This is a genomic window from Alcaligenes parafaecalis, from assembly GCF_026344135.1.
Taxonomy (GTDB): Bacteria; Pseudomonadota; Gammaproteobacteria; order Burkholderiales; family Burkholderiaceae_B; genus Alcaligenes; species Alcaligenes parafaecalis.
The window spans coordinates 57672-115342 of record NZ_JAPKNA010000002.1 but is presented as its reverse complement, the minus strand read 5'-3'; the positions used below and the strand labels follow the sequence as shown (position 1 = coordinate 115342).

55 protein-coding genes and 1 pseudogene (2 of these 56 cut by a window edge) are annotated in these 57671 nt (G+C 57.1%); 22 read left to right on the top strand and 34 right to left on the bottom strand.

Annotation, left to right across the window (positions count from 1 at the left end):
• On the bottom strand, positions 1–1535 hold the 5' portion of the coding sequence (glmS, locus tag OSH09_RS07485; protein WP_207872530.1) for a glutamine--fructose-6-phosphate transaminase (isomerizing). 292 nt of this gene lie to the left of the window's left edge; 1535 of the gene's 1827 nt are visible here — the first part of the coding sequence; it begins with the start codon at positions 1533–1535; its stop codon lies off the left edge, out of view.
• A 201-nt stretch (positions 1536–1736) separates the two neighbouring features.
• Between glmS and OSH09_RS07480 the strand changes: the two genes are divergently transcribed.
• Positions 1737–2213 (top strand): Lrp/AsnC family transcriptional regulator, encoded by a 477-nt coding sequence (locus tag OSH09_RS07480; RefSeq protein WP_207872531.1) that lies wholly within the window; start codon positions 1737–1739, stop codon positions 2211–2213.
• A gap of 7 nt (positions 2214–2220) precedes the next feature.
• On the opposite strand, the gene OSH09_RS07475 is transcribed toward OSH09_RS07480, so the two are convergent.
• From OSH09_RS07475 to OSH09_RS07460, 4 genes are all read right to left on the bottom strand, one after another.
• Positions 2221–3339, bottom strand: coding sequence for a glycosyltransferase family 4 protein (locus OSH09_RS07475; RefSeq protein ID WP_266120608.1), 1119 nt, complete (start codon positions 3337–3339; stop codon positions 2221–2223).
• Between the two features lie 108 nt (positions 3340–3447).
• Positions 3448–4818, bottom strand: coding sequence for a bifunctional UDP-N-acetylglucosamine diphosphorylase/glucosamine-1-phosphate N-acetyltransferase GlmU (glmU, locus tag OSH09_RS07470; protein ID WP_266120607.1), 1371 nt, complete (start codon positions 4816–4818; stop codon positions 3448–3450).
• A gap of 26 nt (positions 4819–4844) precedes the next feature.
• The gene (locus tag OSH09_RS07465) at positions 4845–5729 is read right to left on the bottom strand and encodes a PhaM family polyhydroxyalkanoate granule multifunctional regulatory protein (RefSeq protein ID WP_266120606.1); all 885 of its coding nucleotides are present in this window, start codon (positions 5727–5729) and stop codon (positions 4845–4847) included.
• A gap of 44 nt (positions 5730–5773) precedes the next feature.
• Positions 5774–6601 (bottom strand): NUDIX hydrolase, encoded by an 828-nt coding sequence (locus tag OSH09_RS07460; protein ID WP_207872535.1) that lies wholly within the window; start codon positions 6599–6601, stop codon positions 5774–5776.
• A 275-nt stretch (positions 6602–6876) separates the two neighbouring features.
• Here OSH09_RS07460 and coxB point away from each other — a divergent pair, with 275 nt between their 5' ends.
• The 5 genes from coxB (at position 6877) to OSH09_RS07435 (ending at position 11003) form a co-directional block, all read left to right on the top strand.
• Positions 6877–8037 (top strand): cytochrome c oxidase subunit II, encoded by a 1161-nt coding sequence (gene coxB, locus OSH09_RS07455; RefSeq protein WP_207872536.1) that lies wholly within the window; start codon positions 6877–6879, stop codon positions 8035–8037.
• Positions 8038–8112: 75 nt separating this feature from the next.
• Positions 8113–9720: a cytochrome c oxidase subunit I gene (ctaD, locus tag OSH09_RS07450; protein WP_207872537.1), complete on the top strand. Its 1608-nt coding sequence runs from the start codon at positions 8113–8115 to the stop codon at positions 9718–9720.
• Between the two features lie 17 nt (positions 9721–9737).
• Entirely contained in the window at positions 9738–9851 is a 114-nt protein-coding gene (locus OSH09_RS07445; RefSeq protein ID WP_009457495.1) for a cytochrome oxidase small assembly protein, read from the top strand.
• Position 9852: 1 nt separating this feature from the next.
• Positions 9853–10077 carry a DUF2970 domain-containing protein gene (locus tag OSH09_RS07440; RefSeq protein WP_207872538.1) on the top strand — a complete coding sequence of 75 codons (225 nt, stop codon included), beginning with the start codon at positions 9853–9855 and terminating at the stop codon, positions 10075–10077.
• A gap of 50 nt (positions 10078–10127) precedes the next feature.
• The gene (locus OSH09_RS07435; protein ID WP_207872539.1) at positions 10128–11003 is read left to right on the top strand and encodes a cytochrome c oxidase subunit 3; all 876 of its coding nucleotides are present in this window, start codon (positions 10128–10130) and stop codon (positions 11001–11003) included.
• Positions 11004–11046: 43 nt separating this feature from the next.
• Here OSH09_RS07435 and OSH09_RS07430 read toward each other — a convergent pair whose 3' ends face one another.
• Entirely contained in the window at positions 11047–11253 is a 207-nt protein-coding gene (locus tag OSH09_RS07430) for a twin transmembrane helix small protein (RefSeq protein ID WP_042485541.1), read from the bottom strand.
• Between the two features lie 28 nt (positions 11254–11281).
• Here OSH09_RS07430 and OSH09_RS07425 point away from each other — a divergent pair, with 28 nt between their 5' ends.
• From OSH09_RS07425 to cyoE, 4 genes are read left to right on the top strand one after another with little or no spacing between them, the layout of a single operon-like run.
• Complete coding sequence (locus OSH09_RS07425) at positions 11282–12064, top strand: SURF1 family protein (RefSeq protein WP_207872540.1); 783 nt, start codon at positions 11282–11284, stop codon at positions 12062–12064.
• Between the two features lies 1 nt (position 12065).
• A complete protein-coding gene (locus OSH09_RS07420; RefSeq protein WP_207872541.1) occupies positions 12066–12695 on the top strand; it encodes an SCO family protein in 630 nt (209 codons plus the stop codon).
• Positions 12696–12698: 3 nt separating this feature from the next.
• The gene (locus OSH09_RS07415) at positions 12699–13772 is read left to right on the top strand and encodes a COX15/CtaA family protein (RefSeq protein WP_207872542.1); all 1074 of its coding nucleotides are present in this window, start codon (positions 12699–12701) and stop codon (positions 13770–13772) included.
• On the top strand, positions 13711–14604 hold the full coding sequence (gene cyoE / locus OSH09_RS07410; protein ID WP_266120605.1) for a heme o synthase: 894 nt from the start codon (positions 13711–13713) through the stop codon (positions 14602–14604). Before OSH09_RS07415 ends, cyoE begins: the two co-directional genes overlap by 62 nt.
• A 41-nt stretch (positions 14605–14645) precedes the next feature.
• On the opposite strand, the gene OSH09_RS07405 is transcribed toward cyoE, so the two are convergent.
• Positions 14646–17270, bottom strand: coding sequence for a cation:proton antiporter (locus OSH09_RS07405; protein ID WP_266120952.1), 2625 nt, complete (start codon positions 17268–17270; stop codon positions 14646–14648).
• A 288-nt stretch (positions 17271–17558) separates the two neighbouring features.
• On the opposite strand from OSH09_RS07405, the gene OSH09_RS07400 reads away from it, so the two are divergent.
• Positions 17559–17996: a DUF2946 family protein gene (locus OSH09_RS07400; RefSeq protein WP_266120604.1), complete on the top strand. Its 438-nt coding sequence runs from the start codon at positions 17559–17561 to the stop codon at positions 17994–17996.
• A 98-nt stretch (positions 17997–18094) separates the two neighbouring features.
• Complete coding sequence (locus tag OSH09_RS07395; protein WP_207872544.1) at positions 18095–20146, top strand: TonB-dependent copper receptor; 2052 nt, start codon at positions 18095–18097, stop codon at positions 20144–20146.
• Positions 20147–20398: 252 nt separating this feature from the next.
• Here the strand turns inward: OSH09_RS07395 and rpoH are convergent, their stop codons facing one another.
• The 11 genes from rpoH to OSH09_RS07340 form a co-directional block, all read right to left on the bottom strand.
• The gene (gene rpoH, locus OSH09_RS07390) at positions 20399–21295 is read right to left on the bottom strand and encodes an RNA polymerase sigma factor RpoH (protein ID WP_222669112.1); all 897 of its coding nucleotides are present in this window, start codon (positions 21293–21295) and stop codon (positions 20399–20401) included.
• Between the two features lie 287 nt (positions 21296–21582).
• Positions 21583–22476, bottom strand: a complete 894-nt coding sequence (fghA, locus tag OSH09_RS07385) for an S-formylglutathione hydrolase (RefSeq protein ID WP_266120603.1) — start codon at positions 22474–22476, stop codon at positions 21583–21585.
• Between the two features lie 130 nt (positions 22477–22606).
• Positions 22607–23713, bottom strand: coding sequence for an S-(hydroxymethyl)glutathione dehydrogenase/class III alcohol dehydrogenase (locus OSH09_RS07380; protein ID WP_207872547.1), 1107 nt, complete (start codon positions 23711–23713; stop codon positions 22607–22609).
• Between the two features lie 152 nt (positions 23714–23865).
• Positions 23866–25107, bottom strand: a complete 1242-nt coding sequence (gene clsB, locus OSH09_RS07375) for a cardiolipin synthase ClsB (protein ID WP_207872548.1) — start codon at positions 25105–25107, stop codon at positions 23866–23868.
• Between the two features lie 47 nt (positions 25108–25154).
• Positions 25155–26006: an endonuclease/exonuclease/phosphatase family protein gene (locus tag OSH09_RS07370; protein WP_207872549.1), complete on the bottom strand. Its 852-nt coding sequence runs from the start codon at positions 26004–26006 to the stop codon at positions 25155–25157.
• Between the two features lie 18 nt (positions 26007–26024).
• Positions 26025–27812, bottom strand: a complete 1788-nt coding sequence (gene aspS / locus OSH09_RS07365) for an aspartate--tRNA ligase (protein ID WP_266120602.1) — start codon at positions 27810–27812, stop codon at positions 26025–26027.
• A 42-nt stretch (positions 27813–27854) separates the two neighbouring features.
• Positions 27855–28514, bottom strand: a complete 660-nt coding sequence (locus tag OSH09_RS07360; protein WP_189392817.1) for a DUF502 domain-containing protein — start codon at positions 28512–28514, stop codon at positions 27855–27857.
• Between the two features lie 11 nt (positions 28515–28525).
• The gene (locus tag OSH09_RS07355) at positions 28526–28789 is read right to left on the bottom strand and encodes an FmdB family zinc ribbon protein (RefSeq protein WP_222669116.1); all 264 of its coding nucleotides are present in this window, start codon (positions 28787–28789) and stop codon (positions 28526–28528) included.
• Between the two features lie 204 nt (positions 28790–28993).
• Positions 28994–30253, bottom strand: a complete 1260-nt coding sequence (locus tag OSH09_RS07350; RefSeq protein WP_266120601.1) for a putative Na+/H+ antiporter — start codon at positions 30251–30253, stop codon at positions 28994–28996.
• A gap of 43 nt (positions 30254–30296) precedes the next feature.
• A complete protein-coding gene (ubiA, locus tag OSH09_RS07345; protein WP_207872553.1) occupies positions 30297–31241 on the bottom strand; it encodes a 4-hydroxybenzoate octaprenyltransferase in 945 nt (314 codons plus the stop codon).
• A 210-nt stretch (positions 31242–31451) separates the two neighbouring features.
• Entirely contained in the window at positions 31452–32648 is a 1197-nt protein-coding gene (locus OSH09_RS07340) for an aminotransferase-like domain-containing protein (RefSeq protein WP_207872554.1), read from the bottom strand.
• Positions 32649–32944: 296 nt separating this feature from the next.
• Between OSH09_RS07340 and OSH09_RS07335 the strand changes: the two genes are divergently transcribed.
• From OSH09_RS07335 to OSH09_RS07325, 3 genes are read left to right on the top strand one after another with little or no spacing between them, the layout of a single operon-like run.
• Entirely contained in the window at positions 32945–33550 is a 606-nt protein-coding gene (locus OSH09_RS07335; RefSeq protein ID WP_266120600.1) for a HutD/Ves family protein, read from the top strand.
• Positions 33551–33554: 4 nt separating this feature from the next.
• Complete coding sequence (gene hutI / locus OSH09_RS07330) at positions 33555–34784, top strand: imidazolonepropionase (protein ID WP_266120599.1); 1230 nt, start codon at positions 33555–33557, stop codon at positions 34782–34784.
• Positions 34781–36202: a formimidoylglutamate deiminase gene (locus OSH09_RS07325; protein WP_266120598.1), complete on the top strand. Its 1422-nt coding sequence runs from the start codon at positions 34781–34783 to the stop codon at positions 36200–36202. The genes hutI and OSH09_RS07325 overlap by 4 nt, the downstream gene beginning before the upstream one ends.
• A 10-nt stretch (positions 36203–36212) precedes the next feature.
• Here OSH09_RS07325 and OSH09_RS07320 read toward each other — a convergent pair whose 3' ends face one another.
• From OSH09_RS07320 to hutU, 4 genes and pseudogenes are all read right to left on the bottom strand, one after another.
• A complete protein-coding gene (locus OSH09_RS07320; RefSeq protein ID WP_035269706.1) occupies positions 36213–36515 on the bottom strand; it encodes a helix-turn-helix domain-containing protein in 303 nt (100 codons plus the stop codon).
• A pseudogene (locus OSH09_RS07315) lies at positions 36502–36882 on the bottom strand (type II toxin-antitoxin system RelE/ParE family toxin); the annotation flags it as partial. The pseudogene OSH09_RS07315 and the gene OSH09_RS07320, both read right to left, overlap by 14 nt.
• A 395-nt stretch (positions 36883–37277) precedes the next feature.
• Positions 37278–38813 carry a histidine ammonia-lyase gene (gene hutH / locus OSH09_RS07310; protein WP_266120597.1) on the bottom strand — a complete coding sequence of 512 codons (1536 nt, stop codon included), beginning with the start codon at positions 38811–38813 and terminating at the stop codon, positions 37278–37280.
• Between the two features lie 17 nt (positions 38814–38830).
• Positions 38831–40561 (bottom strand): urocanate hydratase, encoded by a 1731-nt coding sequence (gene hutU, locus OSH09_RS07305; RefSeq protein ID WP_266120596.1) that lies wholly within the window; start codon positions 40559–40561, stop codon positions 38831–38833.
• 192 nt (positions 40562–40753) lie between these two features.
• Between hutU and hutC the strand changes: the two genes are divergently transcribed.
• Entirely contained in the window at positions 40754–41485 is a 732-nt protein-coding gene (gene hutC, locus OSH09_RS07300) for a histidine utilization repressor (RefSeq protein WP_207872559.1), read from the top strand.
• 13 nt (positions 41486–41498) lie between these two features.
• A complete protein-coding gene (locus OSH09_RS07295) occupies positions 41499–42332 on the top strand; it encodes an aminoglycoside phosphotransferase family protein (protein WP_266120595.1) in 834 nt (277 codons plus the stop codon).
• Positions 42333–42349: 17 nt separating this feature from the next.
• Here the strand turns inward: OSH09_RS07295 and OSH09_RS07290 are convergent, their stop codons facing one another.
• On the bottom strand, positions 42350–43204 hold the full coding sequence (locus OSH09_RS07290; protein ID WP_266120594.1) for a helix-turn-helix domain-containing protein: 855 nt from the start codon (positions 43202–43204) through the stop codon (positions 42350–42352).
• A gap of 133 nt (positions 43205–43337) precedes the next feature.
• Here OSH09_RS07290 and OSH09_RS07285 point away from each other — a divergent pair, with 133 nt between their 5' ends.
• Positions 43338–43892, top strand: a complete 555-nt coding sequence (locus tag OSH09_RS07285; RefSeq protein ID WP_207872562.1) for a GNAT family N-acetyltransferase — start codon at positions 43338–43340, stop codon at positions 43890–43892.
• Between the two features lie 125 nt (positions 43893–44017).
• On the opposite strand, the gene OSH09_RS07280 is transcribed toward OSH09_RS07285, so the two are convergent.
• Complete coding sequence (locus OSH09_RS07280) at positions 44018–45529, bottom strand: MFS transporter (RefSeq protein ID WP_266120593.1); 1512 nt, start codon at positions 45527–45529, stop codon at positions 44018–44020.
• Positions 45530–45698: 169 nt separating this feature from the next.
• Between OSH09_RS07280 and OSH09_RS07275 the strand changes: the two genes are divergently transcribed.
• Entirely contained in the window at positions 45699–46580 is an 882-nt protein-coding gene (locus OSH09_RS07275) for a LysR family transcriptional regulator (protein ID WP_266120951.1), read from the top strand.
• Between the two features lie 43 nt (positions 46581–46623).
• On the opposite strand, the gene OSH09_RS07270 is transcribed toward OSH09_RS07275, so the two are convergent.
• From OSH09_RS07270 to OSH09_RS07250, 5 genes are all read right to left on the bottom strand, one after another.
• Complete coding sequence (locus OSH09_RS07270) at positions 46624–47478, bottom strand: arylamine N-acetyltransferase family protein (RefSeq protein ID WP_266120592.1); 855 nt, start codon at positions 47476–47478, stop codon at positions 46624–46626.
• Positions 47479–47635: 157 nt separating this feature from the next.
• A complete protein-coding gene (gene trxA, locus OSH09_RS07265; RefSeq protein WP_207872565.1) occupies positions 47636–47956 on the bottom strand; it encodes a thioredoxin in 321 nt (106 codons plus the stop codon).
• A gap of 78 nt (positions 47957–48034) precedes the next feature.
• Positions 48035–48571: a GNAT family N-acetyltransferase gene (locus tag OSH09_RS07260; protein ID WP_266120591.1), complete on the bottom strand. Its 537-nt coding sequence runs from the start codon at positions 48569–48571 to the stop codon at positions 48035–48037.
• A gap of 113 nt (positions 48572–48684) precedes the next feature.
• A complete protein-coding gene (locus OSH09_RS07255; protein ID WP_266120590.1) occupies positions 48685–49872 on the bottom strand; it encodes an MFS transporter in 1188 nt (395 codons plus the stop codon).
• A gap of 28 nt (positions 49873–49900) precedes the next feature.
• A complete protein-coding gene (locus OSH09_RS07250; RefSeq protein WP_266120589.1) occupies positions 49901–50392 on the bottom strand; it encodes a DUF2938 domain-containing protein in 492 nt (163 codons plus the stop codon).
• An 80-nt stretch (positions 50393–50472) separates the two neighbouring features.
• Between OSH09_RS07250 and OSH09_RS07245 the strand changes: the two genes are divergently transcribed.
• Together OSH09_RS07245 and cml are read left to right on the top strand one after the other, a co-directional pair.
• Entirely contained in the window at positions 50473–50916 is a 444-nt protein-coding gene (locus tag OSH09_RS07245) for a helix-turn-helix domain-containing protein (protein WP_266120588.1), read from the top strand.
• A gap of 319 nt (positions 50917–51235) precedes the next feature.
• A complete protein-coding gene (gene cml, locus OSH09_RS07240) occupies positions 51236–52435 on the top strand; it encodes a CmlA/FloR family chloramphenicol efflux MFS transporter (protein WP_266120587.1) in 1200 nt (399 codons plus the stop codon).
• Between the two features lie 180 nt (positions 52436–52615).
• Here cml and OSH09_RS07235 read toward each other — a convergent pair whose 3' ends face one another.
• Genes OSH09_RS07235 through OSH09_RS07225 form a run of 3 tightly spaced genes read right to left on the bottom strand, consistent with a single transcriptional unit; the run spans position 52616 to position 54776 of the window.
• Complete coding sequence (locus tag OSH09_RS07235) at positions 52616–53092, bottom strand: GNAT family N-acetyltransferase (RefSeq protein WP_266120586.1); 477 nt, start codon at positions 53090–53092, stop codon at positions 52616–52618.
• Positions 53093–53110: 18 nt separating this feature from the next.
• Positions 53111–54142 (bottom strand): LLM class oxidoreductase, encoded by a 1032-nt coding sequence (locus OSH09_RS07230; RefSeq protein WP_266120585.1) that lies wholly within the window; start codon positions 54140–54142, stop codon positions 53111–53113.
• Between the two features lie 10 nt (positions 54143–54152).
• Positions 54153–54776: a glutathione S-transferase family protein gene (locus tag OSH09_RS07225; RefSeq protein ID WP_266120584.1), complete on the bottom strand. Its 624-nt coding sequence runs from the start codon at positions 54774–54776 to the stop codon at positions 54153–54155.
• 144 nt (positions 54777–54920) lie between these two features.
• On the opposite strand from OSH09_RS07225, the gene gcvA reads away from it, so the two are divergent.
• Positions 54921–55805, top strand: a complete 885-nt coding sequence (gene gcvA, locus OSH09_RS07220) for a transcriptional regulator GcvA (protein ID WP_266120583.1) — start codon at positions 54921–54923, stop codon at positions 55803–55805.
• A 75-nt stretch (positions 55806–55880) separates the two neighbouring features.
• On the opposite strand, the gene OSH09_RS07215 is transcribed toward gcvA, so the two are convergent.
• Positions 55881–57089: an FAD-binding oxidoreductase gene (locus OSH09_RS07215; protein WP_266120582.1), complete on the bottom strand. Its 1209-nt coding sequence runs from the start codon at positions 57087–57089 to the stop codon at positions 55881–55883.
• 5 nt (positions 57090–57094) lie between these two features.
• On the bottom strand, positions 57095–57671 hold the 3' portion of the coding sequence (locus OSH09_RS07210) for an aromatic ring-hydroxylating dioxygenase subunit alpha (protein WP_266120581.1). It continues 467 nt past the right edge of the window; the window shows 577 of its 1044 coding nt (coding positions 468–1044); the start codon falls outside the window, past its right edge — the gene reads right to left on this strand; its stop codon occupies positions 57095–57097.

Sequence of the window (57671 nt, the reverse complement as noted above, 5' to 3'; positions counted from 1 at the left end):
TCGGTGACCAGAGCCAGAGGGCCATGTTTCAGTTCACCAGCAGGGTAACCTTCGGCGTGGATGTAGCTGATTTCTTTCAACTTCAACGCGCCTTCCATGGCGATGGGGTAATGCATGCCACGGCCCAGGAACAAGGCGTTTTCCTTGCTGGCGAAACGGTCTGCCCATGCCATGATTTGCGGCTCCAGAGCCAACACGGCAGCGATTGCGGTAGGCAGGTGACGCAAGGCTTTCAGATAATCGCCTTCCTGCTCCTGATTCAAATGGCCTTTGACTTGAGCCAAGGCAATGGTCAGCAGGAACAAGGCCGTTAGCTGGGTAGTGAAGGCTTTGGTGGAAGCCACGCCAATTTCCACGCCAGCGCGGGTGATGTAGGACAGTTTGCACTCGCGCACCATGGCGCTGGTGGCCACGTTGCAAATGGTCAGGGTCTGTTCCATGCCCAAGCTGCGAGCGTGCTTCAGAGCGGCCAGGGTATCGGCGGTTTCGCCGGACTGGGAAATGGTCACGACCAGGGTGCGAGGGTTAGGCACACTGTCGCGGTAGCGGTATTCGCTGGCGATTTCCACATTGACGGGGATCTTGGCCAGAGACTCGATCCAGTAACGGGCAGTCAGACCGGCGTAGTAGCTGGTGCCGCAAGCCAGGATCAGTACATTGTCGATATCCTGAAAGACCTTATAGGCCTGATCGCCAAACAGTTCAGGCGTGACACTTTCGATGTCTTGCAAGGTATCGCCCACAGCACGAGGCTGCTCGAAGATTTCCTTTTGCATGAAGTGGCGGTATGGGCCTAATTCAGCGGCGGCGGTATGCAGATGCACGGTGTGTACGGGACGATCAACAGAGCGGCCGTCCTTGTCCATGATCCACACTTTATTGATTTGCAGATCAATCACATCACCGTCTTCCAGGTAGATGATTTGATCGGTGGTGCCAGCCAAGGCCAAAGCGTCCGAGGCCAGGAAGTTTTCGTTCTGGCCTACGCCAACAACCAGCGGTGAACCGTGGCGAGCGCCGACGACGCGATGTGGCTCGTCCTGACAGAACACGGCAATCGCGTAGGCTCCGGTCAGGCGGCGAATAACCTGCTGTACCGCCTCGAACAGATCACCGTTGTACAGATGATCGATCAGGTGGGCGATGACCTCGGTGTCGGTCTGGCTCTCGAACACATAGCCAATACCTTGCAATTCAGCACGCAAATCGTCGTGGTTCTCAATGATGCCGTTATGCACCAAAGCGATGCGCGCTTTGCCTTTACCGGAGAAATGCGGGTGAGCGTTATGGGTAGCTGGCGCACCGTGTGTGGCCCAGCGAGTGTGAGCAATGCCGGTGAAGCCTTGCAGATGATCTGCCTGGACCTGTTCTTGGAGCTCGGCCACGCGCTGAGTACTGCGTGCCCGCAACAACTGGCCCTGCGCATGAACAGCAACGCCGCAAGAATCGTAGCCCCGGTATTCCAGACGCTTCAGACCTTCCAGCAGCACGGGGACAATATCGCGTTGCGCAACAGCGCCAACAATTCCACACATAGCCAACTCCTGTTCATGGCCCCTTTGGGTGGGCCAACTAATCAAATCAATCTGCTTATTCTGATCTGAAACACCAAAAATTTTATTTCTATTTTTCTTTTGAAATGAATTAAAATTTCACTTAATAATCAATATGAAATAAGAACAAAATTTAATTTATTTCTCGAAATTTAATTTCATAATAGATAGATAAACATTGTCATGATTGAACTGGACGAGCTGGATTTGCGAATTCTGGAGCAACTACAAAATGATGCTTCTATCAGCAATCAGGAGCTGGCGGCACGTGTGCATGCGTCCCCTCCAACCTGTCTGCGACGCGTGCGTCGTTTAAGCGAACAAGGGGTGATTCGGCGGCAGGTTGCCTTGCTGGACCCGGAGCAATTGGGCTCCAGTTTGACGGCGATTGTGGAGATCACACTGGACCGTCAGGGTGAAGAATACTTGCAGCAGTTCGAGCGCCTGATGACACCCGAGCCTGCTGTGACGCAGTGTTATCGCGTCTCTACCGGGGTAGATTTCATTGTGATTTTGCAGGTCAATGATATGCAGGCGTATCACAAGCTGGCTCACGCTCTGTTCACCAGCCAGGCGAATATCCGCAACATCCGCAGCTTCTTTTCGATTCATCAGGCCAAGTTCGAGACGCGAGTGCCTTTGCCTGCACCGAAGGTATAAGCCGGAATCAGTCCCGTACGCGTTGCTGTACCAGTTGCTGATACAGACGCAAATAACGCTGCACCATGACGGCAGGATCATGTTCCTGCTGCACCCAGCGATGAGCCAAATCGGCTTGCACACGCGCTGCAACAGGATTGCTCAAGGTGTCATCCAAGGCCTGGGCAATTGCTCGTGCATCGCCTACCGCGCACAAATTGCCGCGCCCATTATCCAAAAGCTCGCTTAAGCCACCAGCCATCGTGGCCGTAACGGGGACACCGTATACAAAGGCATCCAGAACGCTGGACCCCAGGGCTTCATGTCGAGAGCTCAGAACAAAGCCATCCATTAATCGATACGCTTGTTCGGGGCGGGATTCAAAGCCAGCCAGTTTGTAGCAGGACTCCAAGCCCAACTGCGCAATCAGTTCCTGTGCCGCCGAAGATTCAGAGCCGGGCGCGCCAAAGTGTAAAAACACAAAGTCCTGACGGCGCTGATACAGGGCGTGAACGGCACGGATCAGGGTCAGGGGGTCTTTCTCGGACGTCAATGCAGCCATCGTCCCCAGGACGCGCAGACCTTGCGGGTTCCAGCGCTGCCGCAGGTGATTGACGTACGCGTCGTCCTGCTCCACGTATTCAATGGCACTGGGAATCAGATCCACAGAAAAGCCCAGACGACGCGGCTCTGCTGCTGCCGCCTGACTGATCGCCACCAGGCGATCTGCCTTGCTCCACTTCCAGCGCGTGCGCCGTTCTTTGGACGTTAACGGGCTGCCTGTCTGCTGTCCGCTACGCTGTTCAATCCGTTTACGGTCAACGGGGAAAGCCGTGCGACGGGTAAAGACCACCCGCTTGGGCAGCCAGAAATGCAGCACAGCCAACCAGCTCATGCAGGACGCGGTTTGGGAATGGACGATATCAAAGCCACGGCCATGCACCAGCAAGTAGCGCAGCGCTGCACCCACGGAGGCGCATTCGACCACGCTCAAACCCTGCTCTTTGGCACGCTTGGCCAGTTCTTCATCACGTCTGGCCAGCAAACTGACCTGGTGACCCGCCTGCTGCATATGCTGCAGACTCAGCAAGGTTTGCCGTTCGCCACCGCGCCAACCGCGCTCGAAATTAAGCTGCAGAATGCGCATGGCGACCATCCAGAATCAGCCCATCCGGGCTTGCTGCGTCACCCAAGCACGCAGCACGACTCCCCTTGCAGTGCAAAGGGAGCCATACCAAAGAAGGGCTAAAACACATCAAGATTTACGGACCGGGCGCTTCCAGCCGGACACACTGCGCTGCTCCGAACGCGACAGGGTCAACTGATCATCCGGTGCATTGCGCACCAAGGTCGTACCCGCACCAATCGTTGCGCCACGGCCTACGGTCACAGGGGCTACCAACTGCGTATCGGAGCCGATGAACGCATCGTCACCAATCACGGTGCGGAACTTGTTCACGCCGTCGTAATTGCAGGTGATGGTGCCCGCGCCAATGTTCACACGCTGCCCCACATCGGCATCACCGATATAGGCCAGGTGATTGGCTTTGGAGCCTTCGCCCAGTTGGGTGTTCTTGATTTCCACAAAGTTGCCAACGTGGGTGTGATTGGCCAGAACGGCACCCGGACGCAGACGAGCGTATGGGCCAATACGGGCTTCTTCACCGACCTGAGCTTGCTGCAGATGGCTGAAGGCTTCGATTTGCGTACCGGCACCGACAGTAACGTCATGCAGAACACTATGAGGACCAACACGCACGCCGTCTTGCAAGACAACCTTGCCTTCAAACACGCAGCCCACGTCAATGAACACATCACGGCCACATTCCAGTGTGCCGCGCAGATCAAAGCGGGCCGGATCGGCCAGTGTCACGCCTTTTTCCAGCAAGCGACGTGCCTGCTCGGCTTGCCACAGACGCTCCAGCTCGGCCTGTTGAATACGACTGTTCACACCCAGGGTTTCCCAGCCTGCAGCGGGTTGTGCAGCCTGCACGGATACGCCATCAGAAACGGCCAAAGCGATGATGTCGGTCAGGTAGTACTCTCCCTGAGCGTTGTCGTTGGTGATGCGGGTCAGCCAGTCTTTCAGACGAGCCGTAGGTGCCACCAGAATGCCGGTGTTCACTTCTTTCACGGCACGTTCGGCTTCGCTGGCATCTTTGTGCTCAACAATACGCTGCACGGAGCCGTCTGCACCGCGAATGATGCGGCCATAGCCTGTGGAGTCCGCCAATGTCTCGGTCAGCACGGCTACGCCTTGACCACGGGCTTCCAGCAAGCGGCGCAGGGTGTCGGCCTGGACCAGAGGTACGTCACCGTACAGCACCAGCGTGGCGTCGTCTTCCTGGTCGCCACCGACCAGTTCAGGCACGGCCTGTTGCACAGCGTGGCCCGTGCCATGCTGGGGTTGCTGCAGGGCAAAGGCCAGCTCGGCCTGTGCGAAGGTTTGCTGAACGCGCTCGGCGCCATGACCCACCACGACCACAACTTTTTCCGGCTCCAGTTCACGTGCGCTATCAAGCACGTGGGCCAGCATGGATTTGCCAGCGATAGGATGCAGTACTTTGGGCAGGTCAGACTGCATACGCTTGCCCATGCCTGCTGCCAGAATCACGATATTAAGCATAAAAATTTACCTACTAGGTTGGTCGATCAGTTCTTTTTGGTACTGCTTTTGGTGCTACGCGTAGCGGTTTTTTTAGCCGCCGTTTTGGTGGCCGCCTTGGTTGCGGTTTTAGTGGCTGCTTTCGCTGCCGTTTTTACCGTCTTGGCCGCTGCCGGAGCACTGGTCTTGGCCGAAGTCTGGGCATTGGCCGCCGCTGGTTTAGGGGGCTTGGCCGACCCGGTCGATTTGGCCTTGGTCGCTTGCTGGCGATAGTTTTCTACCTGCTGCATTGATGCGGCTGTGGCGGTCGCCATGGCATCAAATTGCTGTTGCAGCATGTTCCACCACGCTTGCGCAGCGGGATTGCCTGCCCCGGCCTCCTGCTGGGCTCCAGACTGTTTATCTTTTGGGGTGTCCTGCTTGGCAGCCGCTTCGGGCTGTGGTGCAGCTTGTTGATGCTGTGGCGAGGGCTGAGCCGCTGCTGACTGGGATGCCGTGTGCGCTGCCGCCTCCGGCTTGCTGGCCTGCGCCTTGGCACCTGCTGCACTATCTGCGCTCGCAGCACCCGCTGCCATAGGATTGAAAGCCATGAAGGCTTCAAAGGGATTTGCCCCACCCGCCGCCTGCGTTCCTTGCTGCGCCATCGCCTTGATCGCCGCCAAGGTGGAGCGCTGAATTTCCAGCCCTTGAATGGTCGTGCCCAGCATGGAGAGATTCAACTGCAGCCAGCTTTCCACGGCACGCAAATCACGAATGCGGCGGTCCAGATCATCGGGCGACAAGCTGGGCATCATGCCCGAGCCCAACTCACCCGCGCCACCGCTGGCCATGTTTTTCCAGGCCTGCGCCATCATATCCATGCTGCGCAGCAAAGGATTATTGCCGCCGCCCAGGGCATTGAAATCAGGTATACCAAAAGGATTCGGGTTCATGCGTAGCTCCCATCGGGTTGATGCCTGCCCGGTGACTCCCAGGTTCAGGCCAGCTTGTCCAGATGCTGCTTGATGCTGTCGATCAGCACCACTTGCGCTTCCAGAGTGAACAAATCTGCTTCTATCATTTGCCAGGCTTCATCCAGCGTCAATAAGCGAAACTCACTAACCTCGCCGTCCATATTGCGGGGCCGCACATCGTCGGCCAGTACGCAGTCGCTGACCAGGGCGTTCTCCACCTGATAGCCTTCCGGCAGGCGACGGTGCATACGCAAGGACACGCGCAAGGGAGTGCAATCAGCCAGCACAGACTCGGGCAAGCCCGCTTCTTCATAACTTTCACGTATGAGGGAGGTATGCAGGGATTCCCCGCTGACCGCCAGGCCACCGACCAGCGTGTCCCACATATTCGGGTCTGTCGATTTGGTGGGGGAACGGCGCGCGGCCCAGATGCGACCGTCTGTGGACCAGCCATTCAAATGCACAGCCTGGGTCAGAAACCCCAAGGGACGCACAGCGCCGCGTTCAATACGGGACAGGCATTGGCCTTCACCAACGACATCCAGCAACTCGTCACGCCAGGCCCGAATGCAACCGCCTTCCTGCAAACGCAGGGCGACCTGATCCAGGACCTGAGCCAAGCTCAATTCCTGGCTGGGGCATTCGCTCAGACGCAAGACATCTTCTTCAATCAAGACCCCCGGCAAGGGCTCGATACAGCGGGCAGCCTTGGGGGTAATCCATCCGGCAACGCGTCCATCAACAGTGACAGGACGGCTGCCCGGCGGGGGCAATTGTTGCAGTTGACTGGTCAAGCTGGCCATGCGTTGACGCAGGGCCTGAGTAAGTGATCGGTTCTGGAACAAAGTCATAGTCGGCGATTGTAATTCAAGCCTTGCCCCATTACGGCTTTTGTAGCGTTTAGTCCAACCTTGTCGTCTAGGGACATACCCTGCCCTTGAAGGCTAAAGCAAGTTCTATATAATTTCCGTGAACAGATAAGCTACTAAAAACTTCGAGCGGACCAGCACTTAGCTGCGACAAGCCCGCCACTGCAACACAGCAGTTTCTTCCAGCGTTGGATTTTTCGGAGCGTTGACGCAGCCGAACCCCGGTTTGGCATGGCAACACCAAAAGAGGGACAACAATGAAGATGTGGAGAAGTTTATTTGCTCTGACCGCCTGTTCGACGGCAGGGCCAAGCCTGGCTCAGATCACCCACATGGAGGGTGGTCCCCGTGTCAATCAGCTCAATTTGCATAACGGGGTTACCCCCATCGCCCAGGACATTGCCTGGCTGCATTGGATGATGCTGATCATCTGTACCATCATCTTTATTGGTGTGTTCGGCGTGATGTTCTATTCCATCATCCGGCACCGCAAGTCCAAGGGCGCAATCGCTGCCCGCTTCCACGAGCACCTGGGTGTGGAAGTGGCCTGGACCATCATCCCCTTTCTGATCGTGATCGGCATGGCGCTACCCGCCACCAAAACGGTGGTCGCCATGAAGGACACCAGCAGCGCCGACCTGACCGTTAAAGTCACCGGCTATCAGTGGAAATGGGGCTACGAGTATCTGGACGGCCCGGCCACGGGCGTCAAATACCTGTCCAACCTGTCGACCCCCCGCGCCCAGATTGAAGGTCGCGAGCCCATTGGCCCGAACTATCTGATGGAAGTGGACAAGCCGCTGGTCGTGCCGGTTCACAAGAAAGTACGCGTCATGCTGACTGCCGAGGACGTCATCCATTCCTGGATGGTGCCCGAGTTTGGCGTCAAGCAAGATGCCATCCCCGGCTTTTTGCGCGACACCTGGTTCCGCGCCGACAAGGTGGGCACGTACCGCGGCCAATGTGCCGAGCTGTGCGGCAAGGACCACGCCTACATGCCCATCGTGGTGCAAGTGATGGAGCAAGAGGATTACGACAAGTGGGCCAAAGAGCAAAACGACTTGCTGACCGCCCAAGCCGACGATCCCAATAAAGAGTGGAGCAAAGACGAGCTGACCGAACGCGGCAAGCAGATCTTTGCGCAGAACTGCGTGGCTTGCCACCAGGCCAACGGCAAAGGTATGCCCGGCACCTTCCCCGCTCTGGATGGCGATACAAAATTTGTGCTCGCCCCAAAGAAAGGCCAGATCGACACGGTGTTGAATGGTCACCCTGGCACTGCGATGGCGGCCTTCCGCAATCAGCTTACTGATGTACAGATTGCAGCGGTCATCACCTACACACGTAACGCCTGGGGCAACGCTGGCAAAGGGCCCGACCCGGTCGTGATGCCCGCCGACGTCAAGGAACAGCGCTAAGTCTGCGCTCGCCGCCTATCACACTATCAATCTATCCCTGACTACGGCCAGGGGGAGTGCAGCAAGGAGTCAAGCATGAGTAGCGTCACCGTCGACCATGTAGCGAACCCGAGCGGACATGATGATCACCATCATGCCCATGCCACCCCTAGCGGCTGGCGTCGCTGGTTGTTCGCCACCAATCACAAAGATATCGGGACCATGTACCTGATCTTCTCCTTTGTGATGTTGCTGGAGGGCGGCGTGCTGGCTTTGCTGCTGCGTACCGAACTGTTCCAGCCGGGCCTGCAGTTTTTCCGGCCCGAGCTGTTTAACCAGTTCACCACCATGCACGGCCTGATCATGATTTTCGGTGCGATCATGCCGGCCTTTGTGGGCTTTGCCAACTGGATGATTCCGCTGCAGATTGGCGCATCGGACATGGCCTTTGCCCGCATGAACAACTTCAGCTTCTGGCTGCTGCCCGTGGGCGCGATTCTGTTTACCGCATCCTTCTTTGTGCCGGGCGGCGCACCCGCCGGTGGCTGGACCATGTACGCCCCCCTGTCCTTGCAGATGGGGCCAGGCATGGACTTCACGATTTTTGCGGTCCACATTCTGGGCGCGTCCTCCATCATGGGGGCCATCAATATTGTGGTGACGGTATTGAACATGCGCGCCCCCGGCATGACGCTGATGAAAATGCCTCTGTTTTGCTGGACCTGGCTGATTACTGCTTACCTGCTGATTGCCGTGATGCCTGTGCTGGCCGCTGCGGTCACCATGCTGCTGACAGACCGTCACTTTGGCACCCACTTCTTTAACGCTGCCGGTGGTGGTGACCCGGTTCTGTACCAGCACATCTTCTGGTTCTTCGGCCACCCCGAGGTCTACATCATGATCTTGCCGGCCTTCGGGATTGTGTCGGCCATTGTGCCCGCCTTCTCCCGCAAGGCTTTGTTTGGCTATGCCTCCATGGTGTATGCCACGGCCGCTATCGCGATTCTGTCTTTCCTGGTCTGGGCTCACCACATGTTCTCCACCGGGATGCCGGTGACCGGGCAGCTTTATTTCATGTATGCCACCATGCTGATCTCCATTCCTACCGGGGTGAAGATCTTCAACTGGGTGGCTACCATGTGGCGCGGTTCGCTGTCCTTTGAAACGCCCATGCTGTTTTCCATCGGCTTTATCTTCGTGTTCACGATTGGCGGCTTTACCGGCCTGATTCTGGCCGTGGCCCCGATTGATATCGCCGTACATGACACCTATTACGTGGTGGCTCACTTCCACTATGTGCTGGTAGCCGGTTCCTTGTTCGCCCTGTTTGGCGGTGCCTATTACTGGCTGCCCAAGTGGACAGGCCGCATGTACAACGAGCGTCTGGGCAAGATCCACTTCTGGTCCACCATGATCTCGTTCAACGTGACCTTCTTCCCCATGCACTTTCTGGGTCTGGCGGGCATGCCGCGTCGCTATGTGGACTATGCCGGTCAGTTCACGGACTTCCACCAGATTGCCACCATTGGCGCCTTCTGGTTTGGCCTGTCCCAACTGCTGCTGATCTACATCGTGATTCAAGCTGCCCGTGGCAAGGGTGAAGTTGCCAGTGCCAAGCCCTGGGAAGGCGCAGAGGGTCTGGAGTGGACGGTGCCATCGCCCGCACCACACCACACCTTTGAAGTTCCACCTGTCATCAAATAACGCTGGAGGATCGCCGTATGACTCCCGAACAACGCCGTCGCAACCGCCGTCTGGGATTGCTCCTGGCCGTGTTCGTCATTGCCGTCATGGCCTGGACCTTTCTAAAAGGCAGTCAATTTTTAGGACAGTGATATGGATGACGATTTTCGGGACCTCACACGGCGCAAGCTCAGTTTTTTCCAGACATTGAAAGCCATTGCCTGGGGATTTTTTGGAGTCCGTCGTGGCAGCGACCATGAACAGGACATTGCCAAGATCAATCCGGTCTATCTGATTGTTGCCGCCTTGATCGCCACGGTTGTTTTCGTTGTGGGCCTGATTATGGTGGCCCGCTGGTTCATCGGTCAGGCCAGCTAAACCCTGGCCGGATACTGCGCCCAAGGGCACATGATCCGAAGGAGAACACTATGCATGTCGAGACTACGGCTCACCCGTCCAAGGCGCCGTATTACTACGTCCCCGGTTTATCGGGGCATCCGGTACGCGCCAGTATTTCCCTGTGCCTGACGCTACTGGGTGCGGCCATCTGGATCAATAACTGGCCCGGTGGCTTCTGGGTATTTCTGGTCGGGATTCTCAGCTTTTTGCTGGTGCTGTTTTTCTGGTTCAGCGAAGCAGTCAACGAGTCCGAAACCGGCCTGAACAGTGCGCGCGTAGACGTCTCCTATCGCTGGAGCATGTCCTGGTTCATCTTTTCCGAAGTCATGTTCTTTGCGGCTTTTTTCGGGGCACTTTGGTACACCCGCGAAATTGCCACGCCGCTTTTAAGCGACCTGGATCACCGCGCCCTGCTCTGGCCCGACTTTACCGGCACCTGGCCAAATCAGGGCCCGGCTGGCACTGTCGCCCCGTTCCAGACCGTAGGCCCGCTGTGGCTGCCTACGATCAATACGGCCTTGCTGCTGACCTCGGGCGTCACCCTGACCATTGCTCACCACGCCCTGCGTGCCAGCAAGCGTGGCGGCGCAATCTTCTGGCTGTTCATGACCGTGGCGCTGGGCTTCGCCTTTGTGGCCTGCCAAGCCTACGAATACATGCACGCCTACGCCGAACTGAACCTGAAGTTCACCTCTGGCGCATACGGGGCCTTGTTCTATATGTTGACGGGCTTTCACGGCTTTCACGTGATTATCGGTGCCACCATGCTGACGGTGATGCTGATACGGCTGATGCGCGGGCACTTTACCGCCGAACACCACTTTGGTTTTGAAGGTGCCGCCTGGTACTGGCACTTTGTGGACGTGGTGTGGCTGGGCTTGTATCTGTACGTGTACTGGTTCTAGTGATCCATGCTCCAGGCCCGTGCTGCGGGCCTGGATTTTTACTTCACGCCAAGGGCACTCCGGTGCTTTCAATCCAACCCAGGTAATGGGCCAGCAGCACAAACAGGAACAGGGCCACGGACAAGCCCACTCGCCAGGTCAGAGCATAGGCCATGCGATTGGAATTACCCCGGTCCCGCATCAAATACACCAGGGCTGAACCCAGCGAAACAATAATCCCCAGAAACACGATCAGGACTAGCACACGCATTACGTCTCCCCCGCTTCAGGTTGAATTGATGTCCAGCAACAATCCTCGTTCTTCTTCGACTCGATCCCTGCTTGCCCTGGTTTGTCTGGGTTTGCTGATGCTGCTGTTCATTAGCCTGGGGCGCTGGCAACTGAGCCGCGCGCAGGAACGTCAAAGCCTGGCACAACAAATAGAACAAGGCCGCCAACAAGCTCCCCTTCATATTGATTCCCAGGCCAGCCTGGATAAAGGTGCCTTGTGGCAGTCTGTCGCAGTGCACGGCTCCTGGCGCAGTGAGTTAACTGTACTCCTGGATAATCGCAATTTCAAAGGTAAGCCAGGCTACTGGATTGCCACCCCATTTGTGCTGGATGAGGGCGATTTGGCGGGCTCCAGCCTCTTGGTGCTACGTGGTTGGCTGGCTCGCATACCGGGGCAAACCCCTAGCGTTCCGGCAGCCCCTTCCGGCTCCGAAACCATTTCCGGCGAATTGATGGAACGGGTGCCACGCCTGTTTGAACTGGGCAGCAGTCCCTTGCCCGAGCACTTGCCCGGCCCATCAGGCACGCCCCCTGTCGTCCAGAACCTTGCCTTGGAAGATCTGCGTACACGCATCGATCTGCCTGTGCTGCCGCGTGTACTGGCGCAGACCGCTCCCGCCTCGGAACTGCAAACAAACTGGCCTGACCCGAATATCGACTTTGAAAAGAACCGTGGCTATGCACTGCAATGGTTCGGTTTTGCCCTGATTGCCCTGTGTGCCTGGATCGGTGTAGCGTGGAAATGGCTGCGACGCTCCAGGCCCAACTCTGCTCCTACAAGGAAAACCTGACGTGGACACGACTCAATCCCCTGCCCGCCCGCGTTCCATGACCCCGCTGTACCTGCTGATGGCCATCAGCCTGGCACCGGTGCTCTTTGCGCTGGCAGCCTACTACATGCCCTCCCTGGGATTGCGGCCCGATGAAAGCAATGCCTATGGTCAGTTGATTGAGCCACAACGCAGCACGCCAGAGCCAAGTGCACTCGCTTTGCAGAATCTGCAAGGTGAAGCCTTTGATCTGAAATCGCTGCGTGGTCGCTGGGTGCTGCTCAGCGCCGATGAAAGCGCCTGCCCCGAAAGCTGCGTGCGCAAGCTGTTCATCCTGCGCAACTCCCATGCCAGCCAAGGCAAGAATGTGGAGCGTCTGGCACGTGTCTGGTTCATCACCGACCAGGGCCAACCCTCTGCACAAATTCTGGAGGCCTACCAGGGCACGCACATGCTGCGCGCTGACCCACGCCAACTGGCCGCTTTCCTCAGCCCTGAAGCCGTGGATAAAGCACCCGAGCAGGCCGTCAAAAATGGCATGTGGATCATCGATCCCAATGGCAATTTGATGATGCTGTTCCCCGGTGATGCCGACCCGCTCAAGGTCCGCACCGATATACGCAAGCTGCTGAACAATTCACGGATCGGATAAAGCATGGCCGATATCCGCCAACGCTACCGCAAGCTGGTCTACCTGACCTGGTTTCTGACCCTGGACCTGATCATGTTCGGCGCCTTTGTGCGCCTGACAGACTCCGGCCTGGGCTGCCCGGACTGGCCCGGTTGCTATGGCAAGCTCAGCCCTCTGGGCGCAGGCGCACATATCGAGCAAGCTTATCAGGCCATGCCCTATGGCCCGGTTAGCTGGGGCAAGGCCTGGATCGAAATGATTCACCGCTATGTAGGCGCGGCCTTGGGCATGCTGATTATTGCCATCGTCTGGATGGCCTGGCGACACCGCCATACGCTGGGGCATTCAGCCCGACTGGCTCTATTCACCTTGCTGGCCGTGTGCGTGCAAGGAGCCTTTGGCGCCTGGACCGTGACCCACAAGCTGATGCCCATTATCGTCACCACCCACTTGCTGGGCGGCATGAGCGTTCTGGCCTTGATGACCTGGCTGGCCGTGCGCGAGAACCCCGGGCCGCCTGTGTCTCCAGTCACCCGCCGCTGGCGACCCTGGTTGATCGGCGCATTTCTGCTGCTGACAATTCAGATTGGCCTGGGCGGTTGGGTCAGCACCAACTACGCCGCACTGGCCTGCATGGACTTCCCGCAGTGCCACGGACAATGGATACCCGATATGGATCTGCATGGCGGATTCTCGCTTTTCCGTGCCCTGGGCGAGCTGCCTTCCGGTGAAATGATTTCCCAGGCCGCACTGACCGCCATCCATTGGGTACACCGCAATATGGCGTTTGTCGTCTTTCTGGTTCTGGGCTCGGTCGCCTGGAAATTACGCGCCGATCCCGTACTGCGCCGCCCCGCCACACTGGTCCTTTTACTGTTGCTGGCCCAGCTCATCACGGGGTTAACCACGATCTTTTTCCAATGGCCTCTTTTGATTGCCGTCCTGCATAATGGGGGAGCTGCCGGTCTCGTTTTATGCTGCGTCACCCTGTTGGTACGGCTTTCCCGCAAGTCGACTGTCCCCCAAGGAATACAGTATGACAAACACCGCTACCCTGGCTCCCGCCTCGCTCCTGCGCCAGTATCTGGTACTGACTAAACCAAGAGTCACCCAGTTAGCTGTTTTCTGTGCCGTTATCGGCATGTTTCTGGCTGCTCCCGGCCTGCCCGATCCGGGTACTGTGGTCGCGGGCACGCTAGGCATATGGATGCTGGCCGCCGCCGCCTTTGCCATCAACTGCCTGATCGAAAGCCAGATTGATGCCCGCATGCTGCGCACCGCCCGACGCGGTACGGCACGCGGCACCATTACCCCACCTCAAGTGCTTGCCATGTCCGGTTTGCTGGGCGGGGTGGGCATGCTGGTGCTGTATTACTGGGTGAATCCGCTAACCATGTGGCTGACCTTGGCCACCTTCATTGGTTACGCGGTGATCTATACCGTCATCCTCAAACCCCTGACCCCACAGAACATTGTGATCGGCGGTTTGTCCGGTGCCATGCCGCCTGCGTTGGGCTGGGCCGCCATTGCCAATGCCGTACCGGCAGAAGCCTGGCTGCTGGTACTGATTATTTTCATCTGGACGCCCCCACACTTCTGGGCATTGGCGCTCTACCGTCAGCACGACTACCAACGCTCTGGCCTGCCCATGCTGCCGGTCACCCACGGCAAGACCTTCACAACGCTGCATGTGCTGCTCTACAGCTACATTCTGATGGCTTCCAGCCTGCTGCCTTTCATTATCCGCATGAGTGGTGTGCTGTATCTGGTGGCTGCAATCTTGCTGGGTGCACGCTTCATTCAATACGCCCATCAGCTACATCGCAATTACAGTGATGAGCTGTCCCGCAAGCTGTTCCGCTTTTCCATTATTTATCTGGCGGTGTTATTCGGGGCGCTGCTGCTGGATCATTGGGTACGGCTGATCTAATCGAGCCCACTAAAAAAGCGAGCCGTTCTGGCTCGCTTTTTTTATGCTTCCACCTCGGAAGGCTCTGCCTGCCGCACCCAATTAGGGGGCGATGGCGGGCCAACAAAGCTTTCCGCTTCACTCAGGGCATGGGCCAGACCAAATAAAGGTGGCAACTCCTCGTGCTGGCGTTGGCCAGACTCAAATTCCTGCCAAACTTGATATGCACGTCGCCGCTGACGCGCAACGGCCTCGATTTTTTCACTGAAGATCGGATCTTTGCTTCGTATGGCATCAAAATCACGCTCAGTCAGCATCAACAAACGGCTATAGCCTAAGGAGCGAGCCTCACCCGGGTAATCGCTGTGTTCCACAACGTTGACCTCGCCAATACTCTGGCCAGTACCCAGCTCGACCAGGCTACCGTCCGGCAAGATGACCTCCAAAGCCCCAGAGCCGACAAAAAACATGACGCGCATGCCGCCGTAACGTAAATGGATAGTTTGATCCGGCAAAGCCAGACGAGGGCGTACACGCCGCGCCAATTCTTTTTTTGCCTGATCAGAAATACCGTCGAACATGGGCACTTGAGCAATAAGCTCCATGGCGCTCATGGCCATATCCAAGGTGGGGCGCTCGTCCAGATAGCGCCAACGCTGGGTGATCTGTTTGACCAGATCCGCGTACATCTCGCTGGTAATCAAGGAGTGCGACAACATGGTGCGATAGTGAGCCCGCTCCTGCGAGGCGGCCACACGTGCCAGATATGATTCCTGCAACCACTGCGCGAACACCGGGTACTGCAGCGTCAAAGAGTGCAAGGCATCTTCCAGTTGGGACAGACGCAACTGGTGAGCCTGCACAATGGTGCCGGTGGCGGACTGTCCCAATAAAGGGGCCAGCTCGGTTTGGGCGAAACGGATCAACCGTTGAGCCACCGAACGCTTGGCAATCAAATTGGAGAATCGCTTGTCCAGTTCCCGTACCAGCCAGCCTTGCATGTCAAAGAGATAATGCAAACGCAGGGCGGCACGAAAGCCCCGGGAGTAACGCAGGTCTGTGGCAATCGCCGCTTCAAAACCTGCCAGACCAGCTAAACGCACCGTATCGTTCATGCGCTCGGCCCGGCTCAGCAAGGACTCGGCGGTTTTCCAATCCACAATCTGCGATTTGAGCAGCTCGTAAAACAGTTCCACTTCACGGGCCGACAGAATCGCCATGCCCATCTTCACTTTCTGCGCTTCGGTCAGGCTTTGGATCTGGCCTGATGCCACACCGGCCTGGCTGGCATCAAAAACCGTACACAGGCGCTCGATCACCTGTGGTTTGATCTGCTCTTGCCGCCCCAGCTCTTCGGTCTTGTCGCGCAACTCCTCCAGGGCCAGGCTCACCGCCTGATCTCGTAAATGACGCTCCAAAGGGGTTAACTGATTCAAGCCCAGGCGACGAATCAGAGGCCGCAGGCTGATCCCGTTCACAAACAGGGTCAGCAGGACGAAGCCGGTCGTTGCTACCCCAATGAACTGGCGCACATCATGTGGGATGGCATGTTGTTCAGTAACCGCTAGTGCCAGCGCCAAAGAGACAGCACCGCGCAAGCCACCCCATAGAATCACCACCCGATACGGACGGCTGACTCGTGTACCGAAGCGGGTACGTCCCAGCAATGGAAGCACACCAAACACCATCGCAGCCCGTGCCAGCAAGGTCACGGCAAACAGCAAGGCCACCAGCCCGATCTGCATCCAAGTGATTTCGGCCATCAGACGCGGAATCAGCATGGCGGCAAACAAAAAGATCAGGGAATTGGCCAGAAAACCCATCTGCGTCCAGGAACTGCTCAGCAGCTCGAAGGTGGCAGGCGACATGCGCGTGCGACCTGTGGAGCCCACGACCAGCCCCGAGATCACCGTCGCCACCACGCCAGATACGCCCAGATAATGCTCGGAGACAAAGAAAGCCAGGTAGGCCAAGGAAATCGTTAGTGTGACTTCGGCCGCAGGCCAACCGCGCAGCAGCACAAACAGGCCACTGGCCAAACGCCCCATGAGAAATCCGGCAACACCACCGCCCAGGAAGCTGAACAGAAAGCTGCCCAGCACGGTGCTGCCGCTTAATTCGCCACCTCCCGTCAAGACGGCCAGCAGAACCGAATACAAAGCGATAGAAGCGGCGTCGTTAAACAGGGCCTCGCCTTCTACCAAGGTAGACAAGCGTTTAGGTGCCCCGACTTCACGAAAGATACCGACCACGGCCACTGGATCTGTAGTCGCCACAATCGCGCCCAGCATCAGGCACACCACCAAACCATAGGAAGAGGCTGCATTCAGGGCGTAGCCCACGGCAAAGGTACAGACCACCACGGCCACAATAGCCATCATTAGGATGGCGCCAATATCGTCGAGCAAGCGGCGCAAATTCATGGCCAGCGAGGTCTCGAACAGCAAAATTGGCAAAAAGGCGTAAAGAAAGGTCTCGGAGGAGATGTCGAAGGCCTGCAAGGTATTCAGGAAGTCCGACACCATTTTTGGGGCCCAGGCATGCAGGTGCAGCAAGATGCCTAATGCAAAGCCGATCAGGGCCAGGAGTACGGAGTACGGCAGTCGCAAGCGTCCGGCCAAAGGCGGCATAAAGGCAACCAGCCCCAACAGGCCTGCCAATCCAAAAACAAACTGCCCAATCTGCATCGCGACATCCTTTGTCATCTGCATTGAGTCGATCGGCATGGGCATGCGCACTCAGGCATGGGCAGGCCAGATCGGCACGGAAAATCCCCCCGCTTTCCGTATGAATCAGGATAGCGCCTTTTTCTTGCAGCACAGCCGCCAAATTACCTTTTTCCTGGAAAATTTACTTTTTTTGGCCTATCGCCTCACTTCGGGGAACACCAGGCGACACCAGCAAGTTAATACGGCGGCTCACTCTCTGCGCCAGCGCAAATTAAGCGCAGAAATAACTGGTTATACTTTCGCATCATGAATTTCCCGCGCACCTTCCTCGCTGCGACACACTGGCCCCACCGCGTGGGCCTGTGTTTGTTACTGCTGGCAGTGGTGTTGCGCGGCATCGTGCCTGCGGGCTATATGCCCAAACAGACCGATCAGGGTTACGCCCTGGCCTTCTGTCTACCCTCGGGGCAAAGCCTGCCCCCGGAAATGGTTCAGCACTGGGCCGCGCTTTTTGGCGACGACACAACGGACCATTCAGACGAGGCCACCACCAGCGCGACCTGTCCCTTCTTTGTCATGCTGCAAGCGGCGCTGACGCCTGCTCCTGTTGCGGTCGTCACGCCCTTGAGCCTGGGCCATTTCCGTCCCTTCCTGCTTCCCCCTCTTAGCTCCGCCCTGGCCCAAGCCTTTATCCGTGGCCCGCCTGTGGGGCAACGCGCACCGCCCGCCCTTCTTCCTGCCTGATTCCCCGCGTTCGGCCCTGCCGCTACGCCCTCTACCTTTTGCTGCTATCGACCAAGCGGGCTTGCCGCTGGACGATGGTCGCCCTACGGAATTTAGTCATGAAGAAATTGTTGACCCCCGGCCTGATCAGCGCCGGTGTTCTGGCCTGCGTACCCACCGCCGTACTGGCCCAAGCCACGGTAATTGAACAGCTCAGCCCCATTGTGGTGACAGGTGTTGCGCCTGAATCCCCCCTGCAGTTCAGCACCAACCCCAAACTGCCCCGCCTGCCCCTACCCGCCAGCGACGGCACGGATTATTTAAAAACCATCCCCGGCTTTGCAGCCATCCGTAATGGCGGCAGCAATGGCGACCCCGTACTGCGCGGCATGTTCGGCTCACGTCTGGCCGTGCTGACCAACGGTAGTTCCATGCCCGGTGCCTGCCCGTCGCGGATGGACGCCCCTAGCTCCTACATTTCACCCCAGTCTTTTGATGAGCTGACTATTATCAAAGGCCCGCAAAGCGTACGCTGGGGTCCCGGTGCCTCTGCCGGAACGGTACGGTTCGAGCGTAAGGCGCCCGGTTTCACAGAAAAAGATGCCACCTTGGACGCCAGTATTCTGGGCGGTTCGGCGGGCCGTCACGCGGGGAATGTGGACTTTGCGGCTGGCAATGCCTCCTACTATGCCCGCCTGACCGCCAATCAGGATCGCGCACAGGACTATAAGGATGGTGACGGAGAACGTGTCCCCTCGCGCTGGAAAAAATGGAATACGGATGTAGCGATTGGCCTGACTCCCGATGCCGACACTTTGCTGGAATTAAGTGCCGGAACAGGCGACGGCTATGCCCGTTACGCCGGTCGTGGCATGGACGGCACGAAATTCAAGCGTGAAACCCTGGGTCTGCGTTTCAAGAAAGACATGCACGAAGGCGTGCTGCGTAATGTAGAAGCTCAGCTCTATTACAACTACGCCGACCACGTGATGGATAACTACGAGTTGCGTCCCTTCAAACCCGGTGGCGGCATGTCCATGCCCATGGCCTCCAATGTGGACCGCCTGACCTGGGGCGGCCGCTTCAGCATGGACTGGGCGCTGAGCGAGGACCTGACGCTAACCACCGGTGCGGATGCCATGCGCAGCCGCCATCGCAAACGTAGCGGGATGGGGATGCAGGATTACCGCGATCAGGATTGGGTAAAAGACGCGGAATTCGACAATATCGGCATCTTCACCGAGGCCCGTTGGGATCTGAATGATTCCAGCCGCCTGATTGGTGGGGCACGCCTGGACTGGGCCAGCGCCCGCGATCTGCGCCCCACACTGGGTAGCGGCATGATGAGCAAACCCAACCCTGGCGCCAATGAACGCCGCAAGGAAACCCTGCCCAGCGCCTTCCTGCGTCTTGAGCATGACCTGGAATCCCTGCCCTTGAGCCTGTATGCCGGTGTTGGTCATGTACAGCGCATGCCAGACTACTGGGAAATGATTTCACCTGCCAGCGGCCCACAAGGCAGCGGCAGTGCCTTCCTGGGGATTCAACCTGAAAAGACGACGCAGCTCGACATCGGGGCGCAATACAAGGGCGAGACGGTCTCGGCCTGGGCTTCCGCCTATATCGGCCAGATTCAGGACTACATTCTGTTTGATTACCTGCCCGGTGGCATGATGGGCACCAAAACCCAGGCCCGCAACGTCAACGCCCGCATTATGGGCGGTGAATTAGGAGCGGATTGGAAAGCCAACGCGAACTGGACGCTGGGCAGCAGCCTGGCCTATGCCTGGGGTCGCAACAGCACGGATGGCCGTGCCCTGCCGCAAATGCCACCGCTGGATCTGCGCCTGACGGCGGACTATGTGCAAGGCCCCTGGTCCGCAGGCGGTGTCTGGCGCATTGTGGCCAAGCAAACTCGCTACGCACAAGGGCAAGGGAATGTGGTGGGCTATGACTTCGGGCCTACGGGTGGATTCAGTACCTTGTCGCTGTATGGGGGCTACAAAATCAACCGTAATCTGTCCCTGACTGCGGGCGTAGATAATCTGTTCGACAAAACTTACGGCGAACACCTGAATCTGGCCGGGAACAGTGGTTTTGGGTTTGGAGCTGCCACGCGCTTTAACGACCCTGGTCGTACCGTCTGGTTGCGTGCGGCCTTGTCCTTCTGATCCTTGTGTGCTGTTCGGGCCTTTGCGGCCCGACGGCCCAATAAGCAGGAAATTTCAGGGCAAAAAAAAGGGACACCTAGCTGGTGTCCCATAAACATCCGCTTCAAAAGGGAGGGGAAGAGGAGAAGCCGAAGCGGATGCGCAAATGCCGAATTGCATAGGTGGCAAAAATCAGCAAATGTATTGTTTAGTCCGCGAAAATCAGCTTAAGTTCTTCGGATTCCCCGAAAAGTTGTAACTCTTTAAAACGACTTAAACCGCGCCAGCCAAAGCGACGCGCAGCTTCTTGAATGCAGCCACTTCGATCTGACGGATACGCTCTGCCGACACGCCAAATTCGGCGGCCAGATCGTGCAGAGTGGCACCGCCATCGTCCTGCAACCAGCGGGCGCGCACAATGCGCTGCGAACGCTCGTCCAGCGTATCGATAGCTTCTTCCAGGCCGCTGCCTTCCAGCATGTCCTGGGCACGGCGCTCCAGCACGCGTGTCGGTTCCTCGTGTCCTTCATCGGACAGGTAGGAAATAGGTGCAAAATGTTCATCGTCGTCGTTGGCCGGGGCTTCCAGAGCCATATCGTGACCGGACAGACGCACTTCCATTTCACTGACGTCCTGCGGGCGTACATCCAATTCACGCGCAATGGCGTCAACCTGAGCAGTATCCAGCGTTTGACCATCTGGACGCATGCGACGCAAATTGAAAAACAGCTTGCGTTGGGCCTTGGTGGTCGCCACTTTCACCATGCGCCAGTTGCGCACGACATATTCGTGGATTTCGGCCTTGATCCAGTGAACGGCAAAGGACACCAGACGCACACCGCGATCGGGGTCAAAGCGTTTCACGGCCTTCATCAGGCCCACATTACCTTCCTGAATCAGGTCGGCGTGAGGCAAGCCATAACCCAGGTACTGGCGGGCAATGGAAACCACCAGACGCAGGTGCGACAAAATCAGTTCTCGTGCAGCGTCCAGGTCATCCTGGTCGCGCAGGCGCTGACCCAGCTCGGTTTCGCGTTCAGCGCTGAGCATGGGCAGGCGATTAACAGCAGAAATATACGCTTCGATCGTCCCCAGTGCGCCTGGATTAGACACGGCGGCGACCAGATCATTACCAGACGTCAGGGCCAAAGCGTTCGCTTGTTGTGTCATGGAAAATCCTTCAAAAGTCAGCCGGCGAGAGCACAAAAACAAGGCCCTCAAACCGTACAAAACGTATTTCAACAATCATTGAGTTTAGCACTCGATGCTCTGGAGTGCTAAAAATTTCGAATACAGGAATAAGAGTGTCGCAGCAAGAAAAAGTTCACTACTGGAGGGAAAACTACAGCAAATCGGTGGGCAGAACACCACAAACAGGCAAAAAACCGTGGCTGATTGAGCGTAACGCCTTCTTGCCCACCGAAAAATAACAAAGTGCGACCTAGTTTATCCAGCGATCACAGTCGCTCGGCGTGGAAATTCAGATGGTCCTGAATGAAGGTCGAGATGAAGTAGTAGCCGTGGTCATAGCCTTCGTGACGACGCAGGGTCAAAGGCTGTTTGGCCTGCTCGCACGCCTGCTCGAATACTTCCGGATACAGTTGTTCGGCCAGAAAACCATCGTTCAAACCCTGATCGACCAAAATACCGGCGGGATACGGCGTGCTGGTCTTGGCCATCAAGGCACTGGCGTCGTGCTGTTCCCAATCCTGGCGATCCTGACCCAAGTAGGCACCAAAGGCTTTTTCGCCCCAGGGGCAGCGTGTTGGCGCCGTAATGGGAGCAAAGGCCGACACGGAGCGGTACTTGCCGGGATGGCGCAGAGCCAGCGTCAAGGCACCGTGGCCACCCATGGAATGACCAAAAATGCCTGCGCGGCTAGCATCGCCCGGCAGGATGGTGGTGACCAGATCAAACAGCTCCTGGGTCACATAGCTTTCCATGCGGTAGTTCTTACTCCAGCCAGCTTGGGTCGCATCCAGATAGAAGCCGGCACCGGTTCCCAGATCCCAACCCTCGTCCTCCCCTTCTACTCCGGCGCCACGCGGGCTGGTGTCGGGGGTGACCAGCATGATGCCGTGCTCGGCAGCATAACGCTGGGCACCGGCCTTGATCATGAAGGTTTCTTCGGTGCAGGTCAGGCCTGCCAGGAAAAACAGCACAGGCACACGGCCTTGGCCGATGGCGTCTGCCAGGCTGGCGGCACCCTTCTGGGCTCTGGCCTGTAATTGCGGCGGCATATACACAGAAAAACGCATGGGCAGGCCAATTGTCTGCGAAGCGTGTTGGTAGTAGCGCTGCCAACCATCAAAACAGCGGTGTTCGTTGAGCAGTTCCAGTGTCTGAGTCATAGCCCCCTCGTATTCTCAATTGCAGATCCGGCCCCAGGTCGGGTGACACGCCCAAAGGCTGCACACACGATCTCTGAGGCCGGGATAAAGGGCACAGGCTAGTGCCTGCCCCCTCTTCAAGCGACTTCTATTAGTACATCACCACCGAACGGATGGATTTACCGGCATTCATCAGGTCGAAACCTTCGTTAATGCGTTCCAGCGGCAGAGTGTGGGTGATCAGATCGTCGATATTGATCTTGCCGTCCATGTACCAATCCACAATTGTCGGTACGTCGGTACGACCACGAGCGCCACCAAAGGCGGAGCCCTTCCATTCGCGGCCGGTCACCAACTGGAATGGACGAGTGGAGATTTCTGCACCGGCTTCAGCCACACCAATAATGATGGACTGGCCCCAACCACGGTGGCAGCACTCCAGCGCCTGACGCATCACCTTGGTGTTGCCGATACATTCAAAGGAGTAATCCGCACCGCCGTCTGTCAGTTGAATAATGTGGTCGACCACGTTTTCAACCTCATTGGGATTCACAAAGTCGGTCATGCCGAATTGCCGAGCCATAGCTTCGCGCTCGGGGTTGATATCCACGCCAATGATCTTGCCAGCGCCAACCATCTTGGCGCCCTGGATCACGTTCAGGCCGATACCACCCAGACCGAACACCACCACGTTAGCGCCCGCTTCCACTTTGGCGGTGAACAGCACAGCGCCCAAGCCTGTGGTGACGCCACAGCCGATGTAGCACACCTTGTCGAAAGGAGCGTCGTTGCGAATCTTGGCCAAGGCAATTTCCGGCACCACGATATGGTTGGCGAAAGTCGATGTGCCCATGTAATGGTGCACAGGCTTGCCACCGATGGAGAAACGCGACGTTCCGTCCGGCATCAGACCCTTGCCCTGGGTAGAGCGAATCGCCGTACACAGGTTGGTCTTGCGCGACAGGCAAGATTTGCACTGGCGGCACTCGGGCGTGTACAGAGGGATCACGTGATCGCCGGGACGCAGGCTGGTGACACCCGCGCCCACATCCAGTACCACGCCTGCACCTTCATGGCCCAGGATGGCAGGAAACAAACCTTCTGGATCAGCGCCAGACAGGGTGTAGTAATCGGTATGGCAAATGCCCGTCGCCTTGATCTCGACCAGCACTTCGCCCGCTTGGGGACCTGCCAGATCGACCTCTTCAATCGTTAGCGGAGCGCCCGCTTTCCAGGCAACTGCTGCACGTGTCTTCATGTGGTCCACCCTCCGGGTAAAAGTAATTATGGTTACGGCAAACTCGGTCCTTCGGGACCAAACTCTTAAAGTATAGAGAGTATTTTATAAGGCTCTGCCCGGCTGTCGGCACCTTGTATGGATAAAGGCCCGCGCAATCGGCCCGACAAGCCTCAATACAGAGACGATTTACCTGTTAACAGCACGCCCAGGCGCAACATACCATAGGCCAGATAATCGCCCATCCGGCTAAACAGGCCCAGACGCTGGTACTGCTCCTGGTAAACCCGCGCGGCATTGTGCTCGATTTCGTACTCCAGCCTGGACTGCAGGTTTTGCGTAAAAGGCGCGTCCTGAATCAGGACATTGGCCTCACGCGCCAACAGCAGGCTGAACGGGTCCAGGTTGGACGAACCCACCATCGCATAATCATCAATGACAGCGACTTTGGCATGCAAATAACTGGCCTTGTACTCGTACAGCTCAATGCCATGATCCAGCAACTGGCCATACATGAATCTACAGGCCCGATATTGCAGGAAATACTCGGCATGGCCTTGCAATAGCAAGCGCACTCGCACACCACGCTCGGCGGCCTGTTCAATACGCCGTCGCAATGTACGACCAGGAAAGAAATAGGCATTGGCCAGGATGACTTGCTCTTGCGCCTTGCACAGCAATTGCAGATACGCCTGCTCAATTTGCTGGCGATGCCGCACATTATCCCGCAGCAACAAACTGGCCCGTATCCCGTCAAACACCTGACCAGCCTGCTCCGCCTTCTTGCGAGCCTGACGTCGCTTGCGCCATTCGCGCCAGGTGGTAAAGCGCTGCGTGAAACTGTCCCAGTCCTTGCGTCTGCGCCAGGCCATGCGCAGCCACAAGGCCTGCTGCGCACGCACCATATCATCCACAATCGGGCCTTCACAGCGCACGGCGAAATCAAAGCGCGGCCTGCCCTGCCCGTTGATCAAGGGCACATCATCAAAATCATCCAGAATATTGATGCCACCGACAAAGCCAATGCGCTCATCGACCACCAGCATCTTTCGATGCAATCTGCGCAGACGACGCAAGGACAGGCGCGGCTCACGCCAGCCTTGTGGCTTGGGGCGATAAATCCGGTAGCGGGCGCGCATTGCCTTTAATTGCTCGGCAATCTGCAAGGCATGGACATCGCTGCCAAAACCATCGATCACCACACGCACGCGCACACCGCGCTCACAGGCCCGCCGCAAGGCGTCCAAAACGCTGTGGCCGCTGTCATCCAGATTGAAGATATAGGTTTCCAGATGCAGGCGCTTTTGGGCCTGATCGATAGCCTCGCAAATAGCCGGAAAGAACTCCTGGCCGTTTTGCAGCAAGGTAATGTGATTACCTTCGTGCCAAAGTGGATCGCGCTTCAGACTTGGCATGCTTGCTAGGCCCATGCGTTAAGAAACCACTGAACGGCAAAGCCCCTTTAGGGCAGCTCCAGCTCAGTCAAAATAGGGGCGTGGTCAGAGAGCTGCTTCCAGGGCTCGCCCACCAGCACACGGGCATTACGCACCGCGAAACCACGCTGATAGACACGATCCAGACGCAACCAGGGGAACGCTGCCGGGAAGGTGCGTGGTGGTGGCGTCATGCGTGCCGCCCCATTCACGCCAAGCTGGATACCTTGATCCGGCACCACCAAACCGCTTTTACGCATGGTGCGCAGCCACTGAATGGGTTGGCGCAAGCGGAACCGCTTGTCAGCCTGACCACGAGGCGAGAAAGAAAACACTTCGTACAGATTCAATTGCTGCACAAAGATCGGCGCCAGCCGGTTGTTCCAGTCGTTGAAGTCGCCTGCGATCAGCAAAGGCTCGTCCGCCGGGACAATACGCTTGATGCGATCGAGCAAAGCCTGAACCTGACGAACCCGCCCGCCATTGAACAAGCCCAGATGGACCACAATGCAATGCACCGGACGGCCACCTACATCCACAACGGCATGGAGCAAACCGCGCTGCTCCATACGGTGGTCGGAAATATCCTGGTTTTCGTACTGCAAGATGGGGAAACGCGACAAGAGCGCGTTGCCGTGGTCCGTATGAGGACGAACCACGTTGCACCCGTAGGCCGTATTCATGCGCAAGGCAGCGGCCAGGGATTCGTGCTGGGCGTCCAGACTACCTTGTAGCTGGTTACGCCCCTGCACTTCCTGCAAGAACAACAGGTCAGGAGACAGTCCGTAAAGTCCCAGGCGCAGATCTGCCAAAGACTCCCGTTTGCCCGAAGCCGAGCGGCCTTTGTGAATGTTGTAGCTAACTACCCGAATCACTGACACGCTGTCCCCCGATCTGACTTACTTGTTTTCAACAGCCCGCAGACGAATGTGCAACTCGCGCAGTTGCTGCTCATCCACAGCCGATGGGGCCTGGGTCAGCAAACACTGAGCACGTTGTGTCTTGGGGAAAGCAATCACGTCACGGATCGAATCGGCACCGGCCATCAAGGTGACCAGACGATCCAGACCCATAGCCAGACCACCGTGAGGAGGCGCACCGTATTGCAGCGCATCCAGCAGGAAGCCGAACTTCAGTTGTGCTTCTTCAGGACCAATGTTCAGAGCATTGAACACTTTGCTTTGAACGTCGGCACGGTGAATACGGACCGAACCGCCACCCACTTCCCAACCGTTCAGCACCATGTCGTACGCCTTGGCGAAGGCTTTGCCGGGATCTGTTTCCAGCAGGTCTTCGTGGCCATCTTTGGGGCTGGTGAACGGATGGTGAGCCGCAAAGTAACGGTTTTCGCCTTCGTCGTACTCGAACATCGGGAAGTCCACGACCCACAGGGGTTTCCAGCCTTGCTCGACCAGACCGTTTTCTTTACCGAATTCGCTGTGACCAATTTTGATGCGCAGAGCACCAATGGCGTCGTTCACGATCTTGGCTTTGTCAGCACCGAAGAAAATCAGGTCGCCATTCTGGGCGCCGGTGCGCTCCATGACCTGCGTCAGAACCTCGACGTTGATGTTCTTGACGATAGGCGACTGCAGGCCTTCAGGAATCGAGGTGACATCGTTGACCTTGATGTACGCCAGACCCTTGGCACCGTAGATACCCACGAACTTGGTGTAGGCGTCGATTTCGCTGCGGGGCATGGCGCCACCACCGGGAACACGCAAGGCCACCACGCGGCAGGAAGGATCGTTGGCCGGTGCGGAGAAAACCTTGAAGTCCACTTCACGCATCAGGTCAGCCACGTCCACGAACTCCAGCTTGACGCGCAGGTCAGGCTTGTCCGAACCGTAGCGCTGCATGGCTTCAGTCCAGCTCATGGTGGGGAATTTAGGCAGTTCCACGTTTTGCACGGTACGGAAAATGTGCGTGACCATGCCTTCAAAGATTTCGCGAATCTGCTCTTCGTTCAAGAAGGAGGTTTCGCAGTCGATCTGGGTGAATTCTGGCTGACGGTCAGCGCGCAAGTCTTCGTCGCGGAAGCACTTGGTGATCTGGTAGTAACGGTCAAAGCCGGACACCATCAGCATTTGCTTGAACAACTGGGGCGACTGGGGCAGCGCGAAGAATTCGCCTGCGTTCACACGCGAGGGCACCAGGTAGTCGCGAGCGCCTTCAGGGGTGCTCTTGGTCAACATGGGGGTTTCAATATCAATGAAACCCAGGTCGTCCAGATAGCGACGGGACTGCATGGCCACTTTATAGCGCAGCATCAGGTTGTTCTGCATTTGCGGACGGCGCAAATCCAGAACACGGTGCGTCAGACGCGTGGTTTCGGACAGATTGTCATCATCCAACTGGAAAGCAGGCGTGACCGAAGCGTTCAGGATTTCGATTTCGTCGCAAACGATTTCGATCTCGCCCGAGCGCAGATCAGGATTGACCGTGCCTTCAGGACGAGCCTGAACGCGGCCGGTAATGCGCAAGCAGTACTCATTACGGATACGTTCGGCCACTTCAAAGGCCTGCACGTTGTCGGGGTTGACGACAACCTGCGCCAGACCCTCACGGTCGCGCAGATCAATGAAAATCACACCCCCGTGGTCGCGGCGACGATGTACCCAGCCAAACAAATTGACCGTCTGGCCCAGGTATTCTTTGGAAACCTCGCCGGTATAACACGTACGCATCTAGGATGACTCCGAAATAGTAAAAACTGCAAATTGGAAAATTCAGGTTCCAGCCAAGGGGGGTGCCCCATCGGGCCCTTCCGGCTGGTCAGAAACAGGGGGTAAAGCGATCGGCTCGGTAGGGCCAACCACTCCCATGGATACGATGTATTTAAGCGCCGCATCCACTGTCATGTCGAGCTTGTGTACATCCGCCCGAGGCATCATCAGGAAAAAACCGGAAGTCGGGTTGGGCGTGGTGGGCACGTAGACGCTGACAAAATCGTCTCCCAATATCTGCGCCACTTGTCCGCCCGGCGTACCAGTCAAAAAGGCAATGGTCCAGGAACCGGCCCTGGGATACTGCACCAGGACGGCCTCGCGAAACGCCTGACCATCGGGTGCCAACACCGTATCACTGACTTGCTTGACCGAATTATAAATGGAACGCACCAAAGGAATACGCCCAAGTAGCAATTCCCAACGATCCACCACTGCGCGGCCCAGGTAATTGGCCGCCAGCAAACCCGTTCCAAACAAGACCGCCAGCACCAGCACAATTCTAAAGCCGGGAATCCGCAGGCCAAACAGGGCCTGCGAGGACAGAAACTCCGGCACCACGCTCTCCAGCGTTTCGATCAGCAAGGTCATCACCCATACGGTGATGACCAGGGGCACCCAGATGAGCAGGCCAGTGACGAAATAACGCTTGAAGGGGCGCATAAGAAGTGGTCTTAGCTGGATGATGAGGACGAAGGTGTCGTCGAAGGCGCGGGCGTGGACGTAGAGCCACTCTCCGCAGACTTGCTGCCACCCTGATTACGAAAATCCGTTACATACCAGCCCGTACCCTTGAGCTGGAATCCAGCCGCCGTTACCTGTTTGGTAAAGGTAGGCTGTTTACATTCTGGACAGACCTCTAAAACCGGGTCCGACATTTTTTGCAGCACATCTTTTTCGTATTGGCACGAGCTGCATTTATACGCATAGATAGGCACGACTCATCCTAACAAAAAGCCGAAACAAACTTCGAGATATCAATAAGTAGGGTCGAAACCAGCCAATTTCAAGCCGGAGACCCGCTCAAGCGGAACCTGCAAAGGGTTCCCAGGGGCGCTTCTGCCGTGATTTTAGCCCTTTTGGCGTTCAATCGCACTGAACTTCGCCCCAGCCAGACAGGCCGCCTATGGCGGCCATCCGGTTCAGATCAAAAACAGGCAGGCGGCGACCAGGGTCGGCACAGCGGCACTCATCAACAAACGCAAGGGCGAAATCGCACCGTCCGGGAAACTACCTTTCAGAATGGAGAAGCCAGCGGGGTTAGGCGCATTGGCAATCACGGTCAGGCCACCGCCGGTAACAGCACCGGCCACCAGCATGTAGCGCCAGATATCCGAGGTGCCTTCGACCAGCGAACCCAGATAGGTCAGTGCCGCATTGTCGGTCACCGCTGTCAGAGCCGTTGCGCCCCAGAACAGCACGGTGGGCGACAAACCACCCAGCAGATCCTGCAGCCACCATTTTTGCAGGCCGCCCAGCACCACCAGACCGGCCAGGAAGAAACCAACCATCAGGCCTTCACGCACCAGCAGCGGGTTCTGGTAATGCTTGTAAGAGTGGGCGTAGCCAATAAACAGCATTAACAAGGCCATGAACACGATGGGGTGATGCGCACCCAGCACAATCGCCACCAGAAAGGCCACATGAATCACCATGACGGTAATCGGCACTGCGCGTTGAGCTTGTTTTTCTTCGGGCATGCCCTGCCCCATTTCCAGCAAGGCTTTACGACAAATCAGTGTCACCAGACTGGCATTGATCACAACGGCCAGAACAGCCCGCCAGCCGAAATGAGTGGACATGTAAGCGGTATCCCAACCAAACGTGCTGGCTACCATCAGCACGGGCGGTGCCGCGTAGGCCGTCAACACACCGCCAATGGACACGTTCACAAACAGCACGCCCACAGTCAGGTACTTGAAACCAGCATGGCCCTGGTGGCGGAAGTAGGCTTTGCGCAGCAACAAGGCGGCCAGGGTCATGGCAGCAGGTTCGGTAATCAAAGAACCGGCCAAGGGCACGACTGACATGGTAATCAGATAGGTGGAAATCTTGTCCGGCATGGGCAAAGCACGTGCCAGGACCGATACCGTCTTGTTTACCAGCTCAAGAATAGGACGGCTGGCGGCAACCACCATGATCGCGAACACGAACATGGGTTCGGTAAAGTTGCGCCCTTCCAGGTATTCAATCGCTGATTTCAGATCCACAAAAACGGCCATATAGGCCACCAGCACACAGGCCCAGACGCCAAACACGGCCTCGACCTCGGACAACATGTGCCACAACCCGGCATGGCTGCCGCCTTTATTAGCCAAACGTGCAAACACCGGAACCGAGAAGGTGTGGACGATGGCAATGGCAAACAGCGCCGTTGCAACGTACTCAAGAGGAGAGGCCATTCTTCAAACCTTTATAGCTTTACGTAAATTGCTTGAATGCGTATCAAGCCAGACTGATGGTGCCTGCCAAAGCGGCCACCACCAGCAAAACACCAACCCAGATGTTGGCACGGAAAAGGCGCAAGCCTCGTTCGGGATAGCGCACATCAAAATGCCGCATCTGCCACAGCAGATGCATGCCAATGACGGCCATCACCACGTAATACAGAATCCGCTCGTTAAGCAGAAAACCGCCCACCAGCCAGCAGGCCATGGCGGCTATGTAAAAACCGCTGATCCAGGTTTTGCCTGCCTCGCGGAAACGCAGGGCCGTGGAGTGCAGGCCCAGCTTGGTATCGTCAGCCACATCGATATAGGCATAGATGGAGTCATAGCCCACCTGCCATAGAATCGCGCCCACCCACATCAGAATGGCGCCAAAAGGCACCACATTCTGCGTGTCGGACCAGGCCATCAGCATGCCCCAGTTAAAGCAGATTCCCAGGACCACTTGCGGCCAGTAGGTGAAACGCTTGCACAGGGGGTAGATCATTACAACGGGAAACAGGGCCAATGCCAGCCAGCGGCTGTACTCATTGATCGCCAGCAGCAGCAAGGCACACACGGCCATCTGCGCCAGCACGAAGATCACGGCCTTGCGCATGGTGAGCTGCCCGCTGGTCAGCGGCCGAAAGCGGGTGCGCTCGACCTGGTGGTCGAAATTGCGGTCCGCCATATCGTTAAAGCAGCAGCCAATACCGCGCATCAACAAGGCGCCCAGCGAAAAAATCACGATCCGCCATAAAGTGGGGATGCCGTCCGCCGCCTGCACCAGGGCCGCCAAGGCAGGCAGCAAGGTCAACCAGGTGCCTACGGGACGGTCCAGGCGGCACAAGCGCGCATAAGGTCCCCAGGAAGCAGGCAGATAGCGGGCCACCCAATCATTGTTGGGGCGCATATCAGACAGATCAGGACGCGGGGAAGATTCCGAAGCGGATGGAGATGTCATAGAGGTAAAACCTAAATCCAGGCGTCAGGCCATAGACTGAAAACAGGCATACCCTCTGGCAGAGGGTATGCAGTGGATTCCTGGAACCTGTTCATGCTCTTGGAGCAAGAGGCGCTGGCTTGGTCGGCTCTGAAAACCACAGCGCTGGCCAAGCCAGCGCATGAAAAGCGCAGACCAGTCAGTCTGCGCCCATTGCCTGCCAAACAGCCATCAGGCTTCTTTGATGAGTTTACCCAAGATGGCGATGCCTTCGCGAATTTTTTCCTCGGGAACCGTCGCAAAGCTCAGGCGCAAGGTGTTGCGCTGAACGTCGTCACCGGCGTAGAAAGGCTCGCCAGGAACAAAGGCCACCAGATTTTCAATGGCTTTTTGCAGCAGGGCCGTGGCATTCACATGCTCGGGCAAGGTCACCCAAATGAACATGCCGCCTTCGGGGCGAGTCCACTGAGCCGTATCCGGGAAGTGCTGATCCATCGCATCCAGCATGATGGCGCACTGTTTTTGGTAAATATCACGCACTTTGGGCAGGTGCTTGTCCAGGAAACCGTTATGTACGGCTTCGTAAACAGCCATCTGCGTCAGTGTGGAGGTGTGCAAGTCCGTGGCCTGCTTGATCTGCACCAGTTTGTCGATGATCTTGGCGGGCGCCACGATGTAACCCAGACGCAGGCCGGGAGCCAGAACCTTGGAGAAAGTGCCCAGACGGATAACCGTAGCACCCGCCTTGCGGCCCAAGGACAGCAGGCTAGGCAGACGCTCGCCCGCGTAACGCAGTTCACCGTAAGGATCGTCCTCGACGATAGGGATATGCGCAGCCGCACATCGCTCCACCAGATCCTGACGACGCTCCAAAGGCAGGCGCAGGCCGGTAGGGTTCTGGAAGTTGGGCAGTGCGTACAGCAGACGGGCACCCATCGCTTCAGGGGCAGACACGTATTCAGGAATCATGCCCTGACCGTCGGTAGGGATAGCCACAAAGGAAGGATCGTAGACGGACAAGGCCTGCAACGCACCCAGATAGGTTGGAGATTCAACCAGCACCTTGCTGCCTTCGTCGATGAACAGCTTGCCCAGCATGTCCAGGGCTTGCTGCGAACCGTTCACCAGCAGGATTTCGTCGGCGTGGACAGCGGCACCTTCGGCGCTCATCTGCTCGGCCAACCACTGACGCAAGGGCAAGTAGCCTTCGGTGGTGGTGTATTGCAGCGCCACACGACCCTGCTCGCTCAGTACCTTGTTGAACGCACTCTGCATTTCCTCGACAGGAAAGCCGACTGGAGTAGGCAGACCGCCCGCAAAGGAAATAATCTCGGGACGCGCAGTGACCTTGAGAATTTCACGAATTGCGGAGCCACTCAGTTTCTGGGCACGTTGGGAAAAGGTAAAAGACTGCGAGAGGGTATCCATGATTCGGGGAAGTCCTGAAGAAGAACGATTAAATACTTCATATGCAAACTTTTATAGCTTGCAATAAATAACGCAGGATGCCGAAAAAACCAGGCATCCTGCACCTTTGAATGAATTATGACTCGGGTTTATTAGCGTATACCTTGCCACCAAGCGGCTTGCAGCGCAAGTAGCCCAAGGGTTTGTGCTCGGGATTTACCCTGAAAAAGCGGCCTGCCCTTCCAGGCAATCGTCGCGCTTTGTCTATACTCCGCTATTGTATATACAATTAAAAATCCGCCCGGAGCCATGCCACCATGAGCCAGCCCCACCCTGCCACTTTGCTTCGCCTGCTGAACATCAGCAGCCTGCCCGAGCAGCCCTGGAAAAATGGTGGCGGCACCACGCGTGAAGTGCTGTGCTATCCGGCCAAGGCGGGATACGAGAACTTTGACTGGCGTATCAGCCTGGCCCAAGTCCGGACCCCCGGCGATTTCTCCCGCTTTCCGGGCATCGATCGGCACATCATACTGATCGAAGGCGACAGCATGCCCTTGATACACGAAAAACAAATTCATGTACTGCACCCGTTCCAGCCCTACCGCTTTGCGGGCGAGGACAAGATGGCTTGTTTGTTACCACAAGGCCCGACTCGGGATATGAACTTGATGCTGCGCCGAGGGCGCGCCCAAGGGTGCTTGCAAGCCTGGCAAGGGCGAAGTGCCCCCGAAACACTGGCCGCTGGCACGCACTTTCTATATGCACCGCAAGGCGGCTACCGCATCCAGTCCGGCACGTACAACTGGACCCTGGCCGCCGGACAAGCCCTGACGGGGAGCACACAGAGTCCCCTGCCCCTGGAACTTCAGGCAGACTGTGCCGATGCTGTACTGGTCTACGCCTATATCGTCCCCACGGAATGAAATGATGAGCTACACACTCTGGACTGATTTACGCCTGGCCCCCAACGCCGACCCTGAACGGATCATTGAGGACGCTTGTCTGGTCGAACAAGCAGGCCGCATCGCCTGGATGGGCCACCGTCACACCTTGCCTGCCCAATGGCAACAGCCTGCACAAGAGCACAAGCTGGGAAATCGCTGGGTCACCCCCGGCCTGATCGACTGCCACACTCATCTGGTTTACGGCGATAACCGCGCTCAGGAATTTGCCCTGCGGCTGGCGGGTGCCTCCTATGAAGAAATTGCCCGCCAAGGTGGCGGCATTGTCTCTTCGGTTAAAGCCACCCGGTCCTTGAGCGAGGACGAGCTGCTGGCCCAGACCCTGCGCCGTCTGGATGCCTTGCTGGACGAAGGTGTCACCGCCATAGAAATCAAGTCCGGCTACGGCCTGAACCTAGAGAGCGAGCGCAAGATGCTGCGTGTGGCCCGTCGTCTGGGTGAGTTGCGCCCGGTCACGGTGCGCACCACCTTTTTAGGCGCTCATGCCCTGCCCCCTGAGTTTGCCGGGCAAACCGATGCCTATCTGGATCTGGTCTGTGATCACATGCTGCCCACGCTGGCACAAGAAGGGCTGATCGATGCCGTTGACGTCTTTTGCGAGCGTATCGCCTTTGATTTGAAGCAGTCCGAGCGTGTCTTGAAAGCAGCCCAAGACCTGGACCTACCCGTCAAAATGCACGCCGAGCAGCTTTCCAACCTGGGCGGTACGGAAATGGCGGCACGCTACCACGCCCTGTCTACCGACCATCTGGAATATCTGGATGAAGCGGGCATCATTGCCATGAAGAAAGCCGGAACCGTCGCCGTCCTGCTGCCCGGTGCGTACTACTTCCTGCGTGAAACCCAGCTCCCCCCTATCGAACTACTGCGTAAACATGGCGTGCCTATGGTCTTGTCCACCGATAGCAACCCCGGCACCTCCCCCTGTGCGTCCCTGCTGCTGATGCTGAACATGGGCAGCACGCTGTTCAAACTGACCGTACCCGAAGCACTGGCGGGAGTGACCCGTCACGCCGCCCAAGCCCTGGGCGCCCCGGACATTAGCGGTGAGCTGACCGTAGGCGCACGCGCCGACTTTGTCGCCTGGGACATCGAGTCCCTGCCCGAACTGGTTTACTGGCTGGGCCTGCCGCGCTGTGCTCTGGTTGTGTATCAAGGCAAAATCAGCCGTGATCTGCGTAAGGAATCATCATGAGCATCCCCCGGCCACATGACGCACTCTGGGCCCCCTGGATCTATCTGGACGGTCAATGGCAGGCCAATGTGTTGCTGCGCTGGGACCAGCGCGGCACGCTGACAGACGTTCAGCCCGAAGCCAGCCAGCAGAATATAGACACGGCAGGCTCCGTCCACACAGCGCGGGGCGCCGTGCTGCCCGGCATGCCCAATCTGCATTCACATGCATTCCAAAGCGCTATGGCTGGGCTGACTGAATTCCGGGGACAGGGCCAGGACAGTTTCTGGAGCTGGCGCGACCTGATGTACCGCTTCGCCGCCCGACTGGAGCCTGAGCATATGTACGCTATCGCTCAATGGCTTTATATACAGATGCTCAAAGCGGGCTACACCAGCGTGTGCGAATTCCACTATCTGCATCACCAGCGCGATGGCCAGAACTACGACCCGATTGGCCTGTTGGCCCAAGGCGTCCTGGATGCCGCCAGTTCCAGCGGACTGGCAATCACCATGCTGCCCGTGCTGTACCAATACAGCGACTTCGGCAGCAAAGCACCGCGTCAGGATCAACAGCGCTTTCTGAACAGCCCCACGCAGTTGCTGTACTTGCTTGAGTCCTTGCACAGCAGCCATCCCTTGAATACTGACCGGCGTTATGGCGTCGCACCACACTCCCTGCGCGCCGCCAATGTCGGAGCCATCAATACTCTGATCGACGGCCTGCACAGCCTGCCCTCGCGCCACCCTATCCATATCCACATTGCCGAACAAATGGCCGAAGTCCTGGCTTGCCAAAATATCAAAGGCAGCCGCCCGGTGGCCTATCTGTATGACAACTTTAATGTGGACGAGCGCTGGTGTCTGATTCACGCCACCCATATCAACGAGCAGGAGCGCCAGCAAATTGCCCGTAGCGGCGCAGTTGCGGGCTTGTGTCTGACGACCGAAGCGAATCTGGGCGATGGCCTGTTCCCCGCCGCCACCTTTCTGGCTGAACAAGGACGCATGGGTATAGGTTCGGACAGCCATATCTGCGTGGACTGGCGCGCTGAACTGCGCTTGCTGGAATATGGTCAACGATTGATCAGCCAGCAACGTAATGTGCTGGCTTCGTCCAAACAGCCTTTTGTGGCGGACTACTTGTTTGATACCTGCGCACGCGGTGGCGCACAGGCGTCCGGACGAGCCAGCGGGCAACTTAGCCCCGGCTATCAGGCGGATTTCATGGTGATTGATCTGGAGCACCCCAGTCTGGCGGGGCTGGATAGCCAGCACTGGCTCTCTGCTCTGGTCTTTTCAGAACGCGCCCACGCCAACCCGATTCGGGATGTATTCGTCAGCGGGAAAGCCTGCATTGCGGACGGCCATCATCCGCAGGAAGAAGTGGCATTTGCAGCTTATCAACAAGCATTGAGTAGTCTACTGAACAAGGCTTAGGTACAAAAAATCAGATAATGGCCTGTAAGCCCTTGTCGGCAATAATGTTCAGCAGCTTGAGCGCCGGGCCGGTAGGATGGGTTTCACCTTGCTCCCACTTGCGTATAGTCGATGCCGTGGTATGCAAATAAAGCGCAAATACCGGTTGGCTGAACTTCAAGCCTTCTCGCAGCCGCTTGATGTCGGCTGCATCGAACTCCCGAACTGGCGGCGGACAAATCGCGTCAAACTCGCGCATCGTCACCTTGCCGATCGCTCCTGCCTCCTGGAGCGCCGCCAGGTCGCCGCGTAGCGATTCGATGATCTTGCTCACAATGCACCTCCAATAACACGTCAGCCTGCAATGCATTAAACAAGGCTTCAGGGGACAAGCCCAAGAACACCTTACCGACAAATTGCAGCGCTTTCTTCTCATCCTGCGTGATGTTCCCCTTGTCGCTCTTGGAGAACCCATGCAAGAACACATAACGGCTACCTATTCTGGCCGAAAGCAAGCTGCGATAGCCGCCGCTTTTGCCACCACCAGGGCGAGCTACCCGCTTCTTGTATAAGGCGCCCCCCAAGTCCACATCGATCAAACCGCTTTCCATCTCCCGAACTGCCTTGCACAAGGCAATATCGGGCAGCTTCTCGGCCGCCTGCCATCGCGCAAAGTCTTTGCGCTTGAGAACGCACGTCATATCGACCTCCAAACTATACCCGTATCGGATACACTTATCAATCTCTCGCCGTTGAACGACCGATTCACCACCCGCTCAGCCGCATCCCACGCCTCGTTATGAACATAGCGCATACCCATCTCCACAGCCATGTGACTTGTGAGCTTTATATCCATCTTGATTGGCACGCCTCAGTTGGCAATACAGGTCATCGCTCGATAGCGGATACCGTGCCTGCCTACGTATGGGACGCAGCAGCAGCAGCCGTAGCATTCAGCGTGGACTTGTGTCGGCAGGGTGTAGTCCAGCGAAATGCAATGCTGGAGTCGTCGTGAAGCAAAAAAATCCCCGGCTTGGTGATCCAGGCCAGGGACAAGTTCGTGGAGACAAAAACAATCAGCAGTACTTCATGAAAACTAGAACAGATCAGCCGCCGTCGCCGCCAGACTTTCATCCAGCACCAGGGCTTTCAGGGCCTCGATATCGGGAGCCAGATAACGGTCCTGATCGTAGAAAGGCACGGCCTGACGAATCGCGTCCTGCACCTTCTTTAAACGCACAGAAGTCAGCAGAGGTGCATGGAAATCAATGCCCTGTGCCGCGCACAGCAATTCAATGGCCACAATCGCGGCTGTGTTCTGCGCCATGTCTTCTAGCCTGCGCGCCGCAAAGGTTGCCATGCTGACGTGATCTTCCTGGTTAGCCGACGTCGGCAGACTATCCACACTGGCAGGATGTGCCAGCGACTTGTTTTCCGAGGCCAACGCCGCCGCCGTCACATGGGCAATCATGAAGCCCGAGTTCAAACCTGCGGACGGGACCAGAAACGGAGGCAAGCCGGAAATACTGGCGTCGATCAGCAAGGCCACTCGGCGCTCTGCTAATGCACCAATTTCCGCAATCGCCAGAGCCAAACCATCGGCAGCGAACGCCACTGGCTCGGCATGGAAGTTACCGCCGGAGATCACCTGATCTGGCTCGCCGTTCTGACCGGGGAACACCAGGGGGTTATCCGTAACGGCATTGGCTTCGGTCAGCAAAGTACGTTCGTTTTGCGTGATCAGATCCTGAATTGCACCCATGACCTGGGGCTGGCAACGCAAGCTGTACGGGTCCTGCACCTTGTTGTCGTTATCGCGATGCGACTGACGAATCTGGCTGCCTGCCAGCAATTCCCGATACAGGCGTGCGGCGTAAATCTGCCCTGGCTGTCCACGCACTTCATGGATGCGCGCATCAAAAGGAGCATCACTGCCTTTGGCGGCGTCCACACTCAAGGCACCGGCCAGAATCGCATTGCGGAACAAGGTCTGGGTGCGGAACAGGCCGTTCAGCGCCAGGGCTGTAGACACTTGCGTGCCATTGATCAGCGCCAGCCCTTCTTTGGCCGCCAGCACAATCGGGGTGATACCCGCCTTGGCCAAAGCCTGCTGGGCAGGCATCCATTCGCCCTGCCACTTGGCTTGCCCCTCCCCGATCAGCGTCAGCGTCATGTGCGACAAAGGTGCCAGATCCCCCGAGGCTCCCACCGACCCCTTGGACGGAATGAACGGCACCACACCGGCATTCAGGATATCCAGCAAAGTCGTGACCACATGCGAGCGTATGCCCGAAAAGCCCCGCGCCAGACTGGCAATCTTCATGGCCATGATCAGCCGTGCCACCGCATCGGAAACCGGCTCGCCCACACCCACGGAGTGGGACAAAATCAGGTTCTTTTGCAGTTGCTCCAGATCGTGATCAGGAATGCGTTGCTGGGCCAACTTGCCAAAGCCGGTATTGATGCCATAGGCCGGATTACCTTCACGGATGATCTTGGCGACAATGGCCGAAGACGCATCCATCGCCCCAATCGCCTCGGGCGGCAGAGTCAGAACAGCCGGTTCCTGCCAGATCTGGCGTAGCTGTGCCAAAGTCAGTGCGCCGGGAGAAAGCTCGATACTCTTGCTCATCATTCTGTCCTGTTTTCTTATTTGATCATGGGCAGTGTCAGCCCGAAATTCTTGGCGGTTTGAATCGCCAGCTCGTAGCCTGCATCAGCATGACGCATCACACCACTGGCGCAATCGTTAATCAAGACCCGCTCCAGACGAGCGTCGGCTTGCTCGCTACCGTCAGCCACAATCACCATGCCTGCGTGCTGGCTGTAGCCCATGCCGACCCCACCCCCGTGGTGCAGCGATACCCAACTGGCTCCGCCTGCGGTATTTAACAGAGCATTCAACAACGGCCAGTCCGACACGGCATCCGTGCCGTCACGCATGCTTTCAGTCTCGCGGTTGGGGCTGGCCACCGAGCCGGTATCCAGATGGTCGCGGCCAATCACAATGGGCGCTTTCAGCTCGCCGTTGCGCACCATCTCGTTAAAGGCCAAACCGGCGCGGTGACGCTCGCCCAGACCCAGCCAGCAAATTCGGGCGGGCAGCCCCTGGAAGGCAATACGTTCCTGCGCCATATCCAGCCAGCGATGCACGTGTTCGTTGTCCGGGAACAGCTCTTTGATTTTTTGATCTGTTTTGTAAATATCTTCCGGGTCGCCCGACAAGGCCACCCAGCGGAACGGACCTTTGCCCTCGCAGAACAAGGGGCGAATATAGGCGGGGACAAAACCCGGAAAGTCGAAGGCGTTTGCCAGGCCTTCATCCAAGGCTACTTGTCGAATGTTATTTCCATAGTCCACGACCGGAATACCCATTTTCTGGAAATCCAGCATGGCTTGTACATGCACCACGCAAGATTTGGCAGCCGCTTGCTGAATACGAGCATGTTGAGCGAGATCTTGCTGCGCGGCTTGCCACTGTTCTACCGTCCATCCCGAAGGCAAATAGCCATTAAGCAAATCATGGGCGGAGGTCTGGTCTGTGACCAGATCAGGTTTCAAGCCACCGGCCTGCGCGCGTCGCACCAGTTCAGGCAGCACATCAGCCGCATTACCCAGCAAACCAATCGACACAGCTTCTTTGGCAGCCGTGTGTTGAGCAATCAGCTCCAGCGCATGGTCCAGGTCACGCGCCTGTTTATCCAGATAGCGAGTCTGCAAGCGAAAGTCGATACTGCTTTGCTTGCACTCAATGGTCAGCGATACCGCTCCAGCAAAGGTCGCGGCCAAGGGCTGCGCACCGCCCATGCCACCCAGCCCCGCCGTCAAAATCCAGCGCCCGGCCAACGAACCACCAAAATGCTGGCGGCCTGCTTCGGCAAAGGTTTCGTACGTGCCCTGCACAATGCCCTGGCTACCGATATAGATCCAGCTACCTGCCGTCATCTGCCCGTACATGAACAGACCGGCCTGATCCAACTCGTGAAATTTCTCCCAATTGGCCCATTTGGGCACCAGATTGGAGTTAGCCAACAGCACACGCGGCGCATCACTATGCGTACGAAACACCCCCACCGGCTTGCCAGACTGAATCAGCAACGTCTGGTCATCTTCCAGTTCCCGCAGGCTGGCCAAAATCTGGTCGAAACACTCCCAGTTCCGGGCTGCACGCCCGATACCGCCGTACACCACCAGATGCTGGGGATTTTCCGCCACGGCCGGGTCCAGATTGTTCTGAATCATGCGGTAAGCCGCTTCGGCCACCCAGTTCTTGCAACTGAGCGTTGTGCCCGTCGGGGCATGAACCTGCCGACTGGCATCAAAACGAGGGTCTTGGCTGGCCGCCGAGGGGTGATGATCAGGCATGGTGCTGTCCTCCATCTGAGGTGTCTCTGGATACGCGCTGGTTCTATCTGGCAGGCTGTTTCCACACCGTAAAGGCAGGTTCAAGCGCCGACAAAACAACGGTTTTCTTGTAAGCTCATGCCAATGTATAGTCATTTGCATTAGTTGTCTATACATATACAGGAAAGCGCTGCGGACGGTGTCCGTCCCCTATAGGAAAGCACAAGAATGGATGCCCCCCTGACGAGTCCTTCGTCCTCCGAATCGGCCCTGCCCGCCTATCTGCAAATCAAGAATTTTGTGCTGGAAAAAATCCAGTCCGGGCAATGGCGTGAAGGCGACCTGATTCCCACTGAGCTGGCTTTATGCGAGCAGTTTGGCGTCTCGCGCATGACGGTCAACCGCGCCCTGCGCGAGCTGACTAATGATGATCTGCTTGTCCGCATCAAAGGCTCGGGCACCTACGTGGCACAGCCCAAATTCCAGTCCACGCTGATCGAGATACGCAGCATCGCGCAGGATATACGGGAGCGTGGCCATCAACATAGCTGTCAGGTGCTGAGCATGGAGCGTCTGCACGCCAGTCCCGCCCAGGCGCGGCTATATGGCATTGCACCCGGCGCGGCCTTGTTCCATTCCATTATTGTTCATGCTGAAAACGGCTTGCCCATTCAGTACGAAGATCGTCTTGTGGATGCGCAAATGGCTCCGGACTATCTGGAGCAGGACTGGAACCAGATCACGCCTAATGAATATCTGGTGCGGGTTGCGCCCCTGCCTACCGGTTTTTACAGCATCGAGGTTCTCGTCCCGCCCGCCGGAATCGCGCAGGCATTGCAGATGAAAGAGCAGCAGCCCTGTTTGGTGATGGACCGCCGCACTTTTTCCAGCGATCAGTTCACCACCCATGCCCGCTTATGGCACCCGGGGGATCGTTATAAATTCACGGGACGGATGTAAGAATCACTCGCCCATGCATCCAAACCCAGACTCCTATTTGCAAGACTGGAACCTCTTGCCTGACGGCCCCTCCATTGAAACCGGCAATGCAGTCTTGCTTCCGGTGCAATGGCGTGGTCAGGCGGCCATGTTGAAGGTCTCTACCTCACCCGAAGAAATCCAGGGCTACGATCTGCTGGAATGGTGGCAAGGCCAGAGTGCCGCCAAGGTACTGGCCCGCGCACACCATGCCTTATTGATGGAACGCGCTACCGGGACGCGCAGTCTGGCGGCCTTATGCCATGCGGGTCAGGATGAGCAAGCCAGCCGCATTATTTGCAATGTCGTCGCCCAATTGCATCAAGCGTCGTCCACACAAGAGAACACGCACACACATCGTCCCCCTCCCCACACGCTGACCCCGCTGCAAGACTGGTTTCAACCGCTCAATCAGGTCGATATTCGCCTGCACCCTATCTTGCCTGGCGCCCGCCAGACAATGCGGGAACTGCTGGCTGAGCCCCGCGATAGAGTTTGCCTGCACGGCGATATTCATCATCACAATATTCTGGATTTTGGGCCTCGCGGCTGGCTGGCAATCGACCCTAAAGGCTTGATCGGGGAACGTACTTTTGACTACGCCAATCTGCTCTGCAACCCGGATGCGCAAACAGCTATCCATGCAGATCGATTCCTGGCGCGGGTGAACACCGTTGCGCAGCACGCCCAGCTAGACAGACGCAGGCTACTGCAATGGGTTCTGGCCTGGTGCGGCCTATCGGCCACCTGGCATTTTGAGGATGAGTCGGACCCCACTATTGCGCTACAAGTCGCCACGATGGCAGCCCACGCCTTAACGGCGATCTGAACCCGACCTGACCCTTCTTAATCCGGCCCACCCTCTGCCTGCTCGCTCTTGCGATAGCGAGTCAGCGACAGTCCGGTATGACGCTTGAAGTAGCGGCACAGATAAGACGGATCTTCAAAATTAAGCTGATCGGCAATCTGCCCGATTGCCAACTGGCTGTAGGAAAGCAGCGCTTTGATCTCCAGGATCACCTGTCTGTCGATCAAGGCTTTAGGGCTGTCGTTAAACAACTCTTTGCTCAGTTGCGACAGATAAAAAGGTGTGATGTTGAGCGCATCTGCATAGAACTTCACATCGCGATGCTCCCTGCACTGCTGACCAATCAATTCCCAGAACCGCCAACTGATCATCTCCTTGCGGCTGAACTGCTGGCTACCCTGATATTCCGTCGGAATCTGCTCGGCAATCCTCAAAAAGAAGTTCTGCAACTGATTGCGCAGCATGATGGGCTGATACAGCGTGCGAACGCGCACAATCTCGCGCATCTGCACAAGCCAAGCAGCCAGCAAGGCCTTGTCTTTCTGCGGTGGTGTACACAAGGGATGGTCATGCAAGAACACAAACAAGGGATTGGGCAACTGATAAGCCACTTCAGCCGCAAACTCCTTGGGCATCAACAAGAAAAACACCTTGAAACCACGGGATCGCCGTTTCAGCAGCGCAATCGTATCTTCCGCCAGCACCAGCACATCATCACGCTGCACAATCTGGTCCTTGAAATTCAGGCTGAGCAGCGCACGGCCCGAGACGCAAATCATCAAGGTCATATAGGCATGGCCAAAAGACAGGGGCATCCCCACGCCTTCGGCCAGCGTTGTCTCGCCAGTTAGCAGCCCCTCTTTAGCGCTGAATAATTGTGGAATGTGATGCATGCTCTGTATGGCCTCCGCCACCCCGCAGAAATAAGCCGGACTTTCCAAAAGTACCGAAACTACCAAGGTACTGCTCTGTTCCCTGACCCTGCCAGGTTCTATTCTGTTTCCTACTTAATTGTGAGTACAGAAAATGAAACTTCAAACAGAAAGACTGATTTTACGCCCTTGGCAGGACAGCGACGCCGAGGATTTATATGAATACGCCAAGGACGAGCGTGTGGGCCCGATTGCTGGTTGGCCCAGCCATACCAGTGTTGAGGAAAGTGCCGAGATTATCCGCACAGTTTTCAATATGCCCGAAGTCTACGCCGTCGTGCATAAGGACAATGGCCGGGCAGTAGGCTGCATTGGCATCCTGATCGGCAAAAACAGCAACTTCGAGATCAGCGAGGAAGAAGGCGAAATTGCCTACTGGATTGGCGTCCCGTACTGGGGCCAGGGCTTGATTCCCGAAGCCGTACGCGAGGTGATGCGACACGCTTTTGAAACCATCAAGCTGAAAGCGCTGTGGTGCGGTTACTTTGCCAACAATGCTCAATCCCAGATTGCGCAGACCAAGTGTGGCTTTCGCCATCATCACACCGAGGAAAACAAGTACAACCAGTTCCTGCAAGACTATCGGACTGAACACATCAGCCGCATTACTGCCCAGGAATGGCTGGCCTTGCCCAAACAACAGGCTTGAACGCAGGCCTTGAACCCACACCCACGCCGCCGCTCTGGGTGTAGAACAGCCCCAAAACTGGATTCCTGTCCAGACTTTTGGGGCTGTTCACCTTTGAGATCAAGGCCTCTTCAGACCTGGCTGACTCAAGCGGTCTGCAAGGCGCGCTTGGGCTGTCTTAACAAGAGGAAAAGCAGGCCTGCAATCAAGGCGGCCAGCACCGCCAATGCGTGTAGAACCGTCAAGAATGAAGCGGCATAGCTCTTGGCCAATTGCGCCTCCAGCCCCGGCAATTGCTGGGCAGCCAATTGTAATTCACCCAAAGCAGCCCGGCCTGCGGCTTCCAATACCGCCTCTTGCGTGAACAGGCTCGCATCCACGCTTATGCGCTGCTGGATCAAGGTTGCCAACAACACACTGACCACGGCAATCGCCACGCCATCTGCAGAAATCCGCACCGTATTAAAAATACCCGTCGCCATGCCGACTCGATCCGGGCTGACTACACTGACCGCCATCCCATCCATCAAGCCCCAAGGCAAACCAATCCCGATACCGATCAGCAGCAAGGGCCAATGCAAGGCCTGGCCGCCCCCTGCTTCAAAGCCCTGCGCCAGAGACCACAGACCAGCCGCCACCAGAAGCAAACCCACGCTGGATAAGGTGCCTGCCGTCAACCAGCGCGTCAGCAAGGCCGCCAGAAATGGCACCACCAACAAGGGTGCGGCCAGCCACACCATCATCTGCCCGGCCTGCAAGGCCCCATAGCCATCAATACCAATAAAACGACCCGGCAAAATCACAATCAGCACGATGAACAAGAAAGCCGGAGCAGCGGCCAAGGCCTGTACACCGACAAAGCCTGGATCGCGGAAAAAACTTAAATCAATCATGGGCTGGGCCACACGATGCTCTATGCCGATGAAGCTCGCAAACGCCAAGACCGCCGCCACTAATGCCGCCAGCACCCAAGTATCAGACCAGCCCCGCTCCGGGATCAGCAACATGCCGTAGGTAAACAGGCCCAGAGCCAGCGTGAAGCTGATGGCACCTGGCCAATCCAAGGCGCCTTGCGAACCGCCCTGACTTGGCGAGGTGCTGATAAAAACCAGCAACAAACCCACAACACCCAAGGCCCCGGTGGCATAGAACACGCCTTGCCATTCAAGCGCCTCCACAATCCAGCCAAAGAACCAGGGGCCGAAAGACAGGCCCAGGCCAAACGACGTGCCAAGCAAGCTGAAGGCACGCGCACGGGCACGCCCTTCAAACAAGGGGGCCAGGGAAGACATGGCAGCCGCAAAGGCCGCGGCACCGCCCAGACCTTGCAGCAAGCGCAGGATATCAATCCAGAATACGGACGGCATCAAAGGAATGGCCAGGGTGAAGACGCAAAACCACGCCAGGCCCAAGAGCCAGATGCGGCGCTGCCCGTAAATATCAGTCAGGCTGCCCGACACCATCATGGCTCCGCCATAACTCAGAATGTAGGCGTTCATGATCCAGCTCAGTTGCGCGGCGCTACCCCCTAATTGCGCGCTAATGGACGACAGCACCACCGCCGGTCCGGTAAAGCACAGAGGGATCAATAAAGCCGTTAAACAGGCAGACAATAACTGCAGCCGACGCAGGGTCGGCAAGGAAAAATGGGAAAACATGGTTCTCGTTGGCTACTAAAGCACTGATGCCCGACAGAGGTGAGCACAGAATGAAATACCCGCCTGATGAGCGGTCGATTTCAAGAGCTTAAGCGCCACCGTCACAAAGAAAAATACACTACAGTTATTAATACTTAGGAAATAAATTCTTAAATAGGTCGGCACCATGATGGAAAATCTAAGCAATATCGGCTTGTTTGTACGAGTCGCCGAACGCCTGAGCTTCTCGGCCGTGGCCCGCGAATCCGGCCTTTCCCCCTCTACCGTCGGCAAAGCCATCGCCCGCCTGGAAGAGCGCCTGAAAGTGCGCCTGTTTCACCGCAGCACCCGCACTCTGGCCCTGACTGCCGATGGCAAAATCTTTCTGGAACGCTGCCGCCGCATTCTGAGTGAAATTGAAGCAGCGGAACTGGAGATGTCCCAGGCCAGCCAGATGCCACGCGGCACCTTGCGTATCAGCCTGCCGCGCTACAGCGGCCTGTTTCAGCAGGCCATTACCCTTTTCATGCAGCGTTACCCTGCCGTGGAACTGGACTTGGACTTTTCAGACCGCCTGGTCGATGTGATTGGCGAAGGCTTTGACGCCGCCATTCGCGCCAGCGCCTTGCGTGACTCCGGCCTGATGCGCCGTCGTCTGGGGACGTTCAGCCGTGTCCTGGCTGCCTCGCCCGACTACTTGCAAGCCCATGGCCGCCCCCTGCAGGCCAAGGATCTGCAACACCACGCCTGCCTGCACTACCGTTTTCCGAACACTGGACGGCTGGAGCAATGGCCGCTGGCTGATACGCAGGACATGCCGGATCTACCTCGAACCCTGGTCTGCAACAGTGTGGAAATGCGAGTGCATTTAGCCTTGCAAGGCCAGGGCATTGCATGCCTGCCCGATTTCACGGTTGGAGAGCATTTAAGCAGCGGACAGCTACAAACCATTCTGGATGACGACACCCACAATACCGTGCCACTGTGGATTGTCTGGCCTGCCAGCCGCAACCTGTCACCCAAGCTGCGCGCCTTTATTGACTGCATGCACAGTACCGTGCTGAAGGCTTAAACGGGGCGACGCCCAGCCGCGTTCAGCAAACCGGCCGACAGCCTTAACCCCCTGTCAGTTCAGCAGCAGCCGTTTGAGGCTGGCTGACGCACTGGAACAGATCCGCCGCTTCTTCAGGGCTTAATTGCAGGCCCAATCGCGTCTGCAAACACGCTGCCCACGCTGCGGCATCCGTGTATTGATGTCGCTCAGAAAGCCCCGCATTGTCCCGCCGCGTATACGTGTCATTGACCATCAGCTCGCGCACGCCCGGCTGGATACGACTGATCAACAAGCTATTGAGAAAGACCGACTGCGGATAGGTCGAGGTATACCAATTCCCGATTTCAAAATCGATCTGTGATGCCGGAGCCAAGGTGTAGTGATACACCGTCTGCCACCCGCTACGGGTTTCAAACTGCAGGCTCAGTTCCTCGCCCGTCTGCGTAATCCTGTACACGCCATGCGGCGTTGTTTGTGGTGTATCCAGCACAAACTCCAAAGGCGCAGTTTGGGTCGTGGAGCCAAAGGCCACATCCACAAACCAGCTTCGGCCACCCAGATCCACACGCAACAGCATATGGGTCAAGCCGGTTTCCACCTCGGCAGGCACTTGCCAGCGTACGCGGGCAATCAGCGGGGTGACGGTAAAGCCCATGTGCTGCAACACCGCCAGAAACAAGGTGTTGTGCTCAAAGCAATAGCCGCCACGTTGACGCAGGATCAGCTTGTCGACAATGGCCTCCAGATCCAGCGGCACGCTATCGCCCATATAAGGGGCAATATTTTCAAAGGGGATGGCTTGTGGGTGCAGCAGGTGCAGTTGCTGCAAGACCTCCAAGGTCGGCTCCACCGGCCCCTGATAGCCGATACGGGCAAAATAAGGATCAAGAAAAGCGGCTTTTGAAAGGACAGTCATCTGACACCCCCAGCATCACGATTAAGAAACAGAAGGCGGCTCATTCAGCCTGTTGGTACCGGCTAAACGGCCGCCCCCACCTGTCTTGTAACAGGAGAGCCGGATCTGCTACCCCACTGACACCCCATTGCCAGCAGCGCAGCAGATCCTTAGTGGCTCAAACGGTGTGCTGACTGACAAAGTTCGCCAAATTCTGTTTGGGAACTGCGCCAACCAAGCGATCAATCACCATGCCGTCCTTGAACAGCAAAACCGTAGGGATACTCTGGACGCCATAGCGCGTCGCCAAATCAGGCGACTTGTCCAGATCCACCTCACCAAACTGGGCCTGATCCTGCATGTCTTCGGACAGAGCAGTAAAGATCGGGGCCATCACGCGGCAAGGGCCACACCATTGCGCCCAGAAGCGCACGGCATACACATGGGATGCCTGGCCCAGCTCGGCATCAAAATTGTCGTTATTAAGTGTCTTGAGCATGAATGAAGACTCCAAAAAAGTAAGAACGGTATCGGCTGCGATGGACAGTGGCGGTGTCATGCCAGCCCAGCACGATCATCAGACAGGCAGACGGCGTCCCAGCAATTGACCGGGCCAGTCTTCTACCTGAAAAGTGGCCAGACGCTCATAGCCACACGATTCATAAAAACGCACTAAAGCACCGGTGCCGCCGCCATAGCAGTCCACACGCAACTGCTGTACGCCCGCACGACGCGCCTGGCCTTCGGCAAAATCCAGCAAACTGCGGCCTAAACCGCGAGCCTGTAGATCACGAGAGCTGATCAGGACACGCACATAGACCTCTGGCTCGTTTGCGGGGGGCACATAGGGCATGGCCTCGCCCAGAATCAAGGCACCCTGCACACGGCCTGCCTGATCTTCTGCCACCCAGGCCCCGGGCAAAGCACACGCTTCGCTGATCCGTGCAATCTGATGCGGCTGATTCGACCAGGCTTCTGTACCCCATTGCCCCTGATTCTCTATTTCCCCAAACCAGGCAATGGCTTCATCAAACAGGGCGAGCACGGCCGCCACATCGTGTTGGGTAGCCCGACGTATCAGCCATTGCTCCATATAGACCCCGATTCTGTTCATTGCTTTACTCCTGACTCTATTCATGACCCCGGTAAACAGACACAGCGGCGCTGTGCTGCTACAGAAGGGTTTCAAGTACCCAAGCTGGCATGGGCGGGAACACTATCTACCAATCAAGCCCGGACCGGGCGACGGCTTAGTTTTGCATCCAGAAAAGCCAGCCCCAGCGAGATCAGCGCAATGATGACACCCACCCAGGCAACCGAGGCCAGGTTGTAGCCCAGGCTGATCGGAATACCAGCCAGCAAAGGTGCCAGCGTCAAACCAGCCTGAAAGGCCGACGCATTGGTGGCTCCTGCCAACATGGGTGCCTCGGGAGCCAATGCATAAACTCGACCCCACACCGCCGGATTCAACAGGAAGCCCGCCAGCCCCAGCATGCACACCATCGCCACTGTTACCCACCAGGAGGCCGCAAACAAGGCAATCATCACAGAACTGGCGATCAAGCCAACAATCCCCGCCACCAAGGTGCCCAAAGGCTGGCGATCTGCCGTGCGCCCTCCAATCGTCAAACCGATAAAGGCACCCACACCAAACAGAATCAGCACAGCGGGCAACCATTCAGAGTTCAAACCACTGACATCCATCAGCAAGGCGGCGATATAGCCAAACGTGCCCATATACGCGGCCGTCGTGAACATGGTTGTGCCGTACGCCACCCACAAAACAGGGCGCTTCATGGCACGCAGCTCCGTAGCCAGATCAGGGGTTTGTGCATCGCCGGACGTGTGCTTGGGCAAGGCTAACAACACCGCTGCGGCTGAAATCACAGTTACCACGATCACCGCCCAGAAGCCCCCACGCCAGCCGGTCAGCTCACTGATGTATGTCCCGGCCGGGCCACCAAACACCATCGCTACCGTCAGGCCACTGACCACAATGGACAAGGCCTTGGCGCGACGATCAGGAGGCGACAACTGCACGGCCGTGGCTGCGGCCACTGACCAGAAGCAGGCATACGCCACACCCATGCCAAAGCGGGCCAGCAAAATCGACCAATAGCCCTGTGCCAGCAAACTGACCACGGTAGCCACAATAAAAGCTACCTGGCTGAGGAACAAGGCAATACGGCTAGGCCAGCGCAAAGCCAGAATCGCAAAGAGTGGCCCACCAATCAGCGCACCCACCGCAAAGGCGGAAATCAGGGTGCCTGCGGTGGGCAGGGAGATACGCAGATCCTCTGCAATCATGGGCAAGATACCGCCCATCAAAAACTCTGCACTGCCCATGGCAAACAGACTCAGGGCCAGCAGATAAACCGCAGACGGAATGGTCCCGGTGGTTTTAAGACTACTCATGAAAGGTGTCCCAGCAAATTACATCGCCCTAAGCCACTTGCTGGAGCAGCAAAGCGCTAAGGTACATACCCAAACCAAAAATGGCGTGCGTCAGCAAACTGCGCAAACGGTTCGTCCAGGGCGCAGGAGTGCGCGAAGCAGCAACACCTGCACCCATCGCGGGCTGCATCACAAAAAAGGGCATGACTACTGTGACTGTGCCCACAAGAACAGCAGGCAGCCAACGGGGATCTTGCAGCCACGCTGTTCCGTACACCGCGATCAGCAAGAAGGCGAAAGCGATACCCACGGCGTAGTGAATAAACCAGCCCAGCGGAGATTCCCCCGCAATCGGTGCCGCCTTGCCGATATTGCTGTGCGCAATCTGACCGCGCAGCAAGTGCCCGGCCCAGCGGCCCACCATGGCGTAGTTCAACGTGGCAACACCCATCGCCTTTTGAATCAGCCCCCAGATATCCATAAAAATGGTTGCCCCGACCCCGATCAGAATCACGTGTACCCACTCATTCATCGATAACATTGGTAATCCTTTCCGTTGATAAGAACATCGTTTTGAGCAATCATAGAAGTTGAAGTCAACTTCAAGTCAATAGGTGCAAGATGGATATTTCAGAAGTCGCCAAACAGACTGGCTTGCCCTCCTCCACCGTGCGTTATTACGAGAAAGAAGGCTTGATCCGCGCGGTCAGCGCCCCCGGAGAACGGCGACGTTTCACCCCGCAAGTGCTGGATCAACTGGCCCTGATTGCATTAGGTCAGGCGGGCGGACTGTCGCTGGAAGAAATACGCGCCATGCTGCCTCCCGACGGAGCCCCACAGGTAGACAGACAATTGCTGCTGTCCAAGGCCGATCAAATTGACGCCACCATCAAACGCCTGAGTGCCATGAGCGAAGGCCTGCGTCATGCGGCCCACTGCCCGGCCACCAACCACACGCAATGCCCACAATTCCAACGCTTGTTGAAGGCGGCTGCCATCCGCGTCAAAAAGAACAAGACAAGTGGTGCCAGCGAGACAATGGCGCGCATCGCCAAAGCGATGTAAATGCAAAAAACCAACACCTGTCACCACACAGATGCTTGGAAACCCTGGAAAACATCGCCCTATAATGAGCCTTTGTCGCGCGACTTCCTTGCTGCACGCCAACATCGAGCAGCCTCGCGCCAGCCAAAGCGCCAAGCACGAATGTCGACAAACCTTCAACGTATTGATGTGAGGAGCCGTCTTCATGACGAGCACTGAATCAGCAACTGAGTAGGCCGCAACAAGCATTTTTCTTGTTGCGGCGTTCTGTACTTCCAATCCCGCTGATTGCTAACAAACAGACGCCGCCCGATCTCTTTTTTCGAGTGGTAATTTTGTTATGTCTTCCTCACGCTCTTCCTGGGCTTATACGCTGCCAGCCGCCTTGCTGCTGATGGCGCCGTTCGACATCCTCGCCTCCTTGGGGATGGATATTTATCTGCCTGTCGTACCCGTCATGCCCGACCTGTTGGGTACAACTCCGGCCATCATCCAGCTCACCCTTAGCCTGTACATGCTGGTCTTGGGCGCTGGGCAACTGATCTTTGGCCCCCTGTCTGATCGCATTGGCAGACGCCCTGTTTTACTTTGGGGTGCCGCGCTGTTTGTGCTGGCCTCCGCCGCCGCCGCCCTGTCCAGTTCTGCCTGGGTGTTCGTGGGGTTCCGCCTGCTGCAGGCACTGGGGGCATCGGCTACCATCGTGGCCTTGTTTGCCACCGTACGTGATGTCTATGCTGATCGCCCCGAAGGCGTGGTGATCTACAGCATCTTCAGTTCCATCCTGGCCTTTGTTCCCGCCTTGGGGCCTATTGCTGGCGCCTTGATTGCTCAGCTAGGTGGATGGCAAGCCATCTTCCTGACTCTGGCAGGCTTGGGTTTGCTAGCCTGGTTCCATGCGCTCTTCCGATGGCATGAAACCTTGCCCGTCAAAACAGTCCACTCCCCGCAGTCCGCACTGGCGGTATTCAAAAGCCGGGCATTCTGGGTCTATACCTTGGGTTTTTCCACCGGGATGGGGACATTTTTTGTCTATTTCTCCACCGCGCCCCGTGTCCTGATCGGGCAGGCAGGCTATTCAGAAATGCGCTTCAGCCTGGCCTTTGCCAGCGTCGCCTTGGTGATGATTGCGAGCACTCGCCTGTCCAAAACCTTTGTGGCTCGCTGGGGGATTGCGGGGAGCCTGGCACGAGGCATGGCTGTCATCGCCCTTGCCGCCCTGTTGCTGGCAGCAGGCCAGCTCTGGTTTGAGCCGTCCTTTGCCAGCTTTATCGTACCCATGTGGCTGGCTGCCATCGGCATTGTGATGACGGTATCCGTTACCGCCAACGGCGCCCTGGCCGAGTTCAATGATGTCGCCGGTTCAGCGGTTGCTATCTACTTCTGCGTGGAAAGCCTGATCGTCAGCGTGGTCGGCACCTTAGCGGTCACCTTGCTTGACGGGGATACCGCCTGGCCTCTGGTGGTTTTTGCTCTGTTCATGAGCAGTGTGGTCTTGATTGGTTTGGGTCTGCTGAAGGCAGCAAACGAAGGCAAGGGATAGCCATCAAGAAAAAGGGAAAATTTGCGATAAACCTTCCCTTCACTGGCCTCACCTATCAACACTGATTGCACATAATCTCATGTGCGAACTGCGGTGGACCGCAAAACAGGCAAGAGTTCAAATGTCCGTAATATCGGTCCCAAGAGCACTTAAGGACGGTTATTACGGACATTGAATCAGCTAGCTCAAACTCAAGTCATACGTCACCCACGCCGTTGCCTGGGCCATGCCGTCGTAAAGATGCCGCGCCTGGGCATTATCAGCCGCCGTGATCCAGCGCAGAAAAGGCCAACCCTGCGCTTGACCGGCCACAGCGACGGCCTGAATCAGACGACGGCCCAGCCCGCCACCACGCTGTTCAGGAGACACAAACAGATCATCCAGAAAACCGGCGTCCTTGCCCAGCAAAGGCTCCGGAAAAGGACGGTAGTGCGCCAGACCGAACAGCTTTCCATTCACCGTCGCGACTTTACCTTGCAGGGGATGCTGCGCATCCATCAGCCAGGACCAGGTGCGGCCCAGGATCTCCTCATTCATGGGCTCTCTGTAAAACTCGGCATACTGCCGATAAAGCAACTCCCACTCGCCCCGATCCTGAGGCTGCAGATCCCGGATTTCGATACCCTCGGCGACTGACTTTTCCGCATGGCTATTCACGCTTTTGCTCTCCTTTCACTACCACGATGTTGCAAGAACGGGCGGCTCCTGATGCGAGGCAAAATGCGGCAGCACATATTCAGCCAGCTCCTGGATGACTTCCGCCGCAGGCCGCTCCGCAAACTGGATACCCAATGCCGCATGATTCACTCCTGCTGCCTGCCATTGTTCCAGCAAAGTGATCAGGCCCTTGCGCCCGGTACGCAGTGTAAAACCTCCACGCAACGGTGTGCGCGGATAATCGGGGTCGTCCACCAGATCCAGCCACTCGTTAGTCATGTGCGGGCGGAAACCGCCATCAGGAATCCGGGAACGCCACGCCTGGATTTTCGCGGCCAGTCGCTGTGGGCCCAGCGGCGTATGGGTGGCCTCCGGGTAGGTCAGCCAGCCATCAGCCTGTTCCGCAATCCATTGGGGCGATTGCCCCGAAGAGCTGGTGACAATCAAGGGAATAGAGCCATGTACGGGTTTGGGTAGCAGCTCTGCCGTATCAAAACGGCCTAGCGGAGAATCGATATTCAATTGACCCGGCTGCATTAACTGACGGAAATAGCTGACGGCCTGGGCAAAGCGCTCTCCCCTTCGGGCTCGCTCCACCCCATAGGCGGGAAACTCTACCGGTCTGTCCCCGGACGCAATGCCCAACACCAGGCGACCGCCTGACAACTGATCAATGGTGAAAGCCGATTTCGCCAGATCAATGGGATGGCGCAAAGAGAAAATTGTGCTGCCCGTCGCCAAAGCCACACGCTTGGTTCGAGCCGCCAGAAAAGCCAGATAGCTAAAGGGGTCGAAAACCTGCCCCGCATCGCCAAAGCTGGGGTCGTACAAAGGCACATCACGTACCCAGACCGCTGCAAAGTCATGGCGGTCTATGGCCTCTACCAGCTCGGACTGCCCGGCCAGCACGCTCATATCGCCCTGATAAAAGCGCAGCGGTAAAAAGATACCCACCGTCAAACGGTTGGGGGCAAACATGCGGCGATAGCCTGGGTGAGCGGCAAAAGCGGGGAAGGACGCACCTTGAATGGGGGATGCTTGAATCGTCATGGTGTGCTCCTTAAGCGCCAGTAGCCGGTTCGGGCAAGGTGATACCTTTACGAACGGCGGGACGTTGCGCCACACGCTCATGCCAATCGCTCATGTGTCGGTATTGGCTGAAATCAAAGTCGATGATTCGCGCAATATGTGTCCAGCCAAAGTGGGCGATATCAGCAATGGAGTAATCCTGCCCCGCCAGATAAGGTCGCGTCGCCAAGTGCGTATCCAGCACGGTAAACACGTCATCCACCAGGCCGCGATAACGCTCAATTGCAGGCGGAATCTTGTCTTGGGCAAACAGCTCGAAATGCACACGCTGACCTAAAATCGGCCCCACGCTGGACGAATGAAATTGCAGCCACTTGATGGTTTCCCAGCGCTGCGCAGGCTCTTTTGAGAGCAATTGACCTGTTTTTTCTGCCAGATACAGCAAGATAGCAGCGGACTCAAACAGGACAATACCCGCTTCATCATCCTTGATCACAGGGATACGGCCATGCGGATTCAGGGCCAGAAACTCCGGCTGTTTATGCTCCTTGGCTTCGATACGAACATGGTGCAGACGATACGGCAGCGCCATCTCCTCCAGGGCGATGGTCGCCTTGAAGCCGTTAGGCGAACTGTCGGTGTACAGGTCAATCATGGTGTGGCTCCCAAACTTGAAATTCACTCTTCTTTTGGATATAGATAAGCTAAACTTAAAAACTAGTCAGAAACCTATTTTCCTGCCTCTACCTGGCGAAGAAAAACGATTAAATCTGTCTTATAGATTTAGAAAAACTAAACCATGAACCCTATCTTCCCTTTGCTGGCCCTGCGTGCGTTTACCGAGGTCGGGCGACACGGCAGCATCAAGCTTGCCGCCCAGGCACTGGGCGTCACCTCCGGCGCTGTCAGCCAGCAGATTCGGCAATTGGAAGATCGTTTGGGGGTGACGCTGTTTATACGCAGTCATCACAAAATGAGCCTGAGCGAAGCCGGTGCACAGGCCTACCCGGAACTGCTAAGCGCCTTCGATCAGATCGAAAATGCCCTGCATACCCTGGATGCCACCAAGCAGCGCAAAGCGCTGACGATTAGCACCGTGCCCTCCTTTGCCGCTTCCTGGCTGATTCCTAGACTGGCCGACTTCAAGAACCGACACCCCGATATTGAAATCCGCGTGGAAGCATCCCCGACACTGGTGGACCTGCGCCGCGACAAGGTAGATATCGCCATTCGTCACGGCTTGGGGGTGTATCCGGGTTTGCAGGCCGAGCCCTTAATGGCACCTGTCTTGCTGCCCGTTGCCAGCCCCGGTCTGTTGGCGGGCAAGCCCGCTATTCAGGAGCCAGCGGATTGTCTGGAATGGCCGCTACTGCAAGATGCAGATCGGGCGGATTGGTCGCTCTGGTTGTCTGCTCATGAAGTGGCGGACGACGCACGCGCTGATCGAGGTACGGCATTCGAGGACGACTATTTGCTGATTCGTGGCGCAATTGCTGGCCTGGGGCTGGCTTTGATACCGCAGGAATATGCACAGGATGAAATCGCGGCAGGACGCCTGGTACAAGTGCTGGACAAGCCCTGGCCTGCCCGCTTTGCGTACTATCTGGTGAGCTTGCCGGATACACGGCAAAGAACAGAGGTTCGTGCCTTCGCTGATTGGATCAGCGAACAAGCGCAGCTCTAGCAAGCTCAGGCAAAAAACCATAAAAAAAGCCCCGTCCCAAAGGACGGAGCAAACCTCAACAAGCAAGTAAATCGTTTAAGCCAGTTCCACCGCTACCGGCCCAAGGGGACGGGAACAACACAACAAGACTTTGCCTTCTGGCACCGGGTCCAGAGGCTCTTCAAAATAGTCGACCTCGCCCGACACCAGCGTGCACATACAGGTATTGCACAGGCCCGCACGGCAGTTGAAGTCCGGGCTCAAGCCGGTTTCTTCAGCCAAGTCCAACAAGGACGGGCAGTCCTCATGCCATTGAGCCTGACGGCCATCGGGCAGAAAGGTCACCGTCTGGGCAGCATTACCTGCAACCGCTGCTGCTGCTGCTGCTTCTGCTTCTGCAGACGTAGCCTGTTCTGGTGTAGCCGCCGCAGCACTGCTGATAGCAGCAGGCTGTGCGTCGGCCTGAGTCATGCTGGACACGCCCTCATCCGCCAAGGTGTTTTCCAGCACCGTTGCCGGGCCAAAAAACTCGTAGTGAATACGCTCGCGCACCACACCCAAACTACGCAACACACCGTAATTGCTCTGCATGAACGCACTGGGTCCACACAGGTAAAACTCGTAATCATCCAGCGGGAGCCAGCTTTGCAATTGCTCCCGCGTAATCAGTCCTGAGACGTGATGCAAACCAGCTTGCAGGTCGTGCTCATTGGGATTGCGATAGCAGAAGTAAATCTGCACCCCCGAACGCAAAGCGGCCAATTCGCGCAGCTCATCGGCAAAAGCATGCACTGTGCTGTTATCACAGGCATGGATCACATACACCTTACGCTGACTGCGTTTAAGCAAGCGATGCAGCATGGCCAGCAACGGTGTCTGGCCCACGCCACCACTGAGCAGCACCACAGGCCGCTGGCTGCTCTCATCCAGCACGAACTCGCCCATAGGCCCGGCAGCGCTGAGCACAGCGCCAGGCTGCACCTGTTCATGCAGGTAGGAAGAAGCCACCCCATCCGCCACGCCTAACCCCACCGGGGCTTTCTCGTGTTTGACGGAGATGCGCAGCCGATTCGTGCTGTCTGGATCACCCGACACACTGTAGTTGCGCAGCACCGTTTGCCCATCAATCGTCAGGCGAAACACCAGATACTGGCCCGGCTGATACAGCGGGATATCACCGTCCACCGGCTCCAGCACAAACGAAGTAATCACCTCGCTTTCGCGCTGTTTTTCCAGTACACGATAGTCCCGTAAACGGCGGCTGGCCGTGCTGTCTGTGCCCACAGGTGATGCAGTCGTGCTCATTACGCTCAAGCCGTTGCAGTCTCGCTGGCAACAGCCTGCTCGGCCTGGATCATTTGGCTGATCTTGCGACGGAAGCGCAAGGGGCCGGAATCCAGCGGCAGGTCCAGGGCAGCAGGACGTTCTTTCAGTGCCTTATGCACTTCTTCCAGGACCACCTTATCTTCCAGGAAGGCATGACGCACGTCTTCGTTGAAAATCTTGGAAACAGCCTCGTCATCCGGGCTGAAATTACGCAACTGGAACCAGAAGTAGCGGGTGTGCTCTTCATCGATAGGCGTGAGGAAGTTATACGAGTCCATCAGGAAAACATCCTTGTGGTACTCGCTGGGCTCCTCTGTCGCTGCACCGGCGGGCAAGAAGATGGCCTTGATCACCGCCAGCGAAGGAAAACGCACTTCGTATTGCTGTTTACGGTCGCAATTACCTTCAAATTGCACGAACTGCTTGTAAAACGGCGCGACTTCCACATTTTTGGACCAGCGCGAGACAGTCACGCCGTTATCTTCTACCTTCACGGTCAAAGGCAAGCCAATAATGTCAGGGCTACCAAAGGAGCTTTGGTGCACCCAGGACACGTGCGAG

Bases quoted from the DNA above. Each gene is read 5' to 3' on its own strand.
- OSH09_RS07425 (WP_207872540.1), top strand. From the start codon at position 11,282: ATGTCCAGCAACAATCCTCGTTCTTCTTCGACTCGATCCCTGCTTGCC.
- trxA (WP_207872565.1), bottom strand. From the start codon at position 47,956: ATGCTCAAGACACTTAATAACGACAATTTTGATGCCGAGCTGGGCCAG.
- OSH09_RS07215 (WP_266120582.1), bottom strand. From the start codon at position 57,089: ATGAGCACGACTGCATCACCTGTGGGCACAGACAGCACGGCCAGCCGC.
- fghA (WP_266120603.1), bottom strand. From the start codon at position 22,476: ATGACTCAGACACTGGAACTGCTCAACGAACACCGCTGTTTTGATGGT.
- OSH09_RS07350 (WP_266120601.1), bottom strand. From the start codon at position 30,253: ATGGCCTCTCCTCTTGAGTACGTTGCAACGGCGCTGTTTGCCATTGCC.
- clsB (WP_207872548.1), bottom strand. From the start codon at position 25,107: ATGCCAAGTCTGAAGCGCGATCCACTTTGGCACGAAGGTAATCACATT.
- OSH09_RS07415 (WP_207872542.1), top strand. From the start codon at position 12,699: ATGGCCGATATCCGCCAACGCTACCGCAAGCTGGTCTACCTGACCTGG.
- coxB (WP_207872536.1), top strand. From the start codon at position 6,877: ATGAAGATGTGGAGAAGTTTATTTGCTCTGACCGCCTGTTCGACGGCA.
- OSH09_RS07295 (WP_266120595.1), top strand. From the start codon at position 41,499: ATGCATCCAAACCCAGACTCCTATTTGCAAGACTGGAACCTCTTGCCT.
- OSH09_RS07280 (WP_266120593.1), bottom strand. From the start codon at position 45,529: ATGTTTTCCCATTTTTCCTTGCCGACCCTGCGTCGGCTGCAGTTATTG.
- OSH09_RS07260 (WP_266120591.1), bottom strand. From the start codon at position 48,571: ATGAACAGAATCGGGGTCTATATGGAGCAATGGCTGATACGTCGGGCT.
- OSH09_RS07250 (WP_266120589.1), bottom strand. From the start codon at position 50,392: ATGTTATCGATGAATGAGTGGGTACACGTGATTCTGATCGGGGTCGGG.
- OSH09_RS07430 (WP_042485541.1), bottom strand. From the start codon at position 11,253: ATGCGTGTGCTAGTCCTGATCGTGTTTCTGGGGATTATTGTTTCGCTG.
- gcvA (WP_266120583.1), top strand. From the start codon at position 54,921: ATGAACCCTATCTTCCCTTTGCTGGCCCTGCGTGCGTTTACCGAGGTC.
- OSH09_RS07325 (WP_266120598.1), top strand. From the start codon at position 34,781: ATGAGCATCCCCCGGCCACATGACGCACTCTGGGCCCCCTGGATCTAT.
- OSH09_RS07270 (WP_266120592.1), bottom strand. From the start codon at position 47,478: ATGACTGTCCTTTCAAAAGCCGCTTTTCTTGATCCTTATTTTGCCCGT.
- glmU (WP_266120607.1), bottom strand. From the start codon at position 4,818: ATGCTTAATATCGTGATTCTGGCAGCAGGCATGGGCAAGCGTATGCAG.
- OSH09_RS07360 (WP_189392817.1), bottom strand. From the start codon at position 28,514: ATGCGCCCCTTCAAGCGTTATTTCGTCACTGGCCTGCTCATCTGGGTG.
- ubiA (WP_207872553.1), bottom strand. From the start codon at position 31,241: ATGACATCTCCATCCGCTTCGGAATCTTCCCCGCGTCCTGATCTGTCT.
- aspS (WP_266120602.1), bottom strand. From the start codon at position 27,812: ATGCGTACGTGTTATACCGGCGAGGTTTCCAAAGAATACCTGGGCCAG.
- OSH09_RS07335 (WP_266120600.1), top strand. From the start codon at position 32,945: ATGAGCCAGCCCCACCCTGCCACTTTGCTTCGCCTGCTGAACATCAGC.
- hutU (WP_266120596.1), bottom strand. From the start codon at position 40,561: ATGGAGGACAGCACCATGCCTGATCATCACCCCTCGGCGGCCAGCCAA.
- OSH09_RS07395 (WP_207872544.1), top strand. From the start codon at position 18,095: ATGAAGAAATTGTTGACCCCCGGCCTGATCAGCGCCGGTGTTCTGGCC.
- OSH09_RS07255 (WP_266120590.1), bottom strand. From the start codon at position 49,872: ATGAGTAGTCTTAAAACCACCGGGACCATTCCGTCTGCGGTTTATCTG.
- OSH09_RS07275 (WP_266120951.1), top strand. From the start codon at position 45,699: ATGGAAAATCTAAGCAATATCGGCTTGTTTGTACGAGTCGCCGAACGC.
- OSH09_RS07400 (WP_266120604.1), top strand. From the start codon at position 17,559: ATGAATTTCCCGCGCACCTTCCTCGCTGCGACACACTGGCCCCACCGC.
- OSH09_RS07465 (WP_266120606.1), bottom strand. From the start codon at position 5,729: ATGAACCCGAATCCTTTTGGTATACCTGATTTCAATGCCCTGGGCGGC.
- hutI (WP_266120599.1), top strand. From the start codon at position 33,555: ATGAGCTACACACTCTGGACTGATTTACGCCTGGCCCCCAACGCCGAC.
- OSH09_RS07380 (WP_207872547.1), bottom strand. From the start codon at position 23,713: ATGAAGACACGTGCAGCAGTTGCCTGGAAAGCGGGCGCTCCGCTAACG.
- OSH09_RS07405 (WP_266120952.1), bottom strand. From the start codon at position 17,270: ATGCAGATTGGGCAGTTTGTTTTTGGATTGGCAGGCCTGTTGGGGCTG.
- OSH09_RS07225 (WP_266120584.1), bottom strand. From the start codon at position 54,776: ATGATTGACCTGTACACCGACAGTTCGCCTAACGGCTTCAAGGCGACC.
- cml (WP_266120587.1), top strand. From the start codon at position 51,236: ATGTCTTCCTCACGCTCTTCCTGGGCTTATACGCTGCCAGCCGCCTTG.
- cyoE (WP_266120605.1), top strand. From the start codon at position 13,711: ATGACAAACACCGCTACCCTGGCTCCCGCCTCGCTCCTGCGCCAGTAT.
- OSH09_RS07460 (WP_207872535.1), bottom strand. From the start codon at position 6,601: ATGACTTTGTTCCAGAACCGATCACTTACTCAGGCCCTGCGTCAACGC.
- OSH09_RS07445 (WP_009457495.1), top strand. From the start codon at position 9,738: ATGACTCCCGAACAACGCCGTCGCAACCGCCGTCTGGGATTGCTCCTG.
- OSH09_RS07245 (WP_266120588.1), top strand. From the start codon at position 50,473: ATGGATATTTCAGAAGTCGCCAAACAGACTGGCTTGCCCTCCTCCACC.
- OSH09_RS07230 (WP_266120585.1), bottom strand. From the start codon at position 54,142: ATGACGATTCAAGCATCCCCCATTCAAGGTGCGTCCTTCCCCGCTTTT.
- OSH09_RS07285 (WP_207872562.1), top strand. From the start codon at position 43,338: ATGAAACTTCAAACAGAAAGACTGATTTTACGCCCTTGGCAGGACAGC.
- OSH09_RS07480 (WP_207872531.1), top strand. From the start codon at position 1,737: ATGATTGAACTGGACGAGCTGGATTTGCGAATTCTGGAGCAACTACAA.
- OSH09_RS07435 (WP_207872539.1), top strand. From the start codon at position 10,128: ATGCATGTCGAGACTACGGCTCACCCGTCCAAGGCGCCGTATTACTAC.
- hutH (WP_266120597.1), bottom strand. From the start codon at position 38,813: ATGAGCAAGAGTATCGAGCTTTCTCCCGGCGCACTGACTTTGGCACAG.
- OSH09_RS07290 (WP_266120594.1), bottom strand. From the start codon at position 43,204: ATGCATCACATTCCACAATTATTCAGCGCTAAAGAGGGGCTGCTAACT.
- OSH09_RS07440 (WP_207872538.1), top strand. From the start codon at position 9,853: ATGGATGACGATTTTCGGGACCTCACACGGCGCAAGCTCAGTTTTTTC.
- OSH09_RS07475 (WP_266120608.1), bottom strand. From the start codon at position 3,339: ATGCGCATTCTGCAGCTTAATTTCGAGCGCGGTTGGCGCGGTGGCGAA.
- rpoH (WP_222669112.1), bottom strand. From the start codon at position 21,295: ATGACACAACAAGCGAACGCTTTGGCCCTGACGTCTGGTAATGATCTG.
- hutC (WP_207872559.1), top strand. From the start codon at position 40,754: ATGGATGCCCCCCTGACGAGTCCTTCGTCCTCCGAATCGGCCCTGCCC.
- OSH09_RS07340 (WP_207872554.1), bottom strand. From the start codon at position 32,648: ATGGATACCCTCTCGCAGTCTTTTACCTTTTCCCAACGTGCCCAGAAA.
- ctaD (WP_207872537.1), top strand. From the start codon at position 8,113: ATGAGTAGCGTCACCGTCGACCATGTAGCGAACCCGAGCGGACATGAT.